Annotated in this window: 38 protein-coding genes and 1 riboswitch (2 of these 39 cut by a window edge); of the genes, 23 read left to right on the plus strand and 15 right to left on the minus strand. The window is 69.5% G+C overall.

Annotation, left to right across the window (positions count from 1 at the left end):
* A protein-coding gene (locus KEG57_RS24565) for a serine/threonine-protein kinase (protein ID WP_272423335.1) crosses the window boundary here: on the plus strand, positions 1-123 show its 3' end. 2016 nt of this gene lie to the left of the window's left edge; only the last 123 of its 2139 coding nucleotides appear in the window; the start codon falls outside the window, past its left edge; the stop codon is at positions 121-123.
* Between the two features lie 9 nt (positions 124-132).
* On the opposite strand, the gene KEG57_RS24570 is transcribed toward KEG57_RS24565, so the two are convergent.
* From KEG57_RS24570 to KEG57_RS24610, 9 genes are all read right to left on the minus strand, one after another.
* Positions 133-1131, minus strand: a complete 999-nt coding sequence (locus KEG57_RS24570; RefSeq protein WP_272423334.1) for a hypothetical protein — start codon at positions 1129-1131, stop codon at positions 133-135.
* Complete coding sequence (locus tag KEG57_RS24575) at positions 1121-2683, minus strand: serine/threonine-protein kinase (protein WP_272423333.1); 1563 nt, start codon at positions 2681-2683, stop codon at positions 1121-1123. The genes KEG57_RS24570 and KEG57_RS24575 overlap by 11 nt, the downstream gene beginning before the upstream one ends.
* A gap of 62 nt (positions 2684-2745) precedes the next feature.
* Positions 2746-3126 carry a 30S ribosome-binding factor RbfA gene (gene rbfA, locus KEG57_RS24580; RefSeq protein WP_272423332.1) on the minus strand — a complete coding sequence of 127 codons (381 nt, stop codon included), beginning with the start codon at positions 3124-3126 and terminating at the stop codon, positions 2746-2748.
* A complete protein-coding gene (locus KEG57_RS24585; protein ID WP_272423331.1) occupies positions 3123-3503 on the minus strand; it encodes a DUF503 domain-containing protein in 381 nt (126 codons plus the stop codon). The genes rbfA and KEG57_RS24585 overlap by 4 nt, the downstream gene beginning before the upstream one ends.
* Positions 3504-3546: 43 nt before the next feature.
* Positions 3547-6792, minus strand: a complete 3246-nt coding sequence (gene infB, locus KEG57_RS24590; RefSeq protein WP_272423330.1) for a translation initiation factor IF-2 — start codon at positions 6790-6792, stop codon at positions 3547-3549.
* Between the two features lie 30 nt (positions 6793-6822).
* Positions 6823-7725, minus strand: a complete 903-nt coding sequence (locus KEG57_RS24595) for a YlxR family protein (RefSeq protein WP_272423329.1) — start codon at positions 7723-7725, stop codon at positions 6823-6825.
* A gap of 55 nt (positions 7726-7780) precedes the next feature.
* Positions 7781-9433, minus strand: coding sequence for a transcription termination factor NusA (gene nusA, locus KEG57_RS24600; RefSeq protein ID WP_272423328.1), 1653 nt, complete (start codon positions 9431-9433; stop codon positions 7781-7783).
* Between the two features lie 24 nt (positions 9434-9457).
* Positions 9458-10045, minus strand: a complete 588-nt coding sequence (gene rimP, locus KEG57_RS24605) for a ribosome maturation factor RimP (RefSeq protein ID WP_272423327.1) — start codon at positions 10043-10045, stop codon at positions 9458-9460.
* 264 nt (positions 10046-10309) lie between these two features.
* A complete protein-coding gene (locus KEG57_RS24610; protein ID WP_272458832.1) occupies positions 10310-11518 on the minus strand; it encodes a phosphoglycerate dehydrogenase in 1209 nt (402 codons plus the stop codon).
* Positions 11519-11630: 112 nt separating this feature from the next.
* On the opposite strand from KEG57_RS24610, the gene KEG57_RS24615 reads away from it, so the two are divergent.
* Complete coding sequence (locus KEG57_RS24615; RefSeq protein WP_272423325.1) at positions 11631-12464, plus strand: FG-GAP repeat domain-containing protein; 834 nt, start codon at positions 11631-11633, stop codon at positions 12462-12464.
* Here KEG57_RS24615 and KEG57_RS56105 read toward each other — a convergent pair.
* The 3 genes from KEG57_RS56105 to KEG57_RS24625 are packed head-to-tail and all read right to left on the minus strand — an operon-like array spanning position 12461 to position 16664.
* Positions 12461-14356 (minus strand): BamA/TamA family outer membrane protein, encoded by a 1896-nt coding sequence (locus KEG57_RS56105; RefSeq protein ID WP_372518260.1) that lies wholly within the window; start codon positions 14354-14356, stop codon positions 12461-12463. The two genes, KEG57_RS24615 and KEG57_RS56105, sit on opposite strands and share 4 nt — an antisense overlap.
* Positions 14242-14880, minus strand: a complete 639-nt coding sequence (locus KEG57_RS24620; RefSeq protein WP_272423324.1) for a hypothetical protein — start codon at positions 14878-14880, stop codon at positions 14242-14244. The genes KEG57_RS56105 and KEG57_RS24620 overlap by 115 nt, the downstream gene beginning before the upstream one ends.
* A gap of 35 nt (positions 14881-14915) precedes the next feature.
* Positions 14916-16664: an FHA domain-containing serine/threonine-protein kinase gene (locus KEG57_RS24625; RefSeq protein WP_272458833.1), complete on the minus strand. Its 1749-nt coding sequence runs from the start codon at positions 16662-16664 to the stop codon at positions 14916-14918.
* Between the two features lie 374 nt (positions 16665-17038).
* A riboswitch (cobalamin riboswitch) is annotated at positions 17039-17194 on the plus strand.
* 168 nt (positions 17195-17362) lie between these two features.
* On the opposite strand from KEG57_RS24625, the gene KEG57_RS24630 reads away from it, so the two are divergent.
* From KEG57_RS24630 to KEG57_RS24650, 5 genes are all read left to right on the plus strand, one after another.
* Positions 17363-18574: a hypothetical protein gene (locus tag KEG57_RS24630; protein WP_272423322.1), complete on the plus strand. Its 1212-nt coding sequence runs from the start codon at positions 17363-17365 to the stop codon at positions 18572-18574.
* 153 nt (positions 18575-18727) lie between these two features.
* Positions 18728-19348: a hypothetical protein gene (locus KEG57_RS24635; protein ID WP_272423321.1), complete on the plus strand. Its 621-nt coding sequence runs from the start codon at positions 18728-18730 to the stop codon at positions 19346-19348.
* Between the two features lie 222 nt (positions 19349-19570).
* On the plus strand, positions 19571-21187 hold the full coding sequence (locus KEG57_RS24640) for a serine/threonine protein kinase (RefSeq protein WP_272423320.1): 1617 nt from the start codon (positions 19571-19573) through the stop codon (positions 21185-21187).
* A gap of 77 nt (positions 21188-21264) precedes the next feature.
* Positions 21265-23898, plus strand: a complete 2634-nt coding sequence (locus KEG57_RS24645; RefSeq protein ID WP_272423319.1) for a TonB-dependent receptor domain-containing protein — start codon at positions 21265-21267, stop codon at positions 23896-23898.
* 9 nt (positions 23899-23907) lie between these two features.
* A complete protein-coding gene (locus KEG57_RS24650) occupies positions 23908-25311 on the plus strand; it encodes an MBL fold metallo-hydrolase (protein WP_272423318.1) in 1404 nt (467 codons plus the stop codon).
* A gap of 3 nt (positions 25312-25314) precedes the next feature.
* On the opposite strand, the gene selA is transcribed toward KEG57_RS24650, so the two are convergent.
* Complete coding sequence (gene selA, locus KEG57_RS24655) at positions 25315-26718, minus strand: L-seryl-tRNA(Sec) selenium transferase (protein WP_272423317.1); 1404 nt, start codon at positions 26716-26718, stop codon at positions 25315-25317.
* 107 nt (positions 26719-26825) lie between these two features.
* On the opposite strand from selA, the gene KEG57_RS24660 reads away from it, so the two are divergent.
* Genes KEG57_RS24660 through KEG57_RS24670 form a run of 3 tightly spaced genes read left to right on the plus strand, consistent with a single transcriptional unit; the run spans position 26826 to position 32371 of the window.
* Positions 26826-30449, plus strand: coding sequence for an FG-GAP-like repeat-containing protein (locus tag KEG57_RS24660; protein ID WP_272423315.1), 3624 nt, complete (start codon positions 26826-26828; stop codon positions 30447-30449).
* Between the two features lie 15 nt (positions 30450-30464).
* Positions 30465-31667 carry an esterase/lipase family protein gene (locus tag KEG57_RS24665; protein ID WP_272423313.1) on the plus strand — a complete coding sequence of 401 codons (1203 nt, stop codon included), beginning with the start codon at positions 30465-30467 and terminating at the stop codon, positions 31665-31667.
* A complete protein-coding gene (locus tag KEG57_RS24670; protein WP_272423312.1) occupies positions 31664-32371 on the plus strand; it encodes a uracil-DNA glycosylase in 708 nt (235 codons plus the stop codon). Before KEG57_RS24665 ends, KEG57_RS24670 begins: the two co-directional genes overlap by 4 nt.
* A gap of 338 nt (positions 32372-32709) precedes the next feature.
* On the opposite strand, the gene grxD is transcribed toward KEG57_RS24670, so the two are convergent.
* Positions 32710-33024, minus strand: a complete 315-nt coding sequence (grxD, locus tag KEG57_RS24675) for a Grx4 family monothiol glutaredoxin (protein WP_272423311.1) — start codon at positions 33022-33024, stop codon at positions 32710-32712.
* 97 nt (positions 33025-33121) lie between these two features.
* Between grxD and KEG57_RS24680 the strand changes: the two genes are divergently transcribed.
* The gene (locus KEG57_RS24680; protein WP_272423310.1) at positions 33122-33628 is read left to right on the plus strand and encodes a MarR family winged helix-turn-helix transcriptional regulator; all 507 of its coding nucleotides are present in this window, start codon (positions 33122-33124) and stop codon (positions 33626-33628) included.
* A 135-nt stretch (positions 33629-33763) separates the two neighbouring features.
* The gene (locus KEG57_RS24685) at positions 33764-35050 is read left to right on the plus strand and encodes a monooxygenase (RefSeq protein ID WP_272423309.1); all 1287 of its coding nucleotides are present in this window, start codon (positions 33764-33766) and stop codon (positions 35048-35050) included.
* A 346-nt stretch (positions 35051-35396) separates the two neighbouring features.
* Here the strand turns inward: KEG57_RS24685 and KEG57_RS24690 are convergent, their stop codons facing one another.
* Complete coding sequence (locus tag KEG57_RS24690) at positions 35397-38468, minus strand: NAD(P)-binding protein (protein ID WP_272423308.1); 3072 nt, start codon at positions 38466-38468, stop codon at positions 35397-35399.
* Between the two features lie 99 nt (positions 38469-38567).
* Here KEG57_RS24690 and KEG57_RS24695 point away from each other — a divergent pair, with 99 nt between their 5' ends.
* From KEG57_RS24695 to KEG57_RS24745, 11 genes are all read left to right on the plus strand, one after another.
* Positions 38568-39731, plus strand: coding sequence for a hypothetical protein (locus KEG57_RS24695; RefSeq protein WP_272423307.1), 1164 nt, complete (start codon positions 38568-38570; stop codon positions 39729-39731).
* An 87-nt stretch (positions 39732-39818) separates the two neighbouring features.
* Entirely contained in the window at positions 39819-41906 is a 2088-nt protein-coding gene (locus KEG57_RS24700) for a hypothetical protein (protein WP_272423306.1), read from the plus strand.
* Positions 41907-42345: 439 nt separating this feature from the next.
* Positions 42346-42840, plus strand: a complete 495-nt coding sequence (locus KEG57_RS24705; protein WP_272423305.1) for a hypothetical protein — start codon at positions 42346-42348, stop codon at positions 42838-42840.
* Positions 42841-42902: 62 nt separating this feature from the next.
* Positions 42903-47096 (plus strand): aminotransferase class V-fold PLP-dependent enzyme, encoded by a 4194-nt coding sequence (locus KEG57_RS24710; protein ID WP_272423304.1) that lies wholly within the window; start codon positions 42903-42905, stop codon positions 47094-47096.
* 14 nt (positions 47097-47110) lie between these two features.
* Positions 47111-47713, plus strand: coding sequence for a DUF6892 domain-containing protein (locus tag KEG57_RS24715; RefSeq protein WP_272423303.1), 603 nt, complete (start codon positions 47111-47113; stop codon positions 47711-47713).
* 26 nt (positions 47714-47739) lie between these two features.
* Positions 47740-48531: a CPBP family intramembrane glutamic endopeptidase gene (locus KEG57_RS24720; protein ID WP_272423302.1), complete on the plus strand. Its 792-nt coding sequence runs from the start codon at positions 47740-47742 to the stop codon at positions 48529-48531.
* A gap of 229 nt (positions 48532-48760) precedes the next feature.
* Positions 48761-49855: a hypothetical protein gene (locus KEG57_RS24725; protein WP_272423301.1), complete on the plus strand. Its 1095-nt coding sequence runs from the start codon at positions 48761-48763 to the stop codon at positions 49853-49855.
* A gap of 227 nt (positions 49856-50082) precedes the next feature.
* A complete protein-coding gene (locus KEG57_RS24730) occupies positions 50083-50727 on the plus strand; it encodes a hypothetical protein (RefSeq protein ID WP_272423300.1) in 645 nt (214 codons plus the stop codon).
* Positions 50728-50912: 185 nt separating this feature from the next.
* Positions 50913-53255, plus strand: a complete 2343-nt coding sequence (locus tag KEG57_RS24735; RefSeq protein WP_272423299.1) for an HAD family hydrolase — start codon at positions 50913-50915, stop codon at positions 53253-53255.
* A 65-nt stretch (positions 53256-53320) separates the two neighbouring features.
* Entirely contained in the window at positions 53321-54967 is a 1647-nt protein-coding gene (locus KEG57_RS24740; RefSeq protein WP_272423297.1) for a hypothetical protein, read from the plus strand.
* Positions 54968-55015: 48 nt separating this feature from the next.
* Positions 55016-57671 carry the 5' portion of an alpha/beta hydrolase gene (locus KEG57_RS24745; RefSeq protein ID WP_272423296.1) on the plus strand. The gene runs 401 nt beyond the window's last position, so the window shows 2656 of its 3057 coding nt (coding positions 1-2656); it begins with the start codon at positions 55016-55018; its stop codon lies beyond the right edge, outside the window.

The raw sequence follows: 57671 nt of genomic DNA on the forward strand, positions 1-57671 counted from the left end.
GCGACGCAGACCAAGCCCGTCGAGATCGAGCAGGGCAAGCAGCAGATGGCGATCCTCGTGATCGTCGCGGCCCTCGCTCTCGTCGCGGCCGGCGTGCTGCTCGCGCTTCGTTTCCTGCGCTGAAGGCGACGCTCAGAAGCGGCCGACGAGTCCGATCCCAGTCGGCCCGATGTTCAGCCGGATCGAGGTCGTTTCGGGGCTCTTCTTGGGCTCGCCGCCCGAAAGGAAGATCCCCGCGACGCCGACGCCGATGCCGACGACCGCGAGTGCGAACGCGACGTTGGAGACGTTGGCGAGCGTCTTCGCGGAGTCGTTCACCGGCGTAGCTTCGTCGAGCGCAGCCTGCGTCGGGCACGTCCCCGCGGGGCAGAGCTCTCCCACGGTGCCCGCGCGCGAGAGCGAGAGAGCCCCGGTCACCGCGCCCGCGATGAGCCCTGCGCCGCCCACGCCAAAGCCCACGTAGACGAGCGGCGAGACACGCCGGCCGGGCTCGTGGACGTCATCCGACGCCGCCGCGTCGCCGAGCGCGAGCGTGACCTTTTGCCGCTGCGCCTCCGCGATCTCGATCTCCTTCGACACGGGCGGGAGCCCCGTCGCCGCCGCCGAGACCTCATGCTTGCCCGGGTTCACCGGCTGCGCCGCGCGCGCGGCCTCGCTCGGCACGAGCACGCCGTCGATCTTCACCTCGACCGGCGCGCTCTCGGGCACGCCTCGCACGACGACCGTGAGCATCGGGATGCGCGGCTCGATCTCCGCCGCGAGTTTCTTCGCGGCCTCGCGCGCCTCGGTGAACGGCTTCGGCTCGCCGGGCTTCTCGGGCAAACGCGTGACCTCGAGCGCGGCCTTGTGCGCCTCGACGAGGTGCCCGAGCTTCTCCTCGGTGCGCGCGACCTCGATGCCCGTCGACGGCACGCCCATGATCGCGTGCGCCGCGCGATAAGCGCGCAGCGCGCCGGCGAAATCCTTCTTCTCGACCTTCGCGTCGCCCTCGTCCATGAGCGCGCGCGCCATGTCGCGCTCCGTCTTCGATTGCGCGAGCGCGACGGCGTTTGCCGCCACGATCGTCGTGAAGCCGAGGAGCCACGCGACGAGCGTCCTCCGCGCTCGCCCGCGTGCCCTTTCAGAACCCACGATCACGTTTCGTTTTCCCCGTGGAGGTGGAGGTCGAAGTCGAGGTCGGCTTGACGGGCGCCACGGACGCCTTCGCCGAGGTCGCCGGCGGCGCCTCCGCGGTCTCGGTCGGCGTCGCGGCCGGGGTCGCGGCCGGCGTCGCAGCAGGTGTCGCGACGGGCTCCGGCGTGGGTGCCGGAGGCGCGGCTTGCGCAGCCGCCTTCGTCGTCGTCACGTCGGTCGGGAGCGCGGCCGCCGCGTTTTCACCTTCGGTCCCATCGCCCTTCGTGAGCACGACGATCACGATCAGGATGAGCACGACGACCCCGAGCGCGCCCGACACGACCGTGACCAGCGCGCGTCGTCGCGAAGAGCTCTTCCACTCGGCATGCGTGACCGACGAGCCATGAAACGTCTGCAGCGGCGGCGGCGCTGCGGCCGCGCCGCTCGCGGCCCACGGCGGCTCGCCGGACGACGCATACCGCCCCGAGCCCGTCGGCAGCGCCGTCTCCGGCAGCCCCGGCGGAGGCGTGGCGACCGAAGGTCCGGTGTTCATCATCGGCGGCGGCGTCGCGCCCGAGACCCACGCTGCGCCCGAGGTCGACGCGCCGCTCCCCGGCAGCGGTGTCAAGCTGCCCGGCGGCTGCGCCGTCGGGGCCGCTCGCGAAGCCGCGCTCGTGTCCAGCCGGAACGGCGACGCCGGCGCGGCATACCCGCCCGCGACGAGCGCCGCGAGGAACGCATCCGCGAGCTCCTTGGCCGACTGGAACCGCTGCGCCGGATCCCGCGCGAGCGCCCGCAGGAACCACGCGTCGAGCGTGGGCAGGAGCCCGGGTCGCCTCTGGCTCGGCGGCACGAAGCTCCCGCGCTCGATCGCGATACACACCGCGCCGAGCGTCTCGCCCTGGAACGGCACGTGCCCCGTGAGCGCGCGATACAGGACGACGCCGACCGACCACAGATCCGCCCGATGATCCACGCGCCGCGCGCTCAGGATCTGCTCGGGGCTCATGTAGTGCGGTGTGCCCACCATCGCGCCCGTGCCCGTCATGCCGTCGAGCCCTTCGCCCTCGGGCGTCGCGTGCTTCGCGATCCCGAAGTCGAGCAGTTTCACGAAGAGCTCGCCGTCCTGATCACACAGGAAGACGTTGTCGGGCTTCATGTCCCGATGAACGATGCCGAGCGCGTGCGCCTTCGAGAGAGCGCGCGCCACGTGCACGACGATCGTCGCCGCCTCGTCGAGGCCGATCGTGCCGATCTTCGAGAGCCGCATGCGCAGGTCTTCGCCTTCGAGCAGCTCCATCACGATGTACGGCGTGCCGTCGGGCGTGATGCCGTGATCGAAGACCTGAACGACGTTCGGGCTCTTGATCTGCGCGCTCGCCATGGCCTCGCGCGTGAAGCGAGCCACGTACTCCGGGTCCTGCGCGAGGCGCTCGGACATGAACTTCACGGCGACCTGCGTGCGCAGCGTCAGGTGCTCTGCGAGCCACACGCTGCCCATTCCGCCGCGCTTGAGCGGACGAAGCAGACGCACGTTGGTACCGACGATCGCGCCGGCCGAAAGGCTCACGGCGCGGAGAATACCACGGCATCCGCTGCGGTGAGATTCATTCGACGCGCGAAAACGCCTCGTTAGCCCTTGTCACGCTTCGCGTCGTCCATCCGGATCTCGTGCAAGATCTCCTCGACGCGATACGCGCTGTCCTGGCCCGTGTCGTAGATGAACTTGAGGTCCGGGGCCCGGCGAAGCTGGACCGCCTTGCCGACATCGCGCCGGAGCCGTCCCCCGGCCGCCTCGAGCCCCTTCAGCATCGACCGGCGCTCCGCTTCGCCCTGCGCCGTGCCGAGCTCGTTCCGCACGAAGACCCGCGCCGTCTGCAGGTCGTCGGTCATCTCCACGCGCGAGATGAGCACCCCGAAGAGGCGCGGATCCGCCATGTCCCGCAAGAGCGCCGCGAGCTCCTCACGAACCCGCGCCGCCACCCGAGCCGACCGCAATCCTTGTCCACTCACGCGGATTCCCCTTCGTCGTCGTCGTGGTCGTCGTCGCCGAGATCCCCGAGCATCTGCTCGATCCCGCCCACGACGCCCCGACCACCTTCGCCGAAGCTCACGATCTCGCTCGCCCGATCGGCGAGGAGCGCGTCGGGCAGCGTGGAGGCCATGCTCACCACGCTCGAGATCATCTGATCACAGACCGTGTGCGAGTTCGACACGACCGCGACCCCGAGGGTGGCGTGCCGCGGATCGTCGAGAACCCCGACCTCCGCGACCGCCACCTTCAGCCGTGCTTGCACCCGCTCCTTGAACGAGCGGACGACGCTCCGCTTGTCCTTGAGCGACCGCGCCCCGGGCACATCCAACCTCAGCCTCAACACACCAACAAACATCGTCGTTCGCCGGCGCTACCCGGGTCCGCGGTCACCCCGAAGCTCAGGTGAGCTTCGTCTTGACCTCTTCGATCTCGAAGCACTCGATGACGTCGTTTTCCTTGAGGTCCTGGTAGTTCTCGAGCGAGATGCCGCACTCGAACCCCTCGGTCACCTCTTTCGCGTCGTCCTTGAAGCGGCGCAGGCCCGAGAGCTTGCCCGTCCAGACGACGACGCTGTCGCGGATGAGCCGCGCCTCCGCCGTCCGCTTCACGAGCCCGCTCGTCACCATGCAGCCGGCGACGGTGCCAATCTTCGCGACGCGGAAGACCTGACGAACCTCCGCCCGGCCGAGCTGCTTCTCGACCTTGGTGGCAGGCAAGAGGCCTTCCATCGCGGACCGGATGTCGTCGACCGCGTTGTAGATGATGTTGTAGAGCCGGATCTCGACGCCCTCGGTCTCGGCATGGCTCGCGGCCTTGCCCGCAGGCCGGACGTTGAACCCGACGATGATCGCCTTCGAGGCGACCGCCAGGTTCACGTCGCCCTCGGTGATGCCACCGACGCCCGCGTGCACGATCGTGACCTTGACCTTCTGCGTCGAGAGCTTCGAGAGCGCGTGGGTGATGGCCTCGACCGAGCCCTGCACGTCGCCCTTCACGATGAGCTTCAGCTCGAGCTGATCGCTCTCCGCGAGGCGCGAGGTGAGGGTCTCGAGCGACACCGCCGAGCTCTGCGGGATGAGCGACTTCGACGCCTTCTTGCGACGCGTCTCCGCGATCTCCTCCGCCGTCTTGGCGTCCTTGACCGCATGCACCGGATCACCCGCGCTCGGCACCTCGTTCAAACCGAGCACCTCGACTGGCGTCGCCGGACCCGCGCTCCCGACCGATCGGCCGAGCTCGTCCGTCATCGCCCGGACCTTCCCCCACACGCTGCCGGCGATGATGATGTCGCCCGTGCGCAGGGTGCCGTCCTGGATCATGACGCGCGCGACCGGACCGCGGCCGCGATCGAGCAGCGCCTCGATGACCGTCGCGCTCGCGCGACGCTTCGCGTAGGCCTTGAGCTCGAGGATCTCGGCCTGCAGGATGATCGACTCGAGGAGCTGATCGATGTTCTGCCCGGTCTTCGCCGACACGTGCATGAACATCGTCTGGCCGCCCCACTCCTCCGGCTGAAGCCCGAGATTCGCGAGGTCGCGCTTGATCTTGTCGGGATCCGCGCCCGGCTTGTCGATCTTGTTCACCGCGACGATGATCGGCACCTTCGCGGCCTGCGCGTGCGAGATCGCCTCCTTGGTCTGCGGCATGACGCCGTCGTCCGCTGCGACCACGAGCACGACGATGTCCGTCAGCGAGGCGCCGCGGGCGCGCATCGCCGTGAACGCCTCGTGACCCGGCGTGTCGAGGAACGCGATCGTCCCACGCGGCGTCTCGACGCGGTACGCGCCGATGTGCTGCGTGATGCCGCCCGCCTCGCCCTCGGCCACGCTGGCCTTGCGGATCCGGTCGAGCAACGACGTCTTGCCGTGGTCGACGTGACCCATGACCGTGACGATCGGCGGACGCAGCTCGAAGTCGAGGTCGGCCTCGGACTCGACGCGCGTCGCGTCCTCGAGCGTCTGCGTCTCGCTGACCGCGACGTCCTCGACGCTCCAGCCGAACTCGCTCGCGATGATCTTCGCGGTGTCGGCGTCAAGCGTCGAGTTGATGTTCACGCCCGTCATCCCCATGCTGAGGAGCTTCAGGAGAACATCGGTCGACTTCACGCTCATCTTCCCGGCGAGCGCCTGCAGGCTGACCTGCTCCTCGATTTTGACGACCTTCTTGTGGGAGGCCATCTCCTGCGTGGAGACCTGCGCCGGGCCGCGCCGCTGCTGGATCGGAGGCCCGCCCGGACGACGGAAGCCGCCCATGCCAGGACGCTGCGGGCCGCTGCGCGGTCCGCCCGGCTGACCCGGACGACCCGCCTGCGGGCCGAAGCCCGTGCCGGGACGGCCCGGCTGCGGCGCCTGGGCGCGCGGATCGTAGGTCGTGCGGCGCGGCGTGCTCGTGCGCTGCGCGGCCGGCATCGGGACGCCGGGGCGGCCCTGCCACACGTCGATGCCCGTCTTCGGCGGGGACGACGGACGCGGCGGGACCGAGGACGGCGTGTCCGACGGCTTGCGCGGCGGCGGCACGGACGACGCAGGCGCCGTGCGAGCCGGAGGCGGCGCGCTCGGCGGCGGCGTGCGACCCGGGCCCTGCTGCGGCGCGGGCGAGCGCGTCGTGGCCGGAGGCGGCGTCGTGGGCTTCGACGGGCCCTGCTGCGACGACCCACCGGCCCGCTGCGGCTGCTGCGCCTGCGGAGCCGCCGCCGGTTTGGGCGCCTCGGGCGCGGGCTTTGCCGGCTCCTCGGCCTTCTTGGGCGGCTCGGCAGCCGCCTTCGGCGCAGGCTCCGCGGCCTTCGGCGCAGGCGTCGTTGCCGGAGCGGCCGGCGGCGCGGGCGGCGCCTTCGGCGTCTCGGCAGGCGCGGCGACCTGCTTGGCAGGCTCCTCGGCCTTCTTGGGCGGCTCCGCTGCGACCTTCGGCGCCGGCTCGGGCTCGGCCGCCTTCGGGGCGGGCGCGGGCTCGGCCGGGGCTGCCGCGGCCTTCGGGGCCTCGGCCGCGACCGCGGGCGCGGGCTTCGGAGCCTCGACCGGCGGCGGGGGTGCCGCCTCCACGGGCTTCGGCGCGGGCGCCTCCGGGGCCTTCTCCACGGCGACGGGCTTCGGGGGCTCCGCTGCCGCGACCGGGGCCGGAGCAGGGGGCGGCGCAGGCGGAGCAACCTCGCGCGCCTCCTTCGCTTCACGTTCCACCGGCTGGGCGGGCGCCATCTGCGTCGCTGCGGGCTTCTCGGGAGCGGGCGCGGGAGCAGGCTTCGCCGCCTCGACGACCGGCGCCGGAGCTTGCGCGGTCCTCGGCGCGGGCGCGGCCGCTGTCGATGTCGGGCTCGTCGGGGCGGGAGCGGCGGATGGAGCGGAGGCGCGCGCGGGCGGGACGTTGGGAGCGGCGGCACGTGCGGGGGTCGTCGTCGGCTCGGGGCCGGAGGTCTCACCTTCGGCGCCCCGCGCACGGCGCTTCACGACCGTCGGACGGATCCGTTCCTCGACCACCTCGGGCGCCTTTTGCCGCTCCAGATGGCGCTTCACGCGCTCCACCACATCGCTCTCAACCGCGCTCATGTGGTTGCGCACGTCGCCGATACCCATGGACTGGAAGAGCGCGACCAGCGTCTTCTGATCCATGTTGAGCTGTTTAGCGACCTCGTACACCCGAACTTTGCTCATGCACCTCGCTCCAGTAACGACAAACCCGACTCACCCGTCCGCACGACGATCCTGACCGGACCGCGCCCCATCTTCATCGATCCCGCCGCCCGCATTCTTCGGCGTGGACCTTCCCGAGGACTGCTGCCCGGTACCACCGGGGCGCCTCGCATCATGGCGCTTGCGGCCCGCCGCCGCACCCTCGAGCGGCGCCGCGACGAGCGCGGAGGCCGCTTGCACGGCCTCCCGGAGCGCCGCCGCGATCCGATCATCCTTGATCGCCATGACGGCGAGCCCTTCCGCGCGCTTCGACGAAGCAGCGGCAGAGCACAACGTAGCCAAGACCTTCTTCGTCCCCCAGGCGACCGCGCGCCCCTCGGAGACCGCCCGGCGCACGGCCGAGAGCTCCGAGCCCGCCGCCGCGTCCGTCGCGACCACGAGGAGATCCGCTTCCCCCCGTTCCTCGGCGCCCGTCACCGCGTCGGCCCCGAGCGCGACCTTCCGCGCCCGGGCCGCCGCAACCACGAGCCCCTGCACCCGCCGATCCAGCGCGCGCACGATCGCCCGCGAGAGCGAGCTCGCGTCGAGCGGGACGAGCTTGCCCGACGACGTCGCCTCCGACGCCGCCGTCTCCTCGCCCTGCTGCTCGGGCCCCTCGTCCCAGAGCAGGCTCACCTTGCCCTTCGCCGCGCGCGAGAGGCCCCGCTGCGCGGCCTTCTCCACGCAGGACGGCCTCGGGTGCACGTGCGCGCCGCGGCCGAAGCCACCGCCCGCCGCGTCCACCGCGACCTCGCCGCCCGGACCAAGCACGAGACGGACGAGCACGGACGGAGCCGACCCGGAGCGCGGGATTTCGACCCGCTCTCCACAGCCGACACACGTGCGCACCCGCGACGAACCTTCTCGGTCCGCCTGCGGCGTCGCTCGCTCTGCGTCTGTCCGTGCTTCCACCATCGTCCGTTTCGTTCTCTGGGTGCGGCTCGTCCACGAAGGGACGGCCGCGCCCCTCTTACGCCTGCTTTGTCGAAGCCGCCACTGCGGCGCGCCTTGCGTCTGCGCGGCCTGCCTCGAGCACCTTCTGCTCGCTCTCCACGAAGTCCCGCGCCCCCTGCCGGATGGCCCGGGCCTTCTTGATGCCGAGGCCGGTCCGGATCGCCAGCCGGTCCTCGTCCTCGCGGAGAATGTCCTCCACCGTCTTGTAGCCCGCCTCTTCGAGGAGGCCCACGGTCCGATCGCCGACGCCGCGGATGAACATCAAACGCTCGCGATCCGTAAGCGGCTCCGTCCGCTGGCTCGCAGCCCGGATACGCTCCTGACGCAGCCGCTCCATCGTCGTGTCGGCCTGCGCCTTGATCCGCTCGGCCACCTCGGCGCCGCCGAGCCCGGGGATCGCCGCGAGCTCCTCCGCGGCCGCCTCGCTGACCTCCTCGAGCGCTCGGAAGCCGAGCCGGTACATCGACTTCGCGATCGACTCGGACACGCCGTCGATCTGCTGGAGCGCGTGGATCGCCTCCTCCTCCATCTGCTTGAACTTGGACTCGCTGATGATGTCGAGCTTCCAGTTCGTGAGCTGCGCGGCGAGCCGGACGTTCTGGCCCTTCCTGCCGATCGCGAGCGAGAGCTTCTCGTCCGGCACGACGAGCTCCATGCGCCCGTCCGCCTCGTCGACGATGACCTTGTGCACCTCGGCCGGCTGGATCGCGGCGATGACGTACCGCGCCGGATCCCGATCGAACGGCACGATGTCGATCTTTTCGCCACGCAGCTCCTGCACGACCGCCTGTACGCGCGAGCCCTTCATGCCGACACACGCGCCCACCGGATCGACGTCCGCGTCGCGCGAGGTCACCGCGATCTTCGATCGCGCGCCCGGCTCGCGGGCGACCGAGACGATGCGCACGATGCCCTCGTAGATCTCGGGCACTTCGGCCTCGAAGAGTTTTTCCACGAGGCGCGGATCGGACCGAGACAAGATCACCTGCGGCCCGCGCGCCTCGCGATCGATGTCCTTCACGTAGGCGACGATGCGATCACCCGGCCGGTACGTCTCGCGCGGCGTCTGCTCGCGGAACGGCAAGATCCCTTCGGTCTTGCCGATGTCGACGATGATGTTGTTGCCCTTCTCGAAGCGGCGAACGATGCCCCGGATGAGCTCGCCCTTCCGGTCCTTGTACTCGTTGAAGATGAGGTCGCGCTCAGCGTCGCGGACGCGCTGCAAGAGCACCTGCTTCGCCGTCTGCGCGGCGATGCGACCGAACGTCGTGCGCCCGGCCTTGAGCTTCAGGATGTCCCCGAACTCCTTGTCCTGCTCGCGCGCCTTCTCCGCGTCCTCGGGACGCCAGAAGACCTGAAAACCGAGCTCCTCGCCGAGCGTCGCGTCGAGCTTGTGCTTCTCCACGTCGGCGAGCGAAATCTCGCGTTCGGGCTCGGCCACGTCCTCGACGACGGTCATGTACTGGAAGAGATCGACCTGGCCGTTGTCCTCGTTGAACCGCGCCTCGAGCTCACGGGTCGGTCCGAAGACGCTCTGGGCCGCCTTCAAGATCGCCGCCTCGATCGTCTCGACGAGGATCTTCCGGTCGATGCCCTTCTCCTTCGCGACCTGCTCGAGGATCGCCCCGAGGCTCGTATCCACGGTGGGCGTCGCTCCCATCGTTGCCATGGCTGCTCGCTCTCCTGATCTCAACTACCGGTTACCGCTTTGCTTCGACTTGCCCGCACGCGTGCTCTTCTTCTGCTTCTTCGGCTGCGTCACGAGCTCGAACACGAGACGCGCCTCCACGACATCCGCGAAAGGCGCTTCGATCCGCTTGCCGTCGACGATGACGGCGATCTTGTCGTCCGGCGCCTCCGCGAGCTCGCCGCGCAGGAGGCTCTGGCCGTCGGGCGCCGGCCGGGCGAGCTTCACACGCACCAATTTGCTGCGGAATCGCCGGAAATCCGAAAGGCTCTTCAAGCGCCGCTCGAGCCCTGGGGAGGACACCTCGAGGCTGTAGTGATGCGGGATCACGTCGTCCTCCGCGTCGAGCGCCGTCGAGGCGTCCCGCGAAACGTCGGCGCAGTCGTCGAGTGATACGCCGCCGGCCGGATCCGACGAGTCCTGCAGGCCCTCGCGCTCGATCGTCAGGCGCAAGGTCCACGTCCCCTGGTCGGTGAACCACTCGACATCCACGAGCACCACGCCGTGGCTCGAAAGCACGGGGCCAACGGCCGCACGGATGCGTTCGAAATCGATGGTCTTGTTGCTGGTTTGCTCGTTCGACGCTTGCTGCATGCCTGAGAGGACGGGCGCGAGGCCCCGCGCGGCGGAGGACCGTCTTCGCCCCGGGCGATCGCCGTGCGAAGGCCCACGCGAAAAAAAAAGAGCCGATTCCCAAACTTGGGAATCCGGCTCCGCGGATCCGCCTAGTTTTGTCGGGGTGACTCTAAACGAACCTGGGCGGATACGCAAGGGGGCATGGACGCCCACCGCGCAGGAGCAAAAAGCCCAGGAAAATCCGCTGGAAAGCGGCCTTCCGGTCGGGCAGGCGTGACCTCGCTAGGCGAGGTTCGGCAACGATACCACGTCCACGTGCAGGACCTCGTCGAACGCGGCGATTTCTTTCATGCAGGCATCACTCGGCCGTCCAGAGACGCGCATCTTCGTACACGTCGCGAGCGCGCCGTCGAAGACGGTGTTCGAGATCTCCTCGATGTTGATGCCGTGACGCTTGAGCACGCTCAGCGTGTTCGCCAAGACGCCCACTTTGTCGAGCATGCGAATCACGACCACGTAACGAGCGGGCGAGGTGGCGCAGATGTTCACCACGTTCGGCACGGTCTCCTCGGTCATGAAGGCGCGAATGATGCGCGCGGTCTCCATGGCGATCGCCCGCTGCGCCTGCTCGGTCGACGCGCCGATGTGCGGCGTCCCGTACACGAGGCCCCGGCCGAAGATGCGAGGCTCGATCGTGCCCGTGCCGCGATCGGGCTCGTTCGGGAACACGTCGAGGCCAACGCGCAATCCCTTCTTCGCGATCGCGTCTTCGAGCGCCTCGTAGTCCATCACCTCGCTGCGCGCGGTGTTCACCACGATGGCCCCGTCCGGCAGCGCCTCGAGCACGTTGCGACCAACGATGCCGCGCGTCCGGCTGTCGAGCGGCAGGTGAATCGTGAGCACGTGCGAGCGCGCCGCGAGCTCTTCGAGGCTGCGGGCGAACCCGACATCGAGTCGCTGCGCCTTGTTCTGCGAGAGCGAGCGCGACCAGGCATGCGGCTCGAGGCCAAAGCCACGCGCGCGATGCAGGACCTCGCGACCGACCGCGCCGAGCCCCGCGACGCCGATGCGTCGACCGTAGAGCCCTTCCGCTTGCGCGTAGCGGGTCTTCTCCCATTTGCCCGCGCGCAGATCCGTCGTGGCGTCGACGATGCGTCGATCGAGCGCAACCACGAGGCCCATCGTCAGCTCGGCGACGGCGATCGCGTTCTTGCCGGGACAGTTTGCGACGTACACGCCACGCGCGCTCGCTGCGGCGACGTCGATCGTGTTCACACCGGCGCCCGCGCGTACGATGAGGTTGAGCTGGCGACCCGCCTCGATGGCGCGCGCCGTCACCTCGGTCGAACGAACGACGAGGATCCCGATGCCCTCGAGGGCCGCGGGTAACGTCTCCTTGGTAAGCTCCGGGCGGGAAATGATCTCGACACCCAGGATGCGGAGCTCCTCGAGCGCTTGGGTGTCCATCTTGTCGGCGATCAAGAGGCGCATGCGAGGGCGAACGGTAGCAGAAAAGGCAGCGCGGTTGTTCGTCCTCGTGGCGTCGATCGGTTTCGCTGGGTGCACCTCGGACCACCGGGTCTCACCCTGGGGAGGCGGAGAAATGCCCCCCCTCACGGCGTTCGCTGCGCCGCCCGACATCGAGGTCAAACTCTCCGCGATCGACGAGGAGACGAGGGCCCTCGGCCTGCAGAAAACGTCGGAGATCCGCGCCAAGCTGCCGCGCGGGGGCGGCGACGTGGTCGTCCGGGGCTACGAAAGCGTGGACATCCTCGGAAGAAAGATCTTCGCCGTGCGCGCTGCCACGGTGCACGGCGTGGTGCTCGCCGTGGGCCCGCGCGATGCAGCCGATCACGCGACGGAGCTCGTTGCCGCACTCGTCCCCGGCGCGAGCGGCGGCTACGAGGACGGCGCGTTTCGCGCGCTCACGGATCTCAACGGGGATGGAACGCTCGACGTGGTGCTGCGAGGCAGCGGCGGCACGCTCGAGGTGCACCGGATCTTCCCGACAGGATCGGCGCAATACGACGTCGAGATGACGCTCGCGCCGACGGAGGTCGCCGACGTCGACGAGGACGGACACCTCGATCTCGTGGGACGCGTGTCCATGCCGCAAGACGATCCGATCCGGCCCGCGTTCGTCGAGGTCGCGACGTTCGAGGCCGGGCGATATCGCGCGCGCTCGGAGGCCGCGATCGCCTTTCACACGCGACGCGCCGACGCGCCGCTGCGGACGCCGAAGGAGAAGGACGCGCCGGTCGATGACGTGACGCGCGTCCGCCGCGCGCTGGAGCAAGCGTGGCACGCGATCCACGCAGGTCGCGCGCGCGGGGCCATCATGGAGGCGCTCGAGAAGGAGCCGGTCCCGGCATCCCTTCGGGCGTCGTTCGACGCGCACGTCGCGCGGATCCGATCGGCCCTTTCCGCGCAGCGCTAGAAGTCGAAGTCGGTCGTGCGCAGCGGGATCTGCGGCATCTGGAACGCCTGCTGGAACGTGACGACGAACTGACCCGGCCACGGGCCCTCGGGGGCGAACGCGCGCGTCAGGGGAAACCCCCAGTCGACACGCATGACGGAGCGATCGAGCTGCGGGAAGACGGCGCGCACGCCCACGCCGACCGAGTGCTTGATGCGCATCTCGTCAAACCCGTCGAACGCGTCGCCGGCATCGAAGAACGCGACGGGGCCGAGCTGGAACGAGAAGAGCTGGAAGGGGCGCGCGCGGTACTCGAGGTTGTACGTGAGCACGTCCGAGCCGATGTACGCGAGCGTCGTGTAGCCACGCAGCCGCGTGTCGCCGCCGAGCACGGAGCGCCGGTTCATGTAGTTGCGGAAGCGACGAAGGATACGCGCGTCGAGGACGAGCCGGCCGATGCCCGTGCGCGGAGTCTGGATGCGCGCGCCGGCTTCGAGCGAGGCGTCGGCGATGCGGTCGGGCTGCGCCTCGACGATGCCCTCGGCGAAGATACGCGCGATGCCGTCCCCCATCGGCGCCGTGTAGCTCGCCGATGCCGTGGCGCCGAAGAAATCGCGGCTCGATCCGATCCCGGCAAAGACGGGATAGACGCGCAGGAGGAGGTCGTGGCCGAGCCGGATGTCCTCCTGCAAGCCGAGCGTGTTGAAGTCGAGCACGCGCATGAAGCGCGTGGAGTAGGCGCGGATCTGAGCGAAGGGGCCGATGCGCGTGTCGCTGCGCGGCACGGCGAAGTCGACGAACTCGCGCGCGGCGTCGGGCGCATACCGAGCGAGATCGTCCTGCCGGTAGACGCGGCGGGTCGCCTCGACGCCCACGCTGATGTCGTGCTTCGTGCGACGACCGAAGGATCGCGTGAGTGTGTACGAGCCCGCGAGCACGTCGGCGCGGTAGCGGAACGGGATCGCGTCGTCCTGCTCGGTGGACTTCGCGTCGAAGGTGGCGAGGCGGCCGCCGACGTAACGGCGATCGATCTCGTAGCGCCACTTGATCTGCGCGATGTACGACCACTCGGCGTGGGTGGAGTAGAGAGGCTGGCCGTACTGAAACGCGCCGAAGGAGCCCTCGGGTTTGCCGCTCTCGCGGTTCCACACGACGTTGCCCTCGGCCTTGAGAAGAATGCGGCTGCCGCCGACACGCGGGATCGAGTAGCGCGCGCCGAGGGCGTACGTCTCGGGCTGGATGTACGCCTGCACGAGCGCGGAGTGGTGCGTGCCGAAGAGGTTCTCTTCGCTCGGCTGGACGAGCAGGTACTCGAAGCCACCCCGGGCGATACGAAAGCCCATGCCGACGCGCAGGCTCCAGACGTCCTTCGTGACGACGACGAGCCGCACGCGGTCGGGCTTGCTGCCGCGCACCGCGAACACGAGCACGAGCGAGAACTGCGGGATGTTGCGGAGGTTGCGCCCCGTCTCGTCGGCGAGCTCCTGCCTGTACGGCTGGCCCGGTTCGAGGAGGACCTCGCGGCGCACGACGTACTTGCGCGTCGTGGCGTGGAAGATGTTGACGAAGTTCGGGACCGGATCGCGCTGCTCGATGACGTCGAGCGTGACGATGTCGACGGCCTCGATGGTCTTGCCTTCGGGCGACTCGTCGAGCGTCTTGCCCTGCGCCGCGACGACCGCCTTGATCGTCTCGCGCTCGTACGGCGAATACGAAGGCGGCGGCAGCGCTTCGTCGCTCTCCTCGGCCGCCCCCGCGAGGGGCGAGGAGAGCGACGAAACGAGGAGCGCCGCGAGGGCTAGAGCCCGAGCTTGTCCGCGGGCGGGTACGTCGCGACGACGTTCACCTTGTAGCGGACGTACTGGTGCGGGATCGTGGGCCAGTCGGGCTTCGGCATGGCGCGCTTGACGCAGCGAAGCAGCTCCTTCGCTTTGTCGCGCTTGATGCTCGACGACTTGCCGACGAAGAGGTTCGTCTTCTTCGTGCGGAAGTCCATCTCCAGCACGAAGCTCACGGTGGTCTGCGACTTTCCGGTGGGCGCGCACGCTGTGTTCTCGCGGATGGCGCGGGCGAGGCCGTCCTCGAAGAAGGTAACGTGATCGCACCGCTCCGGTGGGGTCTTCCCGGGCCCCGGGTTCTCGCAACGAATCGTGGTGAACGGGGAAAGGGTGACTGGCGGCGGGCCCGCGTCGACGACGAACACCGGGGCGCTCGCGTCGACCGGCGTGCCTGCGTCCGCAACGGCGGCATCCGCCGAGGGGATCGAGTCGGGCCGCGGCCCGCGCCAGAGGTACAGGGGCACGGCGACGAGGATCATCCCCGCGACGAGCGCGAAAATGATCTGCATGCGCACGGGTCGCTCGCCCCCGCCGCGACCGAGGTAGCGGTAGGGGGACGGCTGCGACGGCGGGCTCGACGACAGCGGGGGCCTGATCATCGTCGGCCGATGCTCTTCACCGGGAGAACACGGGGTTAGTCGAGGAGGGTCCGGGCCGGTCGACCCGGCTCGCCCTTGACGATGGTGGCGGTGAGCTCGAGCGAATCCGGCAGCGTGCCCTGCACCTGGGAGAGGACTTGCTCGACGACGTGGCGGGCCTCTTCGAGGGAGTGGCCGACCATCGACACCACGAACTTGAGCGGCCCGGTGCGGCCGGCGACGACGGGCGTGAGGCTCAACATGAGCATCTCCGTCAGGTCGACGACGCGCTGGGCAGCCTTGCGCAGCGCGAGCATCTCGAGGATCGTCGGCCTCTCGCTCACCTGCCGGTTCGGGCCGCGCAGCTCGTAACGCGCGACCTGCACGTTCACCTCGGCCCACTCGGCGAAGAGCCCGTCCTCGTCGATGGCCTTCATGAGGTGCTCGCGCACGAGCAGACCCGTGAGGCCGTCGCGCTTCGCGAGGTACTGGCGCGCGCGCTTGTGCGAGGGCGACTCGGGGCCGAAGCTCACGAGCTTCAGGCGGCACTCGCCGACCTGGACCTCGCCGTTGTGCATGAAGGTGATCTGGCTCTTGCGCTCGAAGCCGAACTCCGCGTAGCTGCCGTTCGTGCTGCCGAGGTCCTCGATCGTCCACGAGCCCGACTGGCAGCGGAGCAACGCGTGCTGGCCGCTCACCGTCGCCTCGGGGATCACGAGATCCTGATCAGCGCGACGCCCGAGGGTCATGATCGGTTTGTCGAGGGGCAGGATCTGCCCGACGATCTCCGGCGCGTTCGTCGCGTACGTGATGAGCAGCGACTGCGCGCCGGGCGTGAACGCGGCGGTCTGGGCGCGGCCCGGCGGCGGCCCTGGCTCGAGGCGCTCGCGCGGGAGCTGGATCGGGCTCGTCGTGAGCTGCGTCGGGTTGAAGAACCGAAGGTGACGCGCCTGGGGGCGCATCGTCGGGTCTTCGTTCATGCCGCGGAAGATCTGCTTGACCTCGTCGGTCGCGAGACCCGCGGGCACGTCGAACATGATCTGCTGGCGCATCGGCCGCGCGCGCGGCTTGTAGCCCGGCTCGGGGACGCGACAGGTCCACATCTCCCAGAGCGTGAGCACCATGGCGTAGACGTCGTCGTCGACGCTGGCGCCGCCGTTGCGCAGGCGCTCGGGCGACATGTAGTTCGGCGTGCCGCCGTCCGGAGGCGCCCCGGGCCTGCGCGCCGAGGCGCGGGCGCGCTCCTGCGCGAAGCCGAAGTCGAGGATGACGGTGCGGCCTTCGCTCACCATCACGTTGCCCGGCTTGAGATCGCCGTGCACGAGCCCCTGCGCGTGGATCGCCGCGAGGCCGCTGCACACCTCCGACGCGATCTTCCGGAACTCGTCGGCGGTGTAGCCGCCTTGCGCTTTCTTCTTCCGGATGTGCGTGTGGAGGGTTTGTCCGGCGATCTTCTCCATCACGAGGATGGGTCCCCAGAGGCTCGGGGCGAGATCGAAGACCTTGCAAACGTTGGGATGGGCGACCGATCGCGCGAGCAAAAGCTCTTGCCGCAGCGCCTCGTCGTCGCCAGGCATGCGCGATTCCTCGCGCACGACCTTCAGCGCGACCTCTTGCTGCGTCGATCGGTCGAATGCGAGGAAGACCTCGCCCATGCCACCCTTGCCGAGGCTTTGTCGGATTTCGTATCGGTCGTTGATGACCGTTCCGGGAGTGATCGGGGGGGGAGGAGTTCTGTTGGTCACGACGAGAAGAGGGTCAGCCGCCTCGTTGCCCAGTGGGTCGGGACGGTGCTGGTTTCCCACAAGCGTCGTCCATCTCGGGCAAGAGCGCAACGAGTCCTTTTCAAGAACGAGTACCTTCCCGCGCGGACAAGCGTTTTCCGGGGTTTCGGGGTCGGTCCGGGCCCACCGCGCGGCCCGGGCGGCCCGTGGCCCCTCCCCTACATCCCCCCTCCCGCCGCCGTTTGTGGCCCCCCCGTGGTCGCCTCCCCACGCCCGAAAGGCCCGCGAGTGAGCGAGCGCTCCGGTCGATGAACCTCTTCTTGACTGCACGCTCGTTCATCGCCTACGCCGCCCCGTGCTGGCCCCGGGATGGAAATTCTGGGGCCCGTCGATCTCGAGCAGTGGGCGCGTTCGTGCGGCGAGTCGAGGCTCGCCGGGCGCACGCGCCGGACAACAGGGAAGCCGGTCCAACGCCGGCGCGGCCCCCGCCACTGTAGCCGGGGACGAAGGCGGAAGATCCACTGCGCGGAGAGCTCTTCCCTGGTGCGAGCCGGGGAGGCGCGAACGCGCGGGAAGGTCCGCCCGAGGACGATCCGGGAGCCAGGAAACCTGCTGCGTCGAGGCCCGACCGCGGCCTCCGGGGTGAAGCATGCGGCGCGGGGGCCCTCGCGTCCGCGTCTCTCCGTCCATGCCCACACCGGCGCCGCTCTTCGGCGGGATCGCTCGATCCCGCCCACGAGACCCGAGGGCGCGGGTGTGTCGCCCATGCGGAGACGAACATGAACGACGAATCAAAACGCTGGAAGAGCGCGCGGCTCGCGCTCGCCCTCGCGATCGGCGCGAGCTTGATGATGGTCGCGTGCAGCGACGACTCGAACGGGAGCGGCGGCAACGGCGGCACCGGTGGAAGCGGTGGCAGCGGCGGCAGCGGCGGCAGCGGCGGCGCGGGCGGTGGCGGCAGCAGCGCGTGCCTCGACCCTGCGACGTACGCGGATCTTTTCACCGTGAAGGACACGGGGTTCTGCGTCGTCGGGCTGTACGAATCCGACGTGGTCATTGGCTCGCCCTCGACGTGGGGCAGGCACGGCGGCCCGGTCGCGGTGAGCGCCGCGCCCGCGCCCGGCTCCGTGACGATCGAGCGCCTCACGCCGCCCGAGGGCGCCACGGGCAAGCTCACGATCACGAAGGCCGACGTCGACACGAAGATCCCGGCGATGACGTTCCTTGGGGCTCAAGCGATCGACCTGCCCTTCTTCGGCTGGACGGTCGTCTCGTACACGGCCTCCGATCTCACGGGCGAGATCATCCTGCTCGACGACACGACCGTCGCGACGCGTTACCCGGTGAACGGGTTCTACGCGGGCGTCGGCGTGGGCGACGGGACGCTCGGGCGGCTGATCTACACGGGGATCTCGCCCGTGAACGACGCCGCGACGAAGACGAACGCGCTCTACGCGGCGGACGCCTGCGGCACCGTAGCGTCGATGCCGAGGCTCGTGCCCGATGGCGACGCGACGTGCGGCGCGCCGATCGCAGTCGATACATTCGGCGTCGCGTCCGGACCGCTCGCCGCGGATCACGCGGGCAACGTGTTCGTGGTGATGTCGGAGGCGAGCGGTGATCAAGAAGCGCGCGGCTACGCGGCAGAGAAGGTCGCGCGGGGCACGGGGCCGACCGCTGGCGCGTCGCTCTTCAAGCTGCCGGGTTATGCGGGCAGCCTCGCCGCGATCAGCCCCGGGGCCGACGACGCCGGCGTGCTCGCGTTCCAGCCCGTCGATGGAACGACGTTCGACTCGCTCGACGTCGTCGCGCAGCGCTACCGCGTGGAAAACGGGGCCGTCGTGGCCGAGGGCACGCCCGGCGTGTTCCTCTCGGCGGCCACGGCCGGCACGTCGCTCCCCTTCTTCACGGACGACGAGGATCGGATCTGGGTGGTCGGTCAACGCGGAAGCGACACCACGGTCCTCGCGGTCGTGGCCCGCGTCCCCTGATCCCCTGCGGATCCCGTTCCAGGTGGTAGCCCGGGAGACCATGCGACCGAACGCGGCCGGCGTGGTCTCTCGGCATCTGCACGTCGGGGGGATGTATCTCCGCGACAGGGCGTGATAATCGAGGCATGACGGGGTTCCCCCATGGGAGGCGCCATGAACTTCCTCGAGCCCGACACCGATCGCGTCGTCCGCGTGAGCATCGACGCCTTCCTCGAGGGAAGGCTGCGCCCCGACGTGTCCGGCGATCGGGTCTTCGAGACGAAGAACAGCCGGTATCGCCTGAAGGCCGGCAAGCTCGTGGCCGCGACGTCGTCGCAACTCGTGGGCTCGGAGCTCGTCGGGTGGCTCGTCGACGAGGAGTCCGACAAGGCGCGTGTCTTGCCGCGCTGGTCGCCCGGCGCGCGCGCGGTCCTGCTCGTCAAGCGGCTCGGCCGGCACATCGTGGTCACCTCGGCGACGCTCATGATGGAGGTCGACGGTGTGCTCGTGGAGGGCTCCGACACGCGCCCGCTGTCCCCGGGCAAGGTGAGCACGCCTGCGATGCTCGCCGTGACTCCGCCTTCCGCGCAGGTCCCGATGATCCCCAAGGCCGCGGCCATGCCGAGCGGCGTCGGGATGGCGATCCCGCTCCCGGATCTCACCGCGGCCGACGCGCCGGCTTCCGCGCCGCGCGCGCCCATCAACCCTTCGACGCCGCCGCCGGGCCCGGGTCCTGCATCGGGGCAGGTCGTTCCGTCGACGCCGACGCCCCCTGGACGAACCTCCCTCGGCTGATCACCTGGGCCCCCTCACCGGGGCGAGTGGTCAGCACAATTGACACAAGAGCGCGCGACCGGCAGACTTTTCGCGCAACCGGAGCGTGCCTTAGGGGGCCGCCGCTCGCCGAGGATCCAAAACCCGATGGCCCAGGTTCCACATATGGGCGCGTCCCGACAAGACCAGCAGGCGGAGGGCGTCGATGACCCGAGGGGGGCCGCGCCGGATCCCCTCATCGGGATGACCATCGACGGTCGCTTCAAGATCGTCGGCGTCATCGCCCGCGGTGGCATGGGCAAGGTGTACCGGGCCGAGCAAGCGCCGCTCGGACGCATCTGCGCCCTCAAGGTCCTCTCCCCGAAGTACGAGGGCGACCGCGATCCGGAGTTCCACAAGCGCTTCTTCCTCGAAGCGTCGATCGCCGCGAAGCTCACGCACCCGAACACCGTCACCGTGTTCGATTACGGGCAGAGCGACGACATCTATTACATCGCGATGGAGTTCGTCGACGGCAAGACGCTCCACCGCGTGCTGCGCGAGGAAGGCCCGTTCCCCGAGGGCCGCACCTGCCACATCGCCCGGCAGATCTGTCGCTCGCTGCGCGAGGCGCACCAGATCGGCGTCGTGCACCGCGATCTCAAGCCGGGCAACGTGCTCCTGACGCAACACGGCGACGAACGGGACAACGTCAAGGTCCTCGACTTCGGCCTCGTCAAGGACGTGACCGGCGAGGCGGAGGACCTCACGCAGCAAGGCCTGTTCATGGGTTCGCCGAAGTACATGGCGCCCGAGCAGATCGTGGGCGCGGAGGTCTCGGGACGCACCGACATCTACTCGCTCGGCGTGATGCTCTACGAGATGCTCTGCGGCAAGGTGCCCTTCGACAAGGGCCCCGGCGTCGGCACGCTCATGGCGCACGTGAACGACCTGCCGCCGCCGATGATCCACTACAACCCGAACCTCGCGATCTCCGAGGAGATGGAGGCGATTGTCCTCCGCTGTCTCGAGAAGGATCCGCAGCGTCGCTTCGGGACCATGGACGAGCTGCTCAGCGCGCTGAAGCGTTGCGGCGGCGGCGTCGAGGAGATGATGACGGGGCCGTACCAGGCCTACGGGCAGTCCGGCGCGTTCCACCGGCCGCGAAGCCTCGACAGCTTCCCGCCCGGCGACACGACCGGCCTCTCGGGCCCGCTGCGCAGGCTTTCAAGTCCGCCCGGCGACAGCGGCCCTTCGACGTCGCTCTCGCTCTCCGGCGCGCGTCCCGCGGCGCTCGGGTTCAGCGGCCCGAACACGCTCAGCGATCCGCTCACGGCCTCGCAGCCGATGTCCCTGCCCGACCCCGACGCGCTCTCCGGCCAGAGCGGCAAGCGTCGGTTCATGTTGATCACGGGCGTCCTCGTGCTCGGCTTCGTGGGCATCATCATCACGCTCACGCAGACGCGCGGCTCCGGCGACACGACGGCGAGCAGCGCCTCGCCCGCGACGACGCCGCCGCCCACGCCCACGCAGACCACGCCGCAGGCGCCCGCGCGTCCGGGCGATCGCGTCGTGCACATCGAGAGTGATCCTTCCGGCGCGAGCGTCATGGAGGGCAGCGAGACGCTCTGCGGCGGCACGCCCTGCGACGTGACGTTCCGCGGCGCCGGCGCTGCGGCCGACGTCGTGCACAGTCTCACGCTGTCGAAGAAGGGCTACCAGTCGAAGACCATCAAGGTCACGGTCGTCGAGGAGAAGGTGAAGGTCACGCTCGACGCCACCGCGGGCGCCGTGCGCACCGCGCCCGTCACGACGACGAAGACCGGCGGGAACAAGGATCCGAACTACAAGCCGGATCCCTACAAAAGTGATCCCTACTGACGCGCGCGCTTCGCTGAAATGGCGGTGAGGCGTGGTGCCGGCTCGTGTAGAGTGCGGTTTGCCCCCGAGAAACCGCCATGTCGTCCGAGCCCTCATCCGCCCACCGTGACGCGCCCTCTTCCTCCACGGAGCCACGACGCTCGCGCCCGACGCGCGTGCTCGTCGCGCTCGCCCTCGCCTTCGCCACCGCCCTCTCCGCGGGCCCCGCGATGGCCGACGCGCGCACCGAGGCGAGGCGGCACTTCCGCGCCGGCATGGAGCTCATCAGCAAGGGCAACTATCCCGAGGGCATCAAGGAGCTCGAGCGCGCGCAGGAGATCCTTCCGCACCCGAACGTCCTCTTCAACATCGCCCGCGCGCACGCCGAGGCCGGCAACCTCGAACAGGCCATCAACGCGTACAAGCAGTACGTCGCGTCCGATCCGTCCGACCGCGCCGAGGCTGCGCAGGTCCTGAAGCAGCTCGAAGAGAAGCTCGCGCTGCAGCGCGCCGAGCAAACGAAGCCCACCGAGCCGCCGAAGACGAACGAGGGCGATACCAAGCCCGGCGACACCAAGCCCGGCGATACGAAGCCTGGCGACACCAAGCCGAGCGACGCGAAGCCCGGCGACACCACGCCCGGCGACACCAAACCCGGCGACACCAAACCCGGCGATACGAAGCCTGGCGACGCGGCGGCGCAGGACGACGTCAACAAGCTCGTCGGCAAGGCGCGCGACGAAGACGTCTACCGCGAGACGGTCATCACGGCCTCGCGTGGCGCCCAGAGCCCGCTCGACTCGCCGAACTCGACCACGATCATCACGCGGCAGGACATCCGCCTCTCGGGCATCACGCGTATCCCCGAGCTTTTGCGTCGCGTGCCCGGCATGGACGTCATGCAAATCACGGGCGGCGATACAAACGCCTCGATACGCGGCTTCAACAGCCGCCTCGCGAACAAGCTGCTCGTGCTCATCAACGGCCAGCGGCCCGCATACCTCGACATCCTCGGCGCGACGTTCTGGGAGACGCTCTCGATCGACGTCGATCAGATCGAGCGCATCGAGGTCGTGCGTGGCCCGGGCTCCGCGCTTTACGGCGCGAACGCGTTCGCCGGTGTCGTCAACATCATCACGATCGCGCCGGGCGAGGGACGCACGGGCTTCCGCGTGGGCTACGGCGACAGCGGCCAGGGCTACGGTTCGGCGTGGGCCACCGGGCGCGACGGCGACCTCGGGTATCGCGCGTCGGTCGGGTACACGCGTTATTCGCGGTGGACCCGCGAGGTGCAGGACGGCCGAAAGGACATCGTTGTCTTCGATCCGAACCAGAACCTCGGCGCGGAGAACCTGCGTGTCGACATCCGCCTGGCGCAGCGTTTCAAGAACAACCGCGAGCTCCAGATCGGCGGTGGCTTCGCGCGCAGCGACATCGACGTCTACGGCATCGGCCCGTTCAACGACTACCGCGCCCGCTTCGACAACTCCGACATCACTGCGCTCTTCAAGACCGAAAACTTTTCCGCGCGCGTCTTTTACGCTCGGGTCGCTGCGCAGACCTCGTCGAACCACGACTACTACGGCCACACGCTCTTCCCGAGCCAGGCGAACCAGAACGTCGTCGACGCCGAGCTCAACTTCTTCAAGGACGTCACGTGGCCGAAGTCGGTCGAGCACAGCCTCCGCGCCGGCGCCGCGTACCGCTTGAAGTCGATCACCTGGACGTACCTGCAGGACGACACGCCGATCGAGAACTGGGGCTCGCTCTTCCTCCAGGACACGCTGCGCTTCGGCAAGCGCGTGCAGCTCGTCGTCTCGGGCCGCGCCGACTACGTGCCCTATCTCGAGACCGTGAAGGTCTCGCCGCGCGGCTCGCTCATCTTCAAGCCGACCGACCTCCAGTCGATCCGCGTGAGCGCCTCGACCGCGTTCCGCAACACGACCTTCCTCGAGTCGTACCTCGACCTGCCGATCCAGCTTCAGCTCCCGGGCGTCGAGCTGATCTCGGCGTCACAGCGCTACGAGGACAAGGCCTTCCGGCTCCGGCCCGAGAGCATCATCACGGCCGAGGCGAGCTACCTGAACCAGATGAGCGATCGCTTCGAGTTCGAAGCAACCGCCTATTACAACCGCATCACGGATCTGATCGCGCTCGCCGGCGAACGGCCGCTCACGCTGGCGAACCGCGCCGATGGGCTCGGCGGGCTCAACCCGGAGACGGGCCGCTACACGGTGGGCTTCGGCGGGTGGCTGAACCGCTGCGACATCCAGAACGTGTTCGGCGGCGAGATCGGCACACGCGTCTACCCGATCGAGGGCCTCGACATCTTCGCGAACTACGCGCTGAACATGTCCTCGCAGGAGCTACCGGACGGCTGCTCGGCGCCGACGGACCAGCGCACGAGCCGGCACAAGATCAACGCCGGCGTCCAGCTCCGCACGAAGCCCGGCATCGACGGCGAGATCACCTTCCACTACCAGTCGGCGCAGAGCTGGGCCGAGCAGGTCGCCACGCTCTCCGGCATCCAGGTGCAGACCTTCGACGTCCCCGGTTATGCCCTCCTGAACGGGCGCATCGGGTGGCGCTTCCCGATCGCGAGCACGACCGGCGAGGTCTCGCTCGTCGTGTACAACGCGCTCGCGGGCCTCGCCGACGAAGCGCCGCAGATGCATCCCTTCGGCAACCGCGTCGGTCGCCGCATCATGGGCTTCTTCCAGCACACGCTGTAGAGGTTTCGCGTGGACATCCAGTTCGTCGGCGCGGCGCAGACCGTCACCGGCTCGATGCACGTCGTCCGCACGGAGCACGCCACCGTGCTGCTCGATTGCGGCTTGTTCCAGGGGCGGCGGCGCGAGTCGTTCGAGTACAACCGCCGCCTGCGCGTGCCCGCGCGCGAGATCTCGGCGGTGGTGCTCTCCCACGCGCACATCGATCATTCGGGCGCGCTGCCGATGCTCGCGAAAAACGGCTTCGACGGGCTCGTGTATGCGACGCCGGCGACGCGGGATCTCGCGGCGCTCATGCTCCGCGACGCGGCGGCGATCCAGCAGGCCGATGCGCGCTACCTGAACAAGCAATCCGTGCGGGAGGGCCGCGAGGACGAGCTCGTCGAACCCATCTACGGCGAGGAGGACGTGCTCGACGCGATCTCGCGGTTCGTCTCCGTCCCCTACCACCGCTCGATATCGATCGCGGACGGCGTGCGCCTGACCTTCTTCGACGCCGGGCACGTGCTCGGCAGCGCGATCACGGTGCTCGACCTCGAAGAGCGCGGGAAGAAGCGGCGTCTCGTGTTCACTGGGGATCTCGGCCGCGCCGGGCGGCCCATCCTGCGGGATCCCGAGGTCCCCGAGGGCACCGACGTCCTCGTCACCGAGAGCACGTACGGCGATCGGCTGCACGACGGCGTCGACAAGATGGAGGACGATCTCGCACGCGTGGTCACGCGAACGGTCGCGCGGGGCGGCCAGGTTTTCATCCCCTCGTTCGCGCTCGAGCGCGCGCAGGAGGTGATCTTCGCGCTGAAGAAGCTGCGCAAGGCCGGGCAGATCCCGCGCGTGCCGGTCTACGTCGACTCGCCGCTCACGGTCCGCATCACGGACGTCTTCAAGCTCCACCCCGAGTGTTACGACGCCGAAGCGCGGGAGCTCCTCCGCGGCACGGACACGCCCTTCGACTTCGAGGACCTCGAGTACATCGAGGACAAGGAGCGCAGCAAGGAACTTGGCGGCGAAGGCAGCGCGATCGTCATCTCGGCGAGCGGCATGTGCGAGGCCGGCCGGATCCTCCATCACCTGAAGAACGGCGTGGAGGATCCGCGGAACACCGTGCTGATCGTGGGCTACCAGGCGCAACACACGCTCGGCCGGAGGCTCGTGGAGAGACGCGCGCGCGTCCGGATCTTCGGCGTCGAGCGCGAGCGGCGCGCGGACGTCGTGGTCCTGAACGGCTTCAGCGCGCACGCCGATCAGCGGGATCTCGTGGCCTACGCGGACGCGTGCCGCGCGCGGGGGCCGGCCGGGACGATCGCGCTCGTGCACGGCGAGCCGCAGCCGCAACGCGTGCTCGCCGACAAGATGCGCGACCGGGGACACGGCTCGATCGTGATCCCGGCGCCGAACGACAGGCTCGAGATCGTTTGAGGGTCAACCTTTCACGGCGTGCACGATCGCCGCGGTGAGTGGCGCGTCCTCGCCGTCGAGCAAGGTGCGCACGTCGAAGAGGATCCGGCCTTCCTGCACGCGCGGCAGGACCGGCGGATCTCCCGCGCGCAGGCGCTCCGCGATCGCTGCGAGCGCGCCGCCCGTCGCTTCGAGCGCCACGCCAAACGAAGGCAGCGGCTCCTCGGCGCACGCGCCTCCCCCCACGGCGCCCCCGAGCTCCACGACGGACGACGTCACGCCCTTTTGCGCGAGCTCGACCTGAATCCGCTCGGCCCGCGCGCGCACGGCGGAGAGCGGCGCGCGCAACGCGGCCAGGGTCGGGATCGCGTCGAGGTCATCTTCGAGGTACGCGGCGAGCGTCGCTTCGAGCGCGACCAGCGGCAGCCGGCCGAGGCGCAATGCGCGCGCCAGCGGATCTTTCCGGCATGCCGCGACGAGATCGGCGCGCCCTACGATCGCCCCCCCCTGCGGCCCGCCGAGCACTTTGTCGGTGCTGAAACAAACCACGTCGGATCCCGCCTCGACCGAGCTCCGTACGCTTGGCTCACCCGAAAGCCCGATCGGCTCGAGATCCACGATCGCGCCGCCGCCGAGATCCTCCAGCAAGAGCACCTTCCGCTCGCGCGCGAGCGCTGCGAGCGCCCGATGCTCCGGCCGCTCGACGAAGCCCACCTGCCGGAAATTTCCTTGATGCACGCGCAGGATCGCCGCCGCGTCGGGCGCCGCATCCAGCGCGCGCGCATAGTCCGCGATGCGCGTTTTGTTCGTCGTCCCCACCTCGACGAGCCGCGCGCCCGATCGCGCCATCACCTCGGGCACACGGAACCCTCCGCCGATCTCCACGAGCTCGCCGCGCGACACCACGACGGGCCGACCCGCCGCGAGCGCGCCCAGCATCAAGAGCACGGCCGCGGCGTTGTTGTTCACGACGAGCGCCGCCTCCGCGCCCGAGAGCTCAGAGAGCGCGTCCTCGGCGAACGCGCCGCGACGCCCGCGCCGGCCCGTCGCGAGATCGATCTCGATCGACGTGTACCCCGCGGCCGAGTTCGCGAGCGCCTCGGCCACGCGCCCGCCGAGCGGGGCGCGTCCGAGGTTCGTGTGCAACACGACGCCCGTCGCGTTGATCACCCGCCGCGCGCGCGTCCGGAGCGTTCGTTCGGCGTGCGCCGCAACGCAGAGCGCCACGTCCTCCACGGAGGGACACGGCGCGCCGCCGCGCACGGCTTCACGTGCTTCGTCGAGAAATCGCCGCACGAGACGCGTCAACGTGGCGGTGCCGAGCTTGCGCTTGGCCTCTGCGAGGGACGGATTCGCGAGGACACGGTCCACCCGTGGGATGCCCCGCAGATCCACGCTCCCTGTCCCTCGCGTTTCCTCCTCGCCCATCGGCTGCTACATCTACCTGCTCTCCGCTCCTTCTCCCGTACTTTTTGCGCACACACACTTACGCGGCCTCGCCAGAAACCGCGCCGCGCGGGGCCGATGAGGAGACGATGCGAACGTACCGCCCCTCGTGGCGCGGCGGCTTGCTCGCCGCCCTGGCCCTCGCGAGCGCCCTGTCGCCCCACCCCGCGTCCGCCAGTTGGCCCCCGTCGCCCGACGCGGACATGGCCGATCCCGCGAACTGGCCGAACGATCCGGGCTACGCCTTCACGGACGATCACGACGGCCAGTGGAACTACTACTCGTTCCTGCCGCCCGCCGCGCCGGGCGTCGTCCGCCGCGCCGACGAGGTCGCCTCGGGTATGAGCATCGACCGCGCGTGGCGCGTCTCGATCGGCGATCCGCGCGTCGTCATCGCCGTGACCGACAGCGGCATCTTCTGGGAGAAGCCCGATCTCCTCGACAAGGCTTACCTGAACCGCCGCGAGCTCCTCACGCACAAGCCTTTCCAGACGGGCGGCAGCCCCTGCGGCGGCGACGGGGATCTCGCCGGCTTCGACTGCAACGGCGACGGCGTCTTCTCGGTCTCGGACTACGCGACCTCGATGCCGCTGCCCGCGTCCGATCGCAACGCGAACGGCGTGCTCGACGCCGGCGATCTGATCCTCGCTTTCTCCGATGGCATCGATGACGACGGCAACGGGTACATCGACGACATCTCGGGCTGGGACTTCATGAAGAACGACAACGACCCGTACGACGACACGCGGTACGGGCACGGCACGGGCGAGGCCGAAGACTCGTCGTCCCAGGCCCACAACGGCATCGGCCTCGCGGGCGCCTGCCCGCGGTGCATGTTCCTCCCGCTGCGCGTCGGCGACAGCTTCATCGGCGACGTGCAGGCCTTCGGCGAGGCCGTCGTGTACGCGACCGACAGTGGCGCGAAGGTCGTGCAGTGCGCGCTCGGCACCCTGAACATGACGCGCTTCGCGCAGGCCGCGCTCGACTACGCGTACGAGAACAAGGTCCTCGTCATCACCTCGATGGCCGACGAGAACTCGCGTCACCACAACATGCCGGCCGCGAACAACCACACGCTGCCGGTGCACGCGATCCAGTACGACGGCGCGAGCGCCCGCACCTCACGCAGCTTCGTCGACTTCCACCCCTGCTCGAACTACGGCGGCCAGAACCTGCTCTCGGCCTCGGGCACCTCGTGCTCCAGCGAGGCCACGGGCCAGCTCAGCGGCATCGCGGGCCTGCTTTATTCGGCGGCGCTCCAGTACAACACCGTGCCGCAGCTCTCGCCGGGCGAGGCGCAGTCGATCTTCTTCTTCACGACCGACGACATCGACGTCCCCGAGTCGCGCGAGCCCGGCTCGATCTACCGCTTCTCGCAGGCCGGCTTCGATCAACGCTTCGGCTACGGCCGCGTCAACGCGAGCCGCGCGCTCGAGGCGATCCGCGACGGCCGCATCCCGCCCTCGGTCGACATCGTCTCGCCGCGCTGGTTCGAGGTCCTCTACAAGGATCGTGCCTCTGGCCCGATCCAGATCCGCGGCACCATCTCCGCGCCGCGGGCAAACGCCTACGACTACGTCGTCGAGTGGGCGAGCGGCGTGCAGCCGCTCGAAGAAGACTTCCAGAAGCACGTCCTCGATCATCGCGAGAACCTCGATCCCACCTTCATCGCCGGCAGTGCCGAGCCCCTCGCGCTCCTCGACGTGCGTAACGTCACGGTGAGCCATCCGCGCGACGTCGACAGCCCCTTCGGGGAAAACGATCACACGATCACCGTGCGTGTCCGCGCGACCGCGCACTACGGTGGCGCCGTCGGCGACGTGCAAGGCGAGATGCGCCGCACCTACTACGTGCACAGCGATCCCGACCTCGCGCGGGGTTTTCCCGTCTGGCTCGGCGACAGCCTCGAAGCGAGCCCCAAGATGGCCGATCTCGACGGCGACGGCGTACGCGAGCTCGTGGTCCCGACGGGCGGCGGCGCGATCCACGTCCTCACGCTCACGAAGGCCGGCCCCGTCCCCTTCCCCGGCTTCCCCTTCCAGACGACCCCCATCGACGGCCTCACCGCTCCGCCCGCCAGCGAGACGCCGAGCCACATCACCGCGCCCGGTTACGCGTCGGGCAAGGTCGATCCGAACCTCGCGCGTGAGGGGTTCATGAACGCGCCCGCCATCGCCGACCTCGACGACGATGGCAGGATCGAGATCGTCGCCACCACGTTCGCCGGCACGATCTACGTCCTCGAAGCCGACGGCTCCGTTCGCCAAGGTTTTCCGCGCCGCTTGCCGCATATCCCCTCGTGCCCGCGTGGCGTCGACCTTCCTCCGCCCACGGGCCCTTGCATGGACGAGGACCAGCGCATCACGCGCGGCGCCTTCGCCTCGCCCGTGCTCGTCGATCTCGATCGCGACGGCCGGCTCGACATCGTGCAGGCCGCGTTCGACGGCAAGGTCCACGTCTTCGACGCCGATGCCGCACCCCTGCCCGGCTTCCCCGTCGAGATCCGCATCGACCCCGAGAACAACCCCACGAAGCGCAGCCGCATCCTCACGACGCCCGCGGTCGCGGACTTCAACGGCGACGGCGTGATGGACCTCGTCCTCGGCTCGAACGAGCGACTCGGCACGAGTGGTCAGTTCGGCGGGATCACGGTCGTCGACGGCCGCGGCACGAAGGCCCCCGAGGGCCCGATCCTCGCCGGCTGGCCCGTCTCGCTCAGCTCCTTCGAGCTCTTCCCGCTCGTCGCCGAGGGCATCCCGAACTCCCCGGCGATCGCGCGCTTCGAGGGCAAGCTCGCCGCCGTCGCGCACGGCAACGTGAGCTTACCGTTCGTCGTGCCCACCGAGCCCGGCGGACAAACCTCGCTCGGCGCGCCGCCCGCGAACGCGCTTCCCGCTCGTCCCGACCCGAGCGATCCGGACAAAACGATCCGCGGCCTCGAGCCCTCCAGCATCTTCGGCCCGCTCACGCGCGCCTCTCAGCCGAACACGATGCTCCCGCTCTTTTCGAGCCCCTCCGTCGGCGACCTCGATCAGGACGGCGTGCCCGACGTCGTCGCCTCGGGCGGCTCGCTCTCGCTCACGCAGGCGCTCCAGGGCGGTGGCACGGGCGCGGGCGAACACCTGCTCGCGGTCTGGAGCGGCAAGACCGGCGCGATGCTCCCCGGCTCGCCCTTCCTGCTCGAAGACTTCACGTTCTTCAACAACCACGCGATCGCCGATCTCGACGGCGACGACTACCCCGAGGTCATCACCGGCTCGGGCGGCTACTTCCTCCACGCCTACGACGCCTGCGGCCGCGAGCCCGCGGGTTTTCCCAAGTTCACGGGCCAGTGGATCGCCTCCACGGCCGCCGTCGGCGACCTCGACGGCGACGGCACGCTCGAGGTCGCGGCCGGCACGCGCAGCGGCTTCTTGCACGTCTGGCACACGCGCGGCCGCACCGACGGCGTCATCGCCTGGGAGAGCTACCACCACGACAACCGCAACACAGGCAACCTCGAGACCCGCCTCGCGCAGGGCACGCTCCTCAAGGCCAAGGCCCCGCTCACGGCCCTGGCCTGCGAGGAAGCCCGCCTCCCCCGACCGCTCGAGGCCTCCGGCGGCTGCGATTGTCGGGCTGCCGGCCATGGCCGCGAAGGCGGGCGCGCGGCGGGACTCTTCTTCGCGGGCCTCGCACTCGTGCTGGCGAGGCGGCGACCTGCGCGTAGCTAAGCTACCCTCTCCTTCGTGTCGCCTCCCGTTCGTATCTACCTCTCTCCCGGCATGTTCGGCTTCGCGCGGCTCGCCTCGTTCGAGTACTTCGAGCACCTCGTCGTCGCGCTCGAAGAGCGTTTCCGCCAGCGCGGCCGCATCGCCAAGGTCCTCGTCTGCGACGTCCACCCCACGGCCAGCGTCTGCCGCCGCGCGGCCAAGCTCGCGCACATGATCGCCGCCACGGCCGGCGACGACGACGGCCCCATCCACGTGATCGGCCACTCGACGGGCGGCCTCGACGCGCGCCTCGTCGCCTCCCCGACCGCGCGCCTGCCCGGCGTCGCCCGCAAGGACCTCGCGTGGCTGCCGCGGCTCTCGTCGATCACCACGATGAACACGCCGCACTACGGCACGCCGCTCGCGGCCTTTTTCGCGACCGTCAGCGGCCAGCGCATGCTCTACGCGATCTCCGCGCTCACCGTGACCGCGCTCAAGCTCGGCGCGCCCCCGCTCGCCGCGACCTCCGCGCTCGTCGCCGCGTTTGGCCGCCTCTCGATCGGCAACTTCGAGCTCGAGATCATCAACCGCGCCGTCGACGCGGTGGCCAAGGTCCTCGACGAGGCGTCGAGCCGCGAGCTGCGCACCTGGCTCGATCTGCTCCGCGGCGATCAGGGCGCGGTCGTGCAGCTCATGCCCGAGGCGATGGACCTCTTCCAGGCCGGCGTCGAAGATCGCCCCGGCGTGCGGTACCAGTGCGTCGCGACGTATGCGCCCTCGAACGCGGTGCGCGACTGGATCACGGCGCTGCGCTCGCCGTGGAGCGCGATGAGCGCGACGATCTTCACGGCGCTCTACAACCTGACGAGCCGCCTCGACGAGCGCTACCCGTGCGCGGCGGCGGACGGATCGGCGCAAGCGAAGCTCAAGGCGATGCTCGGCGAGGCCTTGCCGCCGACGGCAAACGACGGCGTCGTTCCTTTGACCTCCCAGATCTGGGGCGACCTCGTCTGGGTGGGCAAAGCGGACCACCTCGACATCGTCGGCCACTTCCCCGGCGCGGGAGGTCACACGGACTGGCTCGCGAGTGGCGCGCGGTTCCAGCGCGTGCGATTCGACGTGGTGATGGATCGAATCGTCGCCGGCATGATCGTGGGCGAGGAGCTACGCGACGCGCGCACGCCCCTGTCCGAGCGCGCGCCGAAGAGCGCCCCGGCGAGCGTGCGTGGGGTGTCATGACGAGCAAGCGGCGGTCGCTCGAGCTCTTGCACGAAGCGCTCGTCGAGTGCCGCCGTTGTGATCGTCTGGTCGCATGGCGTGAAGAGGTCGCGCGCGTAAAACGCCGCGCCTACCGGGACGAGACCTACTGGGGCCGTCCGATCCCCGGCTTCGGCGACCCTGACGCCACGCTGATCATCATGGGCCTCGCGCCGGCCGCGCACGGCGGCAACCGCACGGGCCGCATGTTCACGGGGGATCGCTCGGGCGATTTCCTCTACGCCGCGCTCCACCGGGCCGGCGTCGCCTCACAGCCGACGAGCGTGCGCCGCGGCGACGGCCTGACGCTCACGGGCGCCTTCATCGTGGCCCCGTGCCGCTGCGCGCCGCCCGAGAACAAGCCCACGCCGGCCGAGCTCGCCTCCTGCCGCCCCTGGCTCGAAGCGGAGCTCGCGCTGCTCGACCGGGCACACACCTACCTCGCGCTCGGAAAAACCGGCTACGACGCGGTCCTCACGCTCGCCAAGAAGCACGGCAATGTCTCGGCTGCGCCTCCCTTCGCCCACGGAGCACGCGCGGAGATCCCGGATCCACGCGGCGGCGGGGGCCTCGCGTGGCTGTTCGGGAGCTACCACGTGAGCCAGCAGAACACGCAGACAGGCCGGCTCACCGCGGCGATGTTCGACGAGGTGCTGGAGGCAGCGCTGAAGCGAGCGCGCGTTTAGGGTCTGTTCTTGGGGCCGTCTCGCCGGGGCGCTGCCCCGGGCCCCGCGGGGGCTGTTCGCCCCTCGACCCGAACCAGGGCAAGCCCTGGACCTTTGGTGGAAGAACTGCGCGGTGCGCAGTTCTTCCAACGGGCCGGTGGCAAGACCACGGACAACGTTGCCGGTCGCGGCGGTCTCGGTTGGCAGGGCCTTCGCTGGTCTTGACTCGACCTGTTCGATGAACTGCGCATCGCGCAGTTCATCGACCCCGAGTCCAGCGCTTGCGCTGGTCCGGGTCCAGGGGCGGACAGCCCCTGGTGGGGCCTGGGGCAACGCCCCAGCGCGGCGGCCCCGAGAAGTCAGTTCTTCGGCGTGAGGAGCTGCGCGAGCTCGCCCGACGCCTGCATCTCGAGAAGGATGTCGCTCCCGCCGACGAACTTCCCGTCGATGTAGACCTGCGGGATGGTCGGCCAGTTCGAGAACTCCTTGATGCCCTGGCGGATGTCGGGGTCCTTCAGGACGTTCACGTCCGCGAACTCGGCCCCCGCTGCTTTGAGGATCTGCACGGCGCGCTGGGAAAAGCCGCACTGCGGAAAGCTCTTCGTCCCCTTCATGAAGAGGACCACGCGGTTCTGATCGATGATCTCCTGGATCCGTTGACGCACGTCGCTCATGGCGGCGACAACGTAGCGTAAGGGAAGCGGCGGGGCGAGGCGTGGAGGTGGGGGCTTCCGTCTTGACAGCACGCGTGATCTTCGTGAGCAAGGGCGGATGGATGCTGCCTCCCTCTATCTCGTCGGCCGAAGGCTGGCCATGCTTGCCGAGCGCGCGATGGCCGCTCCGGAGGGGGTGCCCGACGAGCCCTCGGTCGAGCACCTCGTGCTGCGCGCTGTGGCCGAGCGGCTCGTGCTGCGGGCCGTGATCGAGCGCCCGGGGCTCACCGCGAGCGACCTCGTCACGCAGCTCTCGATCGCGCAAAGCCGCATTTCCCAGGTCCTGGCCGAGCTCGAACGCAACGGGTTCGTGCGCCGCTACCCCGATGCGGACGACCGGCGCAAGCAACGCATCGAGGCCACCGTGCATTACAAGGAAGCCGTCGAACAGCGCATGACGCGCAACGTCGAAGAGGCGCTCGAGCCCCTCCTCATCCACGCCACCGCGCGCGAAAAGGCCCGCGTGCTCGCGGCGCTGGAGTTGATCCACGACCTCGTCCTGCGCGCAGGCGAGCGCGAGGATGGCTCCGAGGCGCCCGAAAAGAAAACGCCACGACGTGGATAGATGAATCTGCCAAGATACATCCATCCGCGGATGTATCTTGACAGATACATCTCTACAGATACTCTCCATGCGTGCGTGCGTGCGAGCGGGCGGGCCGCTCGTCTTTGCTTGTCGCCCTCTGCGCATGGAGGAACCATGAGACGTCCCATCGCCGTGTCCTCGCTCCTGGCTCTTGGCTGCGTCGCCGGCTGCGGCGGCGCCGAGAACCCCGGCGGCTCGACCGGTCCCACGTATTACAAGGACATCGCGCCGCTCGTGAACGAGGCGTGCGCGAGCTGCCACGAGGCCGGCGGTATCGCGCCGTTCTCCCTGACCGACGCCCAGACCGCGGCGAACATGGCCGGGGCCATGGCGGCCGCGACCGAGGCCCGCACGATGCCGCCGATGCCGGTCAACAACGACGGATCGTGCCAGACCTACAAGAATGCCCGGTGGCTGAGCGACGAGCAGATCGCGCTCTTCCAGCGCTGGTCCGAGGCCGGCGCGCCGCTCGGGGATCCGAAGGACGCGCCCCCGCCGCCGGCCTTCGATACCCCGAAGCTCGCGGGCGAGCTCGCGACCTTCGACATCGGCCTCGATTACACGCCCGAGCCTCCTCCGGGCGAGCTCGACGAATACCGTTGCTTCGTCGTCGATCCCGGCATCACCGAGGACACGTTCATCACGGGGTACGACATCCAGCCCGGGGATGCGCGCGTCGTGCACCATGTATCGCTCTTTTACCTGGCCGACGACCAGGCCGACGCCGACGCGGAGGCCCTGGACGCCGCGGATCCGGGGCCTGGGTATCGGTGCTTCGGCGCCGCCGGTGTGCAAAACTCCGTCCTTTACGGTGTCTGGGTCCCGGGCAGCGGAGCGACGATCCTGCCCGCGGGCACGGGGATCTTCCACGGCGCGGGCCGCAAGATCGCCCTCCAGGTGCATTACAACGTACCGCTCACGGGAGGACCTTTCACGGACCGCTCCAAGGTCACGTACCAGCTCGAAAAGGACACCTCGTTGACGCGAGCGTACTTGCTGCCGGTCGGGAGCTTTCAGTTCTCGCTGCCCCCCAAGGATGCGCAAGCCAATGTCAGCGTCGACCTGTCGCTTTCGCTGCTGGGGTCCTACGGCGGCGTCGATGCGTCCGGCGGCATCCGCGTCTACGGCGCAATGCCGCACATGCACGTGATCGGCCGGACGCAGCGCACCATCCTGAAACGAGAGGACGGGCAGGAATGCCTCACCGACGTCGACCGATGGAATTTCCACTGGCAAGACCTGTGGTGGTACGAGACGCCCCTCGACGTGGCCCCCGGGAGCACCTTTGGTATCTCGTGTGACTTCGACACGCGGGGGCGCACGACGCCCACGACGTGGGGCGAAGGGACGAACGACGAGATGTGCACGAACATCCTGTATGCGACGCTGATCGGTAAGTAGCGCCCGCGCCCGGGGCAACCGTCGCGCCGGGGCGCTGCCCCGGGCCCCGCGGGGGCTGTTCGCCCCTCGACCCGAACCAGGGCAAGCCCTGGACCTTTCGTGGAAGAACTGCGCATCGCGCAGTTCTTCCAACAGGCCGGTGGCAAGACCAAGGACGACCTTGCCGGTTGAAATGGCAGCGCGGCGGTCTTGATTGGCAGGATCGCTCCTGGTCTTGACCTGGCCTGTTCGATGAACTGCGCATCGCGCAGTTCATCGACCCCGGGTCCAGCGCTTGCGCTGGTCCGGGTCCAGGGGTGGACAACCCCTGGTCGGGCCCGGGGTGAAACCCCGGCGCGGCGGTTCCTCATGAGACCCATCGACTTGCTCCCGACGAACGCGGGGTCACGACCTCGCCGACGCCGATCGTGAAGTCGAGCTCCATGTAAAAGCTGGCGAGGGCCCGCAGGCGCACCCGCTCGTCGCCGCCTTCGCCGACGAGCCCGAGCGTGCTTGCGAGGCCGACGCGCCGCGAGACGGAAAGCTCGATCGGGCGAGGGAGCCTCGCGCTCGTTCGGGGGGCGCCGATGCGTCGGCACGGGGCCTCGACGATGGCCTGATAGCAGGCGATCTCGCGCCGGGCGGCGTCGCGGAATTGCTTGAGGAAGACCATGGTGAATGCGCCGGTCCGCAGGCTATCGGCCGCGAGGCCGAGGAGCCGGACCTGCGCGCGCGTGTCGAGGCCCGCGGCGCCGAGCCAGGCCGCGTCGTGGCTCGCGCGCAAGGCGTCGAGGAGCGAGGTCTCGCGGGCGCCCTCGCCGGCGTCGCGTGCCTCGACGATCCGCTCGTGGCGCCACGGGGTGGCAGCGCCGCCGCCCTCGGGCGGTAACCATGCGTCGACGTGGAGGGCGAGATGCCCGGAGGCCGTGGCCTCGAAGCCGAGATCGGCGTGTCCTTTGGGAAAACCGAGGACCTCGCGGCCGCCGACGAGCGCCGCACCGAGATCGACCCAGAGGTAAGGGGTATACGCGCCGACGGCGAGTGGTTCGAGTCGTCCGCCGCGGCGCTCGCAGATTGCCACCGGGACGAGAAAGCCGAAATCACGCTCCGCGACCACGCCCGGCGCGTCGATGGCCGAAAGGAGACGATTGTCCTGCGCATAGAACACCACCGAGGGGCCGAGCGGGATGTAGACGCGGTCCTCGTGGAGGCCGAGGTGACGGGCGCAGAGGTCACGCAGGCGGCGCGGCTCGGCGCGGAGAAGGGCGGCGACCATCACGCTCGACCGCGCGTCGTAGGGCGGCGAGGTCGACTCGTTGACGCCTCGCTCGATGTAAAGCGGCCCGGGGGAGCTCGCCGGCGCACGCGGGCGGCCGCGGAGCCAATCGTCGTGCATCGGGATCGGCAGGCCCGTGAGCACCTGGGCCGCGCGAATGCCGGACATCGTCGCGGCCTCGACGCAGCCGAGATTCATGGGCGTGAGGGTCCAATCCCCGGCGAGGACGAGGTTTTCGTAGCCGGACTCGTCCGCGGCGAGGCGGTGGCGCGTGGTCCCCCGCGGCGAGAGGACGTACCGATCCGACGGGTGCTGGACCGGGCTGAAATGCTGAAAAGCGAGAGGATCGCCCTTCGACGCCGGCGCGTGGAGGCGGCTGCGATCGAGGGCGCCGTCGGGCCGCACAATGGCAGGCCAGAGGTGGGCCGCGGACGCGTCGAGGTGGGCTGCCGTGAATGCACGCACGTGTTCGAGCTGCCTTGCGGCGTAACCGACGTAGGCGGAACGCTCGATCGGCGGCGGTTCGTCGTCGTCCATGGCCGCGGTGAGGTACGCAATGCTTTGGGGGCCCCCGGGCTCGGGAAAACTCTCACGCGAAAGGAGGTGGCTCATGTCCGCCCAGGTATCGAGGGGCGCGGCGTAGGGGATCATGACCGGCGGCGGCAGGTGCCAGCCGGTCGCGCGGAGATCGTCGCGGATCCAGAGCTGCGACGACACGGTCGGCGTGGTCGTGATCTCCCGGATCATTGCGGCGAAGCGCGGATTGTTTGCGTCGGCGACGATCTCCTCGCAGAGGGCAGGCAAAACGCCGAGCCCCACGCCGAGGACGACCCGATCGAAATCGCGGCCGTCCTCGAGAACGAGAGGCGGCTCCTGATCAGGATAACGCGATCCCCAGTCCTCCAGGCTCTCCCCGCTCGCGCGGAGGGCCTCGCCGCCGATGAGCTGATCGTAGAGGGGCTCGCTCGGCCAGCAGGGCAGGCCCTTCACGTCGAAGAGCGGCTCGTAATCGGCGCCGCCCTTCACCGCGATCTGCCGGCCCATCTCGATCGCAGCAATGCGCCGGCGATCGGCCGAGAGGCGGAGCCTGTCGATACGATGAAAGAAACGGAAGTGCACGCCGCGCCGGCGGAGGACCTGATAGAGCGGGGCGAAGATCACGTCGCCCATCCCCGCCTGCATCTTGTAGAAAATTGCGCCGCGGTAGGTATAGAGCATCCGCAACGTCCAGTGCAGGGCCGTCCCCGCGCCCATCTCGCGACCGGCGCTGTAGGCCCCAGCATAGACGCCCGAAACCGTCGATGCCCTCACGGAGGCCTCGGAGGCGCCGTGCCGCCGCAGCCACGCCCGGAAGTCTTCGTGGTCGAGGCGCAACCAATCGACGTCGTCCTGATCGGTCAGGCCATCGGCGATCATCCCGCGGATCATTGCCAGCGTGATGTCCACGGCCGCCCAGGCGCTCCGGATCTCCGGCTGCTGCGCGAGGAGCGGCTCGCAGCGGCGAAACACGGCGGCGGACCAGGCGAGCAGCCGGCGGAGCAGCTCCTCGCGGCGCACGGCGACGAGGTTTTCCGCGGGCGCAGCAAGAAGCTCGCGCAGGGACGCGAGCAGGCGCGCGACGCCGCGGCGGAGGACACGGATTCCGACGCCGAGCGACCGTGATCTCGCGTCCGAGCCGTTGCGCAGCGCGGGCTGCTCGTCGAAGAGGTCGAGGAGGAATTGCAGCATGATCGGGATCAGCTCGGCCGGGGTGGGGACCTTTCGGCCGAGGCCCGGAGGATCGCTGTTCCGGGGAAAAAGCAAGGGCTGGTGCTGCCAGACGCCCTCGGATTGCTCCTCGAAGACGATGAGCGAGTGCGGCTCGAACGCCTCCTCGAGGGTCGCGAGGGGCGCGCCCGCGGGGCGCCCGAGCTCCTCGTAGCAGCGGCGCATCACGGAAAATGCGTTGTCGTAGAAGCCGTAGAAGAGGTGGAGGCCATGCTCCTCGATGCGATCGAATCGCTCGTGGTTCCGGCCACTCGCGCCCTTCCCGCCGAGGCGGTGTCCCTGCTGATAGACGGTGACCTCGTAATGTTCCTCCCAGCCTGGCGTGCTGGTCAACTCGAATGCCGTGGTCAGGGCGGCCATTCCTCCGCCCAGGATGACGATTCTTTCGCGGTTCACGGGGCCGCGAAGATAGTGGGCCCGCGCAGGCTTGCAACGATTGCTTGCAAGACCTCGGCGGCGTACGTCAAGCTTCGGGATACTTCGCAAGGAGCCACCATGGGTTTGCTTCGATCGCTCTCGCTACTGATGGTCCCCTTCCTCGGCGGCTGCTTCTTCGGATCGGGGGATCGGGAGCTCCCGCCGGTCGAGTACAGTCCGGGTTTCTTCGCCGCGTTCGACCAGATGGTCGACGACACGATGTCCCGGGGCTCGCTCGACGAAAAGGCGCGCACGCTCGACGCCGAGTTTGCGCGTCGCGTGGACGAGGGACCCGGGCCGAACGAGGTCGTGGCTGTCGGACCGACCTGGGACAAGGTGGAGACATTTCTCTCGATCGGGCTGCTTTCGGCCGAGATCATGGCGCCGATCGACGGCTCCGAGCAGAGCCGGGTGGACATTCTGGGGCACGCCGCGGACCGGGTGCTCCGGAGCGACACCGAGGCCATCGCTACCTGGAACCGCACCGTCCGCGACATGGGTTTTGCCGACGCGCGGATCGAGCCCACGGGGGAGCTCGTCTGGGAGTCGCTCTACCTCGTGCTCACCGAATCGGAGCACGCTTATCAAGATGTCTGGGTCGAAAGCGGCACCTGGGTCGAGGGAGCCTGGGTCCGCACGGACGGGTACTACGAGCAGTTATGGGTCGACGGGTATTACGAATCCGTCTGGCAGGACGGCGCCTGCTACGACGAATACGTCAGCACGGAGTGCGACACGTATACGGTCGAGGAGACCTGCTACGACGTGTATGTCGAAGATGGATACTGGGAGAGCTACTGCTCCGGATACGACGACGAGGGCAACTGCGTCGAATGGACCGACGAGTGGGTGGACACGGGGTACTACGAGACCCAATGTGATCCCGCGTATTCGTACGAGGAGTGTACCGACCTCTACGAAACGGTCTGCGACCCGGGGCAATGGGTGGATATCTGGATCGAGGGGCACTGGGTCGAGGGGGCGTGGGTCCCCGGCGAGCTCGTCTGGGTGGAAGGGTACTGGAGCGACACCTCGGGGTATCGGACCGTGGCGCTCCCGGCGCAGGAGGCCGAGATCCTCGAGACGGGAATCGCATACGTGGCGTCCTTGGGTCCGGAGCGCGTGGGCGCTGATTGTTACGCGAGGCTCGACGAGGCCCTCGTGAAATCGGGAGAAAGCCCGCCCGAGAGCGCCGTGAAACTCTCGCGGGGCGCAATCCTTTCTTGCCTGTCGCAACACTGAGACGAAACGGTGGCCACGGCACGGTACCCCGCATGGCAGGGCGTTGATTTTCGTCCCTGCCGCGCGGGGTATCGGGCATGATGAGCCATGATTTCTTCCAGACTATTTCTCAGCTCTGCCGCGGCGCTCGCGGCTCTGTTCATGGCGGCCTGCTCGGACGCGCCCGAGGACACCGGCACCGGCGGGCAGGGCGGCGGCGGGACAACGTCGATGGGCGGATCCGGCGGTGCGGGAGGGGGCGGCGCCGCCGGCGGGGGCGGCCCCGTCATCCCCACGGAACACCCGCGAATCTACCTGAACGAGGCGAACCGCACGCGACTCTCCTCCGCGCTCGCAAACGCCGAACCGGCCGCCGTACGCTTCCGGGACATGGTCGACGGCCACCTGCAAAATGGCAATGTCTATGCATTCGAGGCGCACTTCGCGGCGCTCCTCGGCGTCCTTACCGGCGAGGCGGATTATTGCAAATACGCCGTCGACAGCGTCGAAGCGCGCGTCGCCGCGGAAGAGGCGTTGGCCGCCGCCGGAGAGCGCGCCGAAGTAGCCCACGACAGCTACCTCTACGTCGGCGAGACCATCGGCGACCTCGCGCTGGTCCACGATTGGTGCTTCGCCTCCACCACGCCCGAGCAGCGCGCCCGCTGGCTCGCGTATGCCAACCAGGCGGTCTGGAACGTGTGGCACCCGGAGGAGGCGAGCTGGGGAGGCGTCTCCTATCCGTGGAGCGGCTGGTCGATCGAGAACCCCTCGAACAACTACTATTACTCCTTTCTGCGCGCGACGATGCTCCTCGGCCTGACGTCTGTCGGAGAGCACGAAAACGCGCAGACGTGGATCGACATGTTCCGCGAGACGAAGATCCAGGACGAGCTCGTGCCCACGTTCACGAGTGATCTCCAGGGCGGCGGTTCGCGCGAGGGAACCGGTTATGGCGTGGCCATGAAGAACCTGTTCCGGCTCTACGACCTGTGGGAATCGAGCACCGGCGAGCGGATCTGGGATCTCACGAGCCACACGCGCGCGTCGCTGCCGAGCCTCATCCATTCCACCGTGCCCACCCTCGATCGCATCGCGCCGATCGGCGACCACGCGCGCGACAGCACGGCGGCCCTCTTCGATTACCATCGTTCCTACGTGCTGACCCTGTCCCACCTGCTCGGCCCGGACGATCCGCTCACGGACGTGGCGCAGACCTGGCTCGACGATTGCTCGGTGCCGCAGATGGATCAGCGGTTCATGTACATCGACGACTTTCTCTATTACACGAAGGCGCACGCCAAACGCCCGCTCTCGGATCTGCACCCGACATACCACGCGCCGGGCACGGGGAACGTCTACTTCCGGAACGGCTGGGACACGAAAGCTTCGTGGGGCGCATTCATCGCCGGCCCCTTCACGGAGAGCCACGCGCACCGCGACCAGGGCTCGCTTTTGATCTACCAGGGCGAATGGCTGGCCTACGATCAGAACATCCAGTCCCAATCGGGGATCTACCAGAACGAAGAGGCGCACAACCTCGTGCGTATCGAGCAGAACGGCGCCACGGTCACGATGCAAAATGGCGCGTCGAACCTGGTAGCGCTGCACGATACGCCGCAATTCCTCTACCTGCGCGCGGACATCACGCCCGTCTACGGCGGGAAAGCGGCCGTGGGCCGCGTGGATCGCGAGGTGCTCTTCTTGAAGGGACCAGGCGCCTTCGTGGTGATGGATCGCGTCGACACGAACGAGGGCGCACAGGCCGTGTGGCAATTCAATGCGCCCATCGCGCCCAAACCCCTCGGCGAGGGGTGGGAGGTGAGCGGCGCGCAAGGCTCGCTCGAGGTAAGGCCGCTCTTCCCCGCGCTCCCCAGCGCAGAGGTGCTCGCCTGGCCGTCGCTCGAAGCAGAAATGAATGGCGGCTACCGGCTCGACGTCCGCGACCCGGCCGCAGGCGGACAGGCGCGTTTCCTGACGCTGCTCGCGCCGGCGGGATCCCTTTCGAACGCCTATCTGTCGACGGCCCCAGGCATGATCGGCGCGATCGTGACATTCGACGGGACGAGCGTCGAGGTGCTCTTCGGCGAGGATCAGGCCGGCGGTACGCTGAGGCTCAAGCCCAGTGAGGGCACGGTGTTCGACGGCCCTCTCCCCGAGACCATCGGCACGCTGCCGCTCCTCGACGCAGGGAACTGAGGCGGTCGCTCCCCCTCTCCCGCTTCTGCTTCCGCTCCCTCCCTACGTCCGAATCCCCAGCAGATTCAGCGCATCTGCCCAGAGTTGCCCAAGATTCCGGTTGCACACATTGGGCGCCCTCGCGGAACACCGCCCCGCCCTTGCGGGACGCGTGCCCGCCCTTGCGGAACATCACCCCGCCGTCGTGGAACATCACCCCGCCGTCGTGGAACGCCACCCCGCCGTCGTGGAACGCCACCCCGCCGTCGTGGAACGCCACCCCGCCGTCGTGGAACATCGCCCCGCCCTCGCGGGACGCCGGCCCGCCCTTGCGGAACATCGCCCCGCCCTCGCGGGACGTCTCCCCGCCCTCGTGGGACATCGCCCCGGCCTTCCCGAAAACGATCCCGCCCTCGCGGGACATCGCCTCACCCGCCGGAGCAGGCACGCGCTCCCGAGGGTGCGCGCGATCTCGCGCACGTTGCCCGGCAGGTCCCCCAAAAAGAGCGCGGGCGCCGTCACGTCCCTCCCGTTCGTGGAGGAGCTCGGGGAGGTCCAGCGCATCCTGTCGCGCGTCGACGAGCCCGATTATAAGGCGCTCGTGATCGAGCTCGGCCTCACGCGGCACGTTTTGCGGCTCAGGGACCTCGAAGGGAAGTACCGCGCCGCCATCGAGGGGCTCGGCGGGCAGGTGACCTACGCCCAGGTGAAGGACGCGCGCGCCAAGGGGCAATCCCTCATGCTCCAGGCCGTGGCCATGATCCTCGGCGAGTATCCCTCCGACAGCGACGCCGATCGAAAGGCCCGCGGCGCGCTGCTCGGGCCGATCCTCGTGCAAAACGAGGCCATCCGTCGTTACTTGCGCGAACGCAAGCCCATTGAGGATGTGAACCCGGAGACCGGTGGAATCGAGCAGACACCGCCCGCGCACGGCGAGGCGCAAGCCTTGGCCTGACCCCGCAGATTTCCCGCGCCGATTCGTCTTGCCGACCCCACGCGCTGGCCTACCATCGCGGCGTGTTCGAATCGGGCCGCTCTGCACCCCCGCCTGCATCCTCCGCCCCCGCCCCGCGGACCCTCACGGAGTTCGACGGGTATCGCCTCCTCGAGCGGCTTGGCGAGGGTGCGATGGGCGAGGTTTGGCGCGCCCTCGATCTCACGCTCGAACGCCACGTCGCGATCAAAATGATCCGCGGCGCTTCTCCGGCCGAACGTGATCGCGAGCGCTTCCGCCTCGAAGCCCTCGCGCTCGGCCGGATCGAGCATCCGAACGTGGTCGCGGTCTACCGCAGCGGCGAGGCGCTCGGGCAGCCTTACATCGTGTACGAGCTCGTCGCCGGGCAGAGCCTCGATACACTCGCGGGCACGCTCGACTGGCAGGAGATCCTCGCGCTCGGCGTCGACGTCGCGCGTGGGCTCGCGGCGGCCCATCGCGCCTCCGTCCTGCATCGCGACCTCAAGCCGGCCAATGTCATGCGCACCCGCGCGGGCGCTGGCAAGCTCATCGATTTCGGCGTCGCCAAGGTCCCGGCGCGGCCCGCGCCCGAGGAGGCGGGCCCCGAGAGCATCGCGCGCTTCGTGGCGAATGCGGTCCTGCCCTCGGCCGATGTGACCCGGAAAGGGGATATCCTCGGCACGCCTCGCTACCTCGCGCCCGAGCTGTGGAAGGGCGCGCCCGCGACCATCGCGAGCGACATCTATTCCCTCGGCCTCATCCTCTGGGAGCTGCTCTCCGGCGTGCCACCGTACGGCCCCAAACGGCCTTTGATGCAGCTCGTCGAGGCAATCCTCAAAGAGCCCCTGCCGAGCATCGCCGCGCTCCGCCCCGACGTCCCCTTCGAGCTCGCCGCGACCGTCGATCGCGCGGTGCAAAAGGATCCCGCTAAGCGCTTCGCCTCGGCGGACGCGCTCGCGGATGCCCTCGAAGGCGTGGTCGCGACGAGCCGCGCGCTCGGCTTGCTCCCCGAGATCGCGGCCTCGCCGTCGGAACGACAGGCCGAGCTCGTGCGCATGATGTTCAAGCGGGCGCTCTCGCGCTCGAGCTTCCCCCAGCGATTTTATGATCGCTTGTTCGCGCGCCACCCCGAGATGCGGCATCTTTTCCCGGACGATCTCTCCGGCCAGGGACGCAAGCTCGTCACCGCGTTGACCGCGAGCGTCGCTTGCCTGCGGGATGCGCACGGGCTCCACGCGATGCTCGAAGAGCTCGGCGCGCGGCACGTGCTTTACGGCGTCCGCGAGGTGCACGTCGATTCCTTTGGCGAGGCGCTCCGCGCGGAGCTCGATCTCTCCGAGGGCGGCCAGATGGCCGACGAGCTCGCCGAGGCGTGGAGCCACGCCTGGGAGCAGCTCTCGGGCGCCGTCCTTCGCGGCATTCGGCGCGCCGCGGGTGCGGAGGCGGAGGCGAAAGCGGACTCCGGCGTCACCACGCGGACGACGAACGGCCCCGAGGCGATTGCCGCGTTGCTCCAGGCCACGGCGCTTTTCTCGGACCTCGACGGCGACGAGCTTCGCGAGATGGCCTCGTTGATGCGACCCTTCCGCGCCGAGGTCGGTGATGTCCTCTGCATGCAGGGCTCGCCGGCGGACAGGCTTTATCTCGTCGAGGACGGGCTCCTCGCGGTCTCGAGCCGGACGCCCGGGGACGACCGCATCTTCGTCGGCGAGAGTGGCCCGGGCGGCGTGCTCGGCGAGCTCGCCTTGAACCAGCCCATGCTGCGCGCGGCCACCGTCACCGCGGTCCGGCGCACCTCGGGTGTCGCGCTGGAGATCGCCGATTTCGAGCACCTGCGCCGCGCGCGCCACCCCGCCGCGCTGAAGGTCCTGCGCCGCCTCTCCCTTTTTCTTTGCAACGAGCTGCGTGCCGTCACCCGTGAAATGGCGGGCCCCGCGCCCTCCGCCGTCCTTGCGCCGGTCGAGGATCTCGGCGAGGGCCAGCCGATCTCGCCGCACATCGCGTCCTCTCTCCTCGCCCTTTCCTTCTTCGAATCCTTCAGCGTCGAACAGATCGCGCAGGTCGCGAGCGTCCTCGTCGAGCGCGTGGTGCCGCGCGGCCGCACGATCTTCGCCGAAGGCGCGAGCAGCGGCTCGGCCTTCGTCCTCGCGCGTGGCGCCGTCGAAATCACCGTCCGCTCGGGCCCGAGGCAAACGCACCTCGCCGTCTTCGGGCCTGGAAAGACCATGGGCCTGGACGCGCTGCTCGATCGCGGCCCGCAGCGGGTCACGTGCATTGCGCGGGAAAACGTGGTGCTCCTCGAGCTTTCGCCCGAGCCGCTCGCGCGCCTCTTCGCAGGGAGCCCCGCCATGGCCTTCACGCTCGCCGAGGCCATCAATCGTGACCTCATCGACGCCCTCCAGCTGGCGGACGCCGGCATTGCCCGGCGCGCGACACAGGCGCTCCTCGTGGGCACGCACAGCGATCGCACGATGGGCACGAAGACGCTGATGCGAATGACCCTGGCGAGCACGGCGCGGGCCGCCGCGGCTGGTACGGAAACACTCGTCGGGCAGAGCTTGAGCGGGTTCGTCGAGGGCCTCCGGACCTTGCTCGACGTCCCCCACGCCCCGCATGACGATGCGGACGCGACCCGCCCGCAAGCGTGGCCGCGCGATGCGCGTTCCGACAAGGAGGCGCTCCTCGCGAAGGTGCGCGCCTCGGTCATCGGGGACGATATGGTCGTTCCCGGGCCCTTCGGATCGCGGCGCCTGGTTCATGCGAATGAAGCTGCATCGGGCCGCTCGCTGAGCTTCCTCGAGGAGTTTCTCCGGAGCGAGGTGATGCCGCTCCACCCCAATTCGCTCCTCCGCGAGGACGCGCGTGAACTCATCCACCAGAGCGTGGGGGGTGGCAGCGACGACATCGTCATCTTCTGCGGATCGGGCGCGACGTCCGCGATCGACGAGGTTGTCCGGGCACTCGGGCTCGAGGTACCGCCCGCGCTCGACGAACGGTATCGCCTGCGGGATCGGATTCCGGAACACGAGCGCCCCGTCGTTTTCATCGGGCCCTACGAGCACCCTTCGAATGAGCTTCCTTGGCGCGAATCCATCGCCGACGTCGTGACGATCGACGTGGACGCCGAGGGCCGCATCGATCTCCATGCGCTCGAAGCGGAGCTCCTCCGACATGCGGACCGCCCGCTCAAGATCGGGAGTTTTTCGGCGGCGTCCCACGTGACGGGCATCCTCTCGGACGACGTCGCGATCGCGACCCTCCTGCACCGGCACGGCGCGCTATCCTTCTGGGATTGCACCGCCGCAGGGCCTTCCCTCGACATTCGGATGAACCCCGCGGGCCAAGGCGCCCTCGCGTCCAAGGACGCCGTCTTCCTCTCGCCGCACGAATTCATCGGTGGTCCCGGCGCTCCTTTCGTCCTCGTCGCCAAACGCTCGCTCGTCGCTCGACGCAAGGAGACGGGCACGGAGGCCGTCCTCGAATCCATTCGCGCGGGCCTTGCCTTTCAGCTCAAGGCGGCCATCGGCACGGACACGATTCGCGCCCGCGAGAACGATTTCGTCAAGCGCGCCATGGCCTCGTTCCGAACGAATGGAAAGATCTGGCTGCTCGGCGATCCGGACCTCGAACGATTGTCCTTCGTGTCGCTCCTGATCCGCCACGGCCGCGACCAGTTCCTCCACTGGAACTTCGTCGTCGCCCTGCTGAACGATCTTTTCGGCATCCAGGCGCACGGCCAATGCGCCTCCACGGGCCCGTATGGCCACCGCATCCTCGACATCGACCACGCGCATTCCGCGGCCTTCGCGGGCGCGCTCGAGGCCGGCGGCGGCGTGTTCCGGCCGGGCTGGGTCCGGATTCATTTCAATTCCTTCCTCACGGAGACGGTCTTCCTCTACATCGTCGCCGCGATCCACATGATCGCGAACGACGGCTGGAAGCTCCTCCCGATGTACCGGTGCGACGCCGAAACGGGCCTGTGGACGCACGTCGCCGGCCGTCCCCGGCCCGCGCTCCGCCTGAACGATCTGGCCTACCGCGGGGGCGAGCTCGAATATCGATCGATGCGCACGAGTGAGCCGGAAAGCGCGCTCGCCGCGTACCTCGACGAAGCGCGGTCGATATTCGCGAGCGCCCCCGTCGAGGGTCCGTCGGATCCGCACGGCGAGCTTGACATCCCGGAAGCTTTCCGCCATTTGCGCTGGTTCCCGACGCCGCTGGAGGCCTCCCACGCGCGCCGGGCGTACGATTTCTGAGGAGACACACCGGAATGACCACGAAAAAAGCCGCGCCGAAGAAGGCCGCGGACAAGGACGAGAGCCGCATCGTTTTCCCGGATCCCGGCCTGCACATTGCCGTGCTCGGCGCGTTGATGGAGGCCGAGGCCGTGAATCAGGAGCGGGTCGAGGCCAAGCTCGAAGGGATCGAGGGCGACGACGATACGGTTCGGCTCCAGGCGGCCATGGCCCGGCTGCAGTCGATCAAGCTCGATCGCAAGAAGGTCGCGCGGCTCGAGCGGCTCGATTTCGACGGCGGAAACGAGATCTACATGATGATGGAACACGGCGCCGGCATCTATACCGGCGGCGAGGACGACGCCTATTCGCTCCGCTCGCTTGCAGGAATCGGCGCGCTCGAGGCCCTCGAGACACTCGACCTCGACGGCCACGGCTTTTTCGACGAGCTCCGCGATCTCCGCCCCCTCGAAGGACTGGCCAAGCTCACGGATCTCACCCTGACCGGCGATTGGACGCACGCGGCGAGCCTGGAAACGCTCCCCAAGCTCGCGAATCTCGACGTTCGGCTCGGCTCCGTCGACGACCCCGCGGTCCTCGATCGCCTCGCGGCGCGTGGGGTCGAAGTCTTGCGCTGAACGCCCGCTCGCCCCAGAAAGCCGATATGGCAACTGGGCAGCATTCACGAAGGAAGTTCGGCGTACTCTTCGGCATGGGGGTCGTCGGCGTCCTCAGCCTGCTCCCCGTGTACATCCCACAGCTCCGGCAATTGGCGACGACGGGCGGTGCGCACGGCTGGTCGCTGCCCGCGCTCGTGGTCGCGTCGGTGTTCCAGTTCCTCTTCCTCATGGCATTGGGCGTCGCGCTCGGGATGGCCTTCGCGCCCCGATTGCACCTGCGATCCCACATCGCCGCATGGGCAGCGCGTGAACCGAAGCTTTCTCCGGGATTCTGGAAAGAAGCGCCGCTCGCCCTCGGCCTCGGGGCCCTCACCGCGCTCGTGCTCCTCGTCCTCGACCACTTCTTCGCCCCCTCCATGGGCGAAGCGACGGCGCAGAAACTCTACATCCTCCAGGACCTCCCCCTGAATCAGAAGGTCATGAACGTCCTTCACGGGGGAATCAACGAAGAGCTCATCTATCGTTGGGGCCTGGCGTCATTTCTCGCCTGGCTCATTGGAAGTGTCCGCGGGAAGGCCTCGGGCAGCCCTCCCGCGGGGACGATGTGGGCCGCGATCGTGCTCGCCGCCCTCGTTTTCGGGGCAGCCCACCTGCCCGTCTTCGTCGGGCAGAGCATCGTTGCGCTCACGACGCCCGTGGTCGTGCGGACCGTCGTATTGAATGCAATCGCCGGCATCGTCTTCGGCTGGCTCTATTTCCGCCGCAGCCTGGAAGCCGCAATGCTCGCCCATGCGATGCTCCACATCACCTGGGCCATCCTCTCGTACCTCGTCTGAATCCTGCCCGCGCCGTCCTCGCGCGAATCCCGACTGACGACAACACCTGGTCACTCGTGCAACCACCCACGCCGGCCGCCCGCGTTGAAATGCGGGCTTTCGGCGTTCTTCCATGCCTTGCCTGCCTGGCGCGTCTCGTGCATTCTGCTTTCGCTTCGTTCGTCCGTGGACGCGGCCCGGGGAATCCGAGCCCCCCCCGGAGCCAGAGCTTCAGGCAAGGAGACTTTACATGCCGTCCTTTTCCAAGAGCGTAATTGGCTTGCTCCTCGCGAGCCCCCTCGTCGCATCCCTCATTGCCGTAGGCTGTAGCGATGATCCCCAGACGCAGACTCCCAGCGGCTCGGGCGCCAGCGGTTCGGGCGCCAGCGGCGGCATGGGCGGCGCGGGCGGCAGCACGGGCGGCGCGGGCGGCGTAGGCGGCACGGGCGGCACGGGCGGCAATACGGGCGGGTCGGGTGGCACGGGCAACATCCCGGACGCCGGCCCGGATGGTTGGGGGGGCCTCGACGGCGGGTTCGTCATGGCCTCGTGCGTCAACCAGGTCTACCAGTGCGGCGACACGCTCGACAACGACGGCGACGGCCTCATCGACTGGCAGGACCCGTCGTGCCTCGGCCCCTGCGACAACAGCGAGGATGGCCTCGGCGTGAGCATCCCCGGCGGCTCCGGCGCGGCGTGCGTTTCGGACTGCTTCTGGGATTCGAACTCCGGCACGGGCAACGACGAGTGCTACTGGAACCACCAGTGCGACCCGCTCTCCGTCGCGCCCGACTACAACCCGGAGTGGTGGAACGGCAACAAGTGCCAGTACAACGCGAACGCGAACACGCCTGGCACGAACCTGAGCTGTGACGAGCTGCTCAACAACCAGCCCGAGACCTGCAAGCAGATCTGCCCGGCGCTCACCCCGAACGGCTGCGATTGCTTCGGCTGCTGCGTCCTTTACAAAGATGGACAGCCGCACGGTCCCGTTTGGCTCGGCACCGAGGATGGCCTCGGCAACTTCGCCTGCACGCTCGATAAGCTCGACGATCCGAAGAGCTGCGCCCCGTGCACCCAGGTGAAGGGCGCCTGCTACAACGAATGCGGGAAGTGCGAGCTCTGCATCGGCAAGGACACCCTGCCGCCCGAGTGCTTCCCGCCGCCCCCGGACGCGGGCGTCGACGGCGGCGGCGGCATGGGCGGCATGGGCGGCACGGACGCGGGCAACCCGCCCTCCGAGCAGTGCCCCGGTGGCGAGCAGCCCTGCGGCCTGGCCGGCCAGGAGCCCTGCGCCATCGGCTACTACTGCACCACGGGTTGCTGCATCAAGGTGCCCAAGTGAAACCGGCCGGGGCCGAGACCTCTCGGCCCCGAGCACAGTTCTGCGACGAACTCGGCCTCCAAACCCCTCCCCTCACAGCACGAATTCGGTGTAAGTAGCGGACGCCTGGGCCGTCTTAAAGCCCAAGCATCGGTGAGCCGCAGCGTCGGCCCCGAGCGTCTTCCGAGGTGCGGCGACGCCGCCGCGCTCCCGAACCACGGCAGCATAGATTTCCAAGGAGCCAACCCATGCGCCTCTCGATGATCCTCCCCGTGGCCCTGCTGGGCCTGTTCGCCGTCGGCTGCGGCGGCAGCGACACCCCGGACCCGAACGACCCCTCGCAGCAGAACCAGTACGCCCAGGGCCAGCAGCCCGGCGCGTACAATCCGAACCAGTACCAGCAGCCCGCCCCCGCCGTGACGACGCCCGCCCCCGCCGCGACGACCCCCGCCCCGACGGGGACGACGGGCGCCTCGGCTGGCGCTCCGGCCACGCCGATCGCCCCCGCGGCCGCGCAGGTCGCCACGCTCGCGCTCCAGGGCCTCGCCGCCTCGGAGGCCCCCGGCATGCAGGCCGACGGCCAGCCCTTCGCCGCCCAGTTCCAGGAGGGCCAGGTCCTCGAGCAGGCGATCAACATCGAGGCCGGCAAGTGCTACTCGGTCATCGCCTCCGGCGTCGGCATCCAGCAGCTCGACGTGCAGCTCGTCCTCCACGCCGCCCCCCTGCCCCCCCAGGTCCTCGCCCAGAGCAACGGCCAGGGCGCCACGGCCATCCTCGGCGGCAAGGCGAACGGTTGCTTCAAGAACCCGCTGCCGATCGGCGGCCCCGGCAAGGTCATCGTGAAGGCCACCCGCGGCGCCGGCCTCGCCGCCGCCCAGATCTACAAGAAGTAACGATCCGCCAGGGTCGGATCCCCCCGCCTCGCCGCCCATCGTCCCGGCGGCCCTCCACGTTCTCCCTTCCCGTCGCCATTTTCCGCAATTACGCGGTGTTACCGCCGTCGGCCCGTGCACGACTTGCCCGAGCCGGTCGGCCCGAAGTTCGCTAGCGCACCGGGCGACTCCGGTTCGCGGCGACGATGCATAAATCCTTCCCCACTGCGCTGGTCGATGGAGACGCTCGTCCCGGACGCGAGGGCGGCCGCGGGCGGCCCGCGTTCGAGCACGAAGCGACCTTCCACGTCGAAGGCCTCTCCTGCCGGAGTTGCGCCCGGCACGCCGAGCAAGCCTTGCGCGCGCTGCCCGGCGTCCGCGCGGCGTCCGTCGGCTTCTTCGGCGAGATCGCCCAGGCCATCTACGACGTGCGGGTCACGAGCGAGCGCGAGATCACCCAGGCCATGACCCAGCGCGGCTTCACGCTCACGGCCGCCACGGGCGCACCACCGAGCGAACGAGCGCGGCTCGACGCCGGACGGTTCGGCCTCGTCGTCGCGCTCCTCGCGAACCTCATCGCCCTCGCCTCGTGGCGGCCCACACGCGCCCCCGAGCGGGAAATCGCCTGGGTCGAGCTCGGCTTCACGTTGCTCCTGTTCGCCGTGGCCGGACCGCCCCTCTACCATCGCGCCCGCGCCCTCGTTCGCCGCGGCGTCCTCGGTACCGAGATCGTCACGCTGGCCTGCGCCACGCTCGCGCTCGCCCTGGGCGTCATCGCGATGTTGTTCGATCCGAACCGCGCCGCCTCCATCCTGGAGAAGCTCGCGCGGTTCGGGCTCGAGCTCGACGGCCTCTCGCTCGCGGCGTTCGAGGCGTCCGGCGCGATCCTCGGTTTTTCGATCCTCGGCCTCTACGCGCACACGGCGCTCCTCACGCGGGCCTTCCGGAGCCTTTCGCACGCGGCGTCGGCCCGCGAGGCCCGCGTGCGCCGCGTGGGCGCGAACGGCGTGGACGAGCGCGTCGCGTGCGCCCTGCTCGCGCCCGGGGACCGCGTGCGCCTTGGCGAAGGCGACATCGCGCCCGTGGAGATCGTCCTCGAGAGCGCGGCGCGCGTGGCCCTGCCGGAGGGCCGCGCCGAGGATCGGGCCGGCGGAGAGATCGTCGAGACCGGCGCGCGGCTCCTCTCGAGCGAGGTCACGGGCCGCGTGGCGCGCGCGCCCTCGTCGGAGGTCGCCGCCGCGGCCGACGCCGAGGTGCATCGCGCCGCCCTGCGGATCGAGCGCGACGCGCGGCAACGCAGCGGGAAATCGTTCGCGCACATCGCCTCGCTCGCGCTGTCGGTCGCGTCCGTCTCGTTCGCCGGCTTCGCGTTCGTCGTGCACGCGCTGCTCGGCCGCGGCCCGTTCCACCCCGACGGCTACCTCACGGCGATCGCGGTGCTCATCGGCGCCTCGCCTGCGGCCTTCCTGATCGCGCTGCCGGCCGCGCGGACCATCGCCGTCCTGCGGGCGCGCGCGGCTGGCGTGGTCGTCAAGGATCCGGCGGCGCTCGAAGGCCTCGCCACCGCCACGGTCGCCTGCTTCGACAAGACGGGCACCGTGACGCTGGGCACGCCGCGGGTCACGCGCCTCGCGTGGCGCGAGTTCCCGGAGATCTCGCTCCTCGAAGACGTGGCCGCGCTAGAAGCCTGCGCGTCGCACCGGGCAGGACGCGCCATCGCGCATCACCTCGCCGTGGCCGGCGTGCGTCCGGGCCCGCTCGACGAGACCCCGGACGTGCGCCCCGACGGCGTGGTCGGCCGGGCGCGTGGCGCGCTCGTGGAAGTCTCGGCCGCGCGCCCCGGCGATCCCCTGCCCCCGGACGCGCGCGAGGGTGCGAGCGTCGTGTGCGTCCGTCGAAACGGCACCGTCGAGGCCTGGTTCGAGCTCTGGGATCCGCCGCGGGTGGGGGCGGAGAAGGCGTTCCGCGCGCTCTTTCAGCGCGGCCTCGGCTGCCGGCTCGTGAGCGGCGACGGCCCCGACGCGACGCTCGCGCTCGCGCACCGGCTCGGCGTGCCCGCGCTCGGCGGCCTCGGCCCTACGGAGAAAGCCCTACACGTCCGTGACCTCCAGCAGGCCGGCGCGCGAGTCCTCCACATCAGCGACGGCCAGGAAGACCGCACGAAAAAGTGCCCGGCGGACGTCTCGCTCGCCGTCGCCCCGGGCGCCTTGCCCGTGGCGGTACCGGCGCCCCTCGTGCTCTCGGACGACCGCCTGGAGACCATCGCGTGGCTCGTCGACCTCGCGCGCGCGTTGCGTGCGACCCTGAGGCAGAGCCTCCTCGTCTCCGTCGTCTACAATGCGGCCGTCATCCCGCTCTGCGCGGCGGGCGTTTTGAGCCCGCTCGTCGCGGCGGGCCTCGCGTTCGGCGAGGCCTTGATCCTGTGCGGGAACGCGGCGCGCCTCCTGGTTTCGCCCGGGCTACCTGGGAAGACCTCGGCGCCTCCGGGTTTGCCCGCCGCGGGCGCTCTCGCGCACGTCCGGACAGACCGGGTGCCCCTCCCGCCCTGAAAAACCTGGCGATCGTACGAGAGAGAGGTCGCCGCCGGCATCGTTCCGGGGTAAACTCCCCCCCGATGCGCTTTCTTTCTCGACTTACCTGGTTTGTCCTCTTCGCCACGGCGGGGCCGGCCCTTTTCGGCTGCTCTGCGGAGGAAGCGAAGAGCGCGGAGACGCCCTGGTCGCCGCCCGTCGAGCCAGCCCCCAAGACGCAGCTCATCTTCACGAACGAGGGTCCTCTCACGCTCGGCATGCGTGAAATGGCCACGATCACGGTGCGCACGGAGCCGCCGTCGTCGGACGAGGTCAGGTTCGTCCTGCTCGGCGATTCGCTCGACGCGACGCTCGATCGCGTGGCCGCGCCGATGGACGCGGAGGGCGCCGCGACGGTGACGATGCGCGCGCCGAACAAGGCGACGGCGTACCGGCTTCGCGCGTGGATCAAGGACGGACCCGCGGCCGATCTCCCGGTCACGGTGAGCGGCGACGGCTTCGCGACGCTCGAGGTCTTGCCGCAGTACAAGGGCAAACGCGAGGTCACGGAGTGGACGGTCAGCGTGCTGCCGCGTTCGACGTGCGAGGCGGTCGCGCCGCTCCTGCCGGAAAACGCCCCGGCTGACTTCGTGGGCAGCGCGCCCGTCGACGCGCAGCTGCTCGTGGAGAAAGCGCCCGTCGGCCCGACGATCGCGGTCTCGGTGCGCGCCGGCCACTTCGCCTGGGGCTGCGCGACGGCGAGTGGCCTCCTCGCCGGCACGACGCAGACGATCAAGGTCAACGTCATCGACAAACCCATCGTCGTCGGCAAGACCGACCTCGACGTGACGCTCACCTTCGTGCCCGCACAGGCGCAGTTCCTCTCGATGATGACGGCGGCGGGCAAGAGCTTGCTGGACAGGTTCTCGCCCGCGGAGATCGAGATGGCCAGCGTGCTGCTCGACGACATGGCCGCGCGCGTGTCCGCGCAAGATGCCGTGCTCTTCGCCGACGCTCGCGCGGCGAGCGGCTGGGACACGATCACGAAGGATCACCTCGCCGCGCAGCCGATGTCGCTGCGCGCGGCGCTCGAAGGCTTCCTGCAGAAGGGCACCGCCGCGCCGCCGACCGAGCTCGCGGGGCGCCTCACCGCGATCACGGCCGTGCCCGGGTACGGGAGTTTTTCGCCGAGCCGCTTCGGCGTCGTTCCGGCCGACGAAGCCGGCATGCCGGGCACACACCTCGTGAAGATCGCGTCCGAGCCGGGCGACACCATCTCCACGAGCGGCGAGATCTTCTGGCTGCCCACGCGTTACGTGGGCGGCGCTTGCAAGAGCGCGGCGCTCGAAGGCGCGCCCGAAGGCAGCACGATGGGTGACGCGCTCGCGACGATCGCGGCCTGTGACGCGCTCGGCCAAGCCCTCGGCGGCTTCGGGACCTGCGACGCCACGTGCCTCGCGGGCCTCTGTCAGGAGGCGCTCACCGCGCGCTGGGACGCGGCCCAGGATGGTTCTGCCATCGAGGGAAAAATCGGCCTCATCCAGATCTTCGCGGCGGCGGGCGCGAAGGTCGACGACATCGCGGTGCCCGTCTCGCTCCAGGGCTCGTGGCTCGGCAGCGTGACCGACGGCGTGATCGTCGCGCCGATCGATAAGGCTCCGGTCACGGGCGTGCTTCCCGACCTCGGCGAAGAGATGCCTCCCGAGCCGGCGCCCGAGCCGGCGCCCGAGCCGGGAGCGCCCGAGCCCTGATTCACGGCCATCGCGAGCGGCGCGCGGCTTCGGTATCCTCCCGTCCCCATGACGACCGCTCGCCTACGGGGCTTTTCTTCCACGCGCACACGCGCGGCGTTTGTCCTCGCGCTGCTCGGCGCGATCGGCGCCGTCGCCGCGCCGAGCTGCACCACCGAAACCACGCCGGGCACGACCTCCGGCGGCACGGACCCGACGCTCCGGCCGGGTGATTTCTGCTCGGCGCCGTCGCCCGACGTGGTCAAGCTGCGCTTCGAGCCGAGCCGGGTGTTCCTCGCGAAGTGCGCGGACGGCGCGACGTGCGCGTCGCGGTCGGTCCGCGTCGTCGCCGAGCCCGATTTCTGCACGAAGACCGCCATCCGCTTCGAGACCTCGAGCGCGGACATCACGCCCGCGCCGAAGGACGACACGCTCGACCTGTACAAGGCCGGCGTCGACGTCGCGGTCGTCGCTGGCAAGGCGGGCGGCAGTGCCACGGTGAAGGCCTTCCTCCCCCGCGGCGACGGCACCGAGGCTGAGGCCACGCTCGAAGTCGAGGTCCTCGACACGTCTGGCACCGCGGATCTCACCTGCGCGGCCGGCGACGGCGCGGCGGGCTCCGTCGAGGGCGGCACGACGATCACCGCGAAGGGCAGCCTTGCCGCGGCGAGCCTTGGCCTGCCCGAGCGCGCGAGCAACCCGAACAGCGGCAGCTACCTCTGGAGCGTCCCCAAGTTCGACGCGACGATCGCCTGCGGCGACACGAAGCCGCCCGCGGGCTACACGGCCCTCGGCCCCGCGGTCACGTTCGGCCCCGTCACCTCCAAGTTCCAGCGTGACGTGCCGATGACCATCCCCGTGAACCCCGCGCGTTTGCCCGACAAAGCGCGCCTCCGGCACCTCGCCGTCTCGTACTCCGGCCCGGCCTTCAAGGAGCCGCGCGTCGTCCCCGTCACGGATGCTCGCATCGTGAAGATGGGCGACGGATGGGCGCTCTCGTTCAAGGCGCCGCGGCTCGGCACCTACCAGGCCGTCGTGACGGAGGACGCGGGCACGAACGCCTTCCCGCGCAGGCTCACGCACCGCGCGATCCTCGGCGTTTCCATGGGCGGCGGCGGCACGGCCATGTTCGGCATGCGCCACCACAACCTCTTCGACGCCCTCGCCCCGCTCGGCGGCCCGGTCGACTGGACGTGGATGCTCGACGCGGTCAAACGCCACTACGTCGGCGGATTCCGGCCGATCCAGAAGGGCACGGTCCTCGGCGACATCAACCTCGAGCCCACGCTCTGCCAGACGAACGCCGAGTGCGCACAGGACGAGACGTGCATCGGCGTGATCGACGGATCGCCCGGCAAGTGCGCGTGGATGCTGCCGCCGCGCGACCCGTACGAGCACACGCAGGTCTTCAACCAGTGGTGGTTCGAGTACCCGCGGAACGGCACGGGCGGCAGCTTCAGCCGCGAGGCCTACGTGCAGATCTTCCGCGACCTCGCCGCGATGTTCGGCAACCCGAACGGCGAGAACCTCACGCCCGGCGCGGAGAACCTGCCCGCGGGCGTTCGTCCGAACGACGCGAGCCAGACCGGTGGTCGGCCGACGGACGAGTGTGCGATGTGGGTCGATCCGCTCGACGGGCCGGACAAGGACAAGCAGGAAGAGCTCGCGCAGAACTGCCCGACGGAGCGCTGCGCGAACACGCTCACGCTCACGAACTACTTCGACGACGAGTTCAACCCCGACGGCACCTTCCCGGTGATCACGGTCTGCGACGGCTCGCCGCAGAAAGAGGAGCGCACGCCGTATTCGAACTGGTGGACCCCCGAGGGCAACAGCTACCCGCTCGAGCTCGCGCTCGCGGTCGACTACAACGGCAACGGCAAGCGCGACGAGCTCGAGCCGATCATCCGCGCCGGCCACGAGCCCTGGGACGACGTCGGCAAGGACGGGATCCCGAGCACCCAGGAGCCCGGCTACATGGCCGGCGTGAACGAGGATCCGGCCGGCGACGACTACGACGCGCAGTACAACCCGGGCGGCACCGAGCGCAACATGCGCTTCGACGACGGCGAGCCCTTCCAGGACGTGGGCCTCGACGGCGTGCCCAGCACGAAGCAGCAGCCGCCGGGCGGCTGGCAAAAGGAAGGCGACGGCTACGACGTCGGCGAGGGCGACGGGAAGTTCACGGTCGCGAGCGGGCTCGATCGCTTCTGGGAGCGCGACGCGCACTCGATCGTGCATCGCATCACGCGCGACGCGCCGCCCGGCGGCGAGCTCGACGACGCGGCCTTGCGTCGCATCGACGTGTGGACCGACGGCGGCACGCGTGACCTCTTCAACTTCGCGGTCAGCGCGCAGCACCTCGCGGGCGCGTTCGGCGCGCGCAGGCGCAACGTCACGTACTTCTCGGACTTCACGCAGCACCCCGAGCTCACGCCGGGCAACCTGAACAGCTACGCACCCTCGCGCGTGCCCTACGAGGATCTGCCGGGCATCGTGCTCCAGCGGTACGGCAAGCTCGATCCGACGGCCGAGGACGTCGAGAGCGGCAGCGGCCAGCACGTGGGCACGGCGAACGAGCTCGTCGCCCGCTTGCAGAGCGCGCTCTACTTCATCGGCGCGCGCTGGCCCGATCCGGAGCTGCGCACGCTCGTCCTCGAGAGCAACGACGACGCGGATCCGGAGGCCGAGCCGTGCGAGGTCCAGGGCGCCTGTTCGTTCGAGT

The organism is Polyangium jinanense, assembly GCF_028435365.1.

What these genes read in the sequence shown, in the direction of transcription:
- KEG57_RS24730 (WP_272423300.1), top strand. Translation starts at nt 50,083, where the DNA reads ATGCGCCTCTCGATGATCCTCCCCGTGGCCCTGCTGGGCCTGTTCGCC.
- KEG57_RS24620 (WP_272423324.1), bottom strand. Translation starts at nt 14,880, where the DNA reads ATGATCAGGCCCCCGCTGTCGTCGAGCCCGCCGTCGCAGCCGTCCCCC.
- KEG57_RS24635 (WP_272423321.1), top strand. Translation starts at nt 18,728, where the DNA reads ATGAACTTCCTCGAGCCCGACACCGATCGCGTCGTCCGCGTGAGCATC.
- KEG57_RS24645 (WP_272423319.1), top strand. Translation starts at nt 21,265, where the DNA reads ATGTCGTCCGAGCCCTCATCCGCCCACCGTGACGCGCCCTCTTCCTCC.
- grxD (WP_272423311.1), bottom strand. Translation starts at nt 33,024, where the DNA reads ATGAGCGACGTGCGTCAACGGATCCAGGAGATCATCGATCAGAACCGC.
- KEG57_RS24615 (WP_272423325.1), top strand. Translation starts at nt 11,631, where the DNA reads ATGCCCCCCCTCACGGCGTTCGCTGCGCCGCCCGACATCGAGGTCAAA.
- KEG57_RS24685 (WP_272423309.1), top strand. Translation starts at nt 33,764, where the DNA reads ATGAGACGTCCCATCGCCGTGTCCTCGCTCCTGGCTCTTGGCTGCGTC.
- KEG57_RS24715 (WP_272423303.1), top strand. Translation starts at nt 47,111, where the DNA reads ATGACCACGAAAAAAGCCGCGCCGAAGAAGGCCGCGGACAAGGACGAG.
- KEG57_RS24740 (WP_272423297.1), top strand. Translation starts at nt 53,321, where the DNA reads ATGCGCTTTCTTTCTCGACTTACCTGGTTTGTCCTCTTCGCCACGGCG.
- infB (WP_272423330.1), bottom strand. Translation starts at nt 6,792, where the DNA reads ATGAGCAAAGTTCGGGTGTACGAGGTCGCTAAACAGCTCAACATGGAT.
- KEG57_RS24735 (WP_272423299.1), top strand. Translation starts at nt 50,913, where the DNA reads ATGCATAAATCCTTCCCCACTGCGCTGGTCGATGGAGACGCTCGTCCC.
- KEG57_RS24595 (WP_272423329.1), bottom strand. Translation starts at nt 7,725, where the DNA reads ATGGTGGAAGCACGGACAGACGCAGAGCGAGCGACGCCGCAGGCGGAC.
- KEG57_RS24725 (WP_272423301.1), top strand. Translation starts at nt 48,761, where the DNA reads ATGCCGTCCTTTTCCAAGAGCGTAATTGGCTTGCTCCTCGCGAGCCCC.
- KEG57_RS24660 (WP_272423315.1), top strand. Translation starts at nt 26,826, where the DNA reads ATGCGAACGTACCGCCCCTCGTGGCGCGGCGGCTTGCTCGCCGCCCTG.
- KEG57_RS24610 (WP_272458832.1), bottom strand. Translation starts at nt 11,518, where the DNA reads ATGCGCCTCTTGATCGCCGACAAGATGGACACCCAAGCGCTCGAGGAG.
- rimP (WP_272423327.1), bottom strand. Translation starts at nt 10,045, where the DNA reads ATGCAGCAAGCGTCGAACGAGCAAACCAGCAACAAGACCATCGATTTC.
- selA (WP_272423317.1), bottom strand. Translation starts at nt 26,718, where the DNA reads ATGGGCGAGGAGGAAACGCGAGGGACAGGGAGCGTGGATCTGCGGGGC.
- KEG57_RS24700 (WP_272423306.1), top strand. Translation starts at nt 39,819, where the DNA reads ATGATTTCTTCCAGACTATTTCTCAGCTCTGCCGCGGCGCTCGCGGCT.
- nusA (WP_272423328.1), bottom strand. Translation starts at nt 9,433, where the DNA reads ATGGCAACGATGGGAGCGACGCCCACCGTGGATACGAGCCTCGGGGCG.
- KEG57_RS24670 (WP_272423312.1), top strand. Translation starts at nt 31,664, where the DNA reads ATGACGAGCAAGCGGCGGTCGCTCGAGCTCTTGCACGAAGCGCTCGTC.
- KEG57_RS24640 (WP_272423320.1), top strand. Translation starts at nt 19,571, where the DNA reads ATGACCATCGACGGTCGCTTCAAGATCGTCGGCGTCATCGCCCGCGGT.
- KEG57_RS24630 (WP_272423322.1), top strand. Translation starts at nt 17,363, where the DNA reads ATGAACGACGAATCAAAACGCTGGAAGAGCGCGCGGCTCGCGCTCGCC.
- KEG57_RS24680 (WP_272423310.1), top strand. Translation starts at nt 33,122, where the DNA reads ATGGATGCTGCCTCCCTCTATCTCGTCGGCCGAAGGCTGGCCATGCTT.
- KEG57_RS24585 (WP_272423331.1), bottom strand. Translation starts at nt 3,503, where the DNA reads ATGTTTGTTGGTGTGTTGAGGCTGAGGTTGGATGTGCCCGGGGCGCGG.
- KEG57_RS24695 (WP_272423307.1), top strand. Translation starts at nt 38,568, where the DNA reads ATGGGTTTGCTTCGATCGCTCTCGCTACTGATGGTCCCCTTCCTCGGC.
- KEG57_RS24720 (WP_272423302.1), top strand. Translation starts at nt 47,740, where the DNA reads ATGGCAACTGGGCAGCATTCACGAAGGAAGTTCGGCGTACTCTTCGGC.